This window comes from Chryseobacterium sp. HNCC26DJ238 (assembly GCF_057180465.1).
The window spans coordinates 1-57671 of record NZ_JBXUGI010000020.1 but is presented as its reverse complement, the minus strand read 5'-3'; the positions used below and the strand labels follow the sequence as shown (position 1 = coordinate 57671).

44 protein-coding genes and 4 tRNA genes (1 of these 48 running past the window's edge) are annotated in these 57671 nt (G+C 36.6%); 33 read left to right on the top strand and 15 right to left on the bottom strand.

Annotated features, from left to right (window positions below):
- The 3 genes from AC2A07_RS17390 to ychF all read left to right on the top strand — a co-directional run.
- A protein-coding gene (locus tag AC2A07_RS17390; RefSeq protein WP_484051428.1) for a glycoside hydrolase family 10-like protein crosses the window boundary here: on the top strand, positions 1 to 696 show its end. It extends 903 nt beyond the left edge of the window; the window shows 696 of its 1599 coding nt (coding positions 904-1599); its start codon lies beyond the left edge, outside the window; its stop codon occupies positions 694 to 696.
- A 363-nt stretch (positions 697 to 1059) separates the two neighbouring features.
- Entirely contained in the window at positions 1060 to 1611 is a 552-nt protein-coding gene (locus tag AC2A07_RS17385) for a ferritin (RefSeq protein WP_484051427.1), read from the top strand.
- A gap of 201 nt (positions 1612 to 1812) precedes the next feature.
- Positions 1813 to 2904, top strand: a complete 1092-nt coding sequence (ychF, locus tag AC2A07_RS17380) for a redox-regulated ATPase YchF (RefSeq protein ID WP_484051426.1) — start codon at positions 1813 to 1815, stop codon at positions 2902 to 2904.
- Between the two features lie 537 nt (positions 2905 to 3441).
- On the opposite strand, the gene AC2A07_RS17375 is transcribed toward ychF, so the two are convergent.
- Positions 3442 to 4590 (bottom strand): methionine aminotransferase, encoded by a 1149-nt coding sequence (locus AC2A07_RS17375; protein WP_484051425.1) that lies wholly within the window; start codon positions 4588 to 4590, stop codon positions 3442 to 3444.
- Positions 4591 to 4776: 186 nt separating this feature from the next.
- Here AC2A07_RS17375 and AC2A07_RS17370 point away from each other — a divergent pair, with 186 nt between their 5' ends.
- Genes AC2A07_RS17370 through AC2A07_RS17355 form a run of 4 tightly spaced genes read left to right on the top strand, consistent with a single transcriptional unit; the run spans position 4777 to position 10422 of the window.
- Positions 4777 to 6657 (top strand): DNA topoisomerase IV subunit B, encoded by a 1881-nt coding sequence (locus AC2A07_RS17370; protein WP_484051424.1) that lies wholly within the window; start codon positions 4777 to 4779, stop codon positions 6655 to 6657.
- Between the two features lie 24 nt (positions 6658 to 6681).
- A complete protein-coding gene (locus tag AC2A07_RS17365; RefSeq protein WP_484051423.1) occupies positions 6682 to 7158 on the top strand; it encodes a hypothetical protein in 477 nt (158 codons plus the stop codon).
- A 7-nt stretch (positions 7159 to 7165) separates the two neighbouring features.
- Positions 7166 to 9748 (top strand): DNA gyrase/topoisomerase IV subunit A, encoded by a 2583-nt coding sequence (locus AC2A07_RS17360; RefSeq protein ID WP_484051422.1) that lies wholly within the window; start codon positions 7166 to 7168, stop codon positions 9746 to 9748.
- Between the two features lie 11 nt (positions 9749 to 9759).
- Entirely contained in the window at positions 9760 to 10422 is a 663-nt protein-coding gene (locus tag AC2A07_RS17355) for a rhomboid family intramembrane serine protease (protein ID WP_484051421.1), read from the top strand.
- A gap of 123 nt (positions 10423 to 10545) precedes the next feature.
- On the opposite strand, the gene AC2A07_RS17350 is transcribed toward AC2A07_RS17355, so the two are convergent.
- Positions 10546 to 13047: a pectate lyase family protein gene (locus AC2A07_RS17350; protein WP_484051420.1), complete on the bottom strand. Its 2502-nt coding sequence runs from the start codon at positions 13045 to 13047 to the stop codon at positions 10546 to 10548.
- 242 nt (positions 13048 to 13289) lie between these two features.
- On the opposite strand from AC2A07_RS17350, the gene AC2A07_RS17345 reads away from it, so the two are divergent.
- On the top strand, positions 13290 to 14087 hold the full coding sequence (locus tag AC2A07_RS17345; RefSeq protein WP_484051419.1) for a T9SS type A sorting domain-containing protein: 798 nt from the start codon (positions 13290 to 13292) through the stop codon (positions 14085 to 14087).
- 56 nt (positions 14088 to 14143) lie between these two features.
- Here the strand turns inward: AC2A07_RS17345 and prmC are convergent, their stop codons facing one another.
- Genes prmC through AC2A07_RS17325 form a run of 4 tightly spaced genes read right to left on the bottom strand, consistent with a single transcriptional unit; the run spans position 14144 to position 17126 of the window.
- Positions 14144 to 14995: a peptide chain release factor N(5)-glutamine methyltransferase gene (gene prmC / locus AC2A07_RS17340; protein WP_484051418.1), complete on the bottom strand. Its 852-nt coding sequence runs from the start codon at positions 14993 to 14995 to the stop codon at positions 14144 to 14146.
- Positions 14995 to 15753 (bottom strand): peroxide stress protein YaaA, encoded by a 759-nt coding sequence (gene yaaA, locus AC2A07_RS17335; protein ID WP_484051417.1) that lies wholly within the window; start codon positions 15751 to 15753, stop codon positions 14995 to 14997. The genes prmC and yaaA overlap by 1 nt, the downstream gene beginning before the upstream one ends.
- A gap of 45 nt (positions 15754 to 15798) precedes the next feature.
- On the bottom strand, positions 15799 to 16500 hold the full coding sequence (locus AC2A07_RS17330; protein WP_484051416.1) for a lysostaphin resistance A-like protein: 702 nt from the start codon (positions 16498 to 16500) through the stop codon (positions 15799 to 15801).
- 14 nt (positions 16501 to 16514) lie between these two features.
- Positions 16515 to 17126, bottom strand: a complete 612-nt coding sequence (locus AC2A07_RS17325; protein ID WP_484051415.1) for an L-threonylcarbamoyladenylate synthase — start codon at positions 17124 to 17126, stop codon at positions 16515 to 16517.
- 100 nt (positions 17127 to 17226) lie between these two features.
- On the opposite strand from AC2A07_RS17325, the gene AC2A07_RS17320 reads away from it, so the two are divergent.
- The 4 genes from AC2A07_RS17320 (at position 17227) to AC2A07_RS17305 (ending at position 17638) form a co-directional block, all read left to right on the top strand.
- A tRNA-Met gene (locus AC2A07_RS17320) sits at positions 17227 to 17299 on the top strand.
- 39 nt (positions 17300 to 17338) lie between these two features.
- Positions 17339 to 17411, top strand: a tRNA-Met gene (locus AC2A07_RS17315).
- A 39-nt stretch (positions 17412 to 17450) separates the two neighbouring features.
- A tRNA-Met gene (locus AC2A07_RS17310) sits at positions 17451 to 17523 on the top strand.
- Positions 17524 to 17562: 39 nt separating this feature from the next.
- Positions 17563 to 17638: transfer RNA gene (locus AC2A07_RS17305), tRNA-Met, on the top strand.
- Between the two features lie 112 nt (positions 17639 to 17750).
- Here AC2A07_RS17305 and AC2A07_RS17300 read toward each other — a convergent pair.
- Complete coding sequence (locus AC2A07_RS17300) at positions 17751 to 18320, bottom strand: hypothetical protein (RefSeq protein ID WP_314491639.1); 570 nt, start codon at positions 18318 to 18320, stop codon at positions 17751 to 17753.
- A 358-nt stretch (positions 18321 to 18678) separates the two neighbouring features.
- Positions 18679 to 19647 (bottom strand): alpha/beta fold hydrolase, encoded by a 969-nt coding sequence (locus AC2A07_RS17295; protein WP_484051414.1) that lies wholly within the window; start codon positions 19645 to 19647, stop codon positions 18679 to 18681.
- An 82-nt stretch (positions 19648 to 19729) separates the two neighbouring features.
- Here AC2A07_RS17295 and AC2A07_RS17290 point away from each other — a divergent pair, with 82 nt between their 5' ends.
- From AC2A07_RS17290 to AC2A07_RS17280, 3 genes are all read left to right on the top strand, one after another.
- On the top strand, positions 19730 to 20605 hold the full coding sequence (locus tag AC2A07_RS17290; protein WP_484051413.1) for a LysR family transcriptional regulator: 876 nt from the start codon (positions 19730 to 19732) through the stop codon (positions 20603 to 20605).
- A gap of 71 nt (positions 20606 to 20676) precedes the next feature.
- On the top strand, positions 20677 to 20922 hold the full coding sequence (locus AC2A07_RS17285) for a hypothetical protein (protein WP_484051412.1): 246 nt from the start codon (positions 20677 to 20679) through the stop codon (positions 20920 to 20922).
- 196 nt (positions 20923 to 21118) lie between these two features.
- Positions 21119 to 22807, top strand: a complete 1689-nt coding sequence (locus AC2A07_RS17280) for an NUMOD4 domain-containing protein (protein WP_484051411.1) — start codon at positions 21119 to 21121, stop codon at positions 22805 to 22807.
- 1432 nt (positions 22808 to 24239) lie between these two features.
- On the opposite strand, the gene AC2A07_RS17275 is transcribed toward AC2A07_RS17280, so the two are convergent.
- Positions 24240 to 25121, bottom strand: coding sequence for an NmrA family NAD(P)-binding protein (locus AC2A07_RS17275; protein ID WP_484051410.1), 882 nt, complete (start codon positions 25119 to 25121; stop codon positions 24240 to 24242).
- Between the two features lie 4 nt (positions 25122 to 25125).
- Positions 25126 to 25566, bottom strand: coding sequence for a nuclear transport factor 2 family protein (locus tag AC2A07_RS17270; protein ID WP_484051409.1), 441 nt, complete (start codon positions 25564 to 25566; stop codon positions 25126 to 25128).
- Between the two features lie 93 nt (positions 25567 to 25659).
- Between AC2A07_RS17270 and AC2A07_RS17265 the strand changes: the two genes are divergently transcribed.
- The 7 genes from AC2A07_RS17265 (at position 25660) to AC2A07_RS17235 (ending at position 33782) form a co-directional block, all read left to right on the top strand.
- The gene (locus AC2A07_RS17265) at positions 25660 to 26085 is read left to right on the top strand and encodes a winged helix-turn-helix transcriptional regulator (RefSeq protein ID WP_484051408.1); all 426 of its coding nucleotides are present in this window, start codon (positions 25660 to 25662) and stop codon (positions 26083 to 26085) included.
- A gap of 448 nt (positions 26086 to 26533) precedes the next feature.
- Entirely contained in the window at positions 26534 to 27370 is an 837-nt protein-coding gene (locus AC2A07_RS17260; RefSeq protein ID WP_484051407.1) for a phosphatase PAP2 family protein, read from the top strand.
- Between the two features lie 28 nt (positions 27371 to 27398).
- On the top strand, positions 27399 to 28400 hold the full coding sequence (locus AC2A07_RS17255) for an acyl-CoA thioester hydrolase/BAAT C-terminal domain-containing protein (RefSeq protein ID WP_484051406.1): 1002 nt from the start codon (positions 27399 to 27401) through the stop codon (positions 28398 to 28400).
- Positions 28401 to 29544: 1144 nt separating this feature from the next.
- Positions 29545 to 29910, top strand: a complete 366-nt coding sequence (locus tag AC2A07_RS17250) for a BlaI/MecI/CopY family transcriptional regulator (RefSeq protein ID WP_314491613.1) — start codon at positions 29545 to 29547, stop codon at positions 29908 to 29910.
- Between the two features lies 1 nt (position 29911).
- Positions 29912 to 31855 (top strand): M56 family metallopeptidase, encoded by a 1944-nt coding sequence (locus tag AC2A07_RS17245; RefSeq protein WP_484051405.1) that lies wholly within the window; start codon positions 29912 to 29914, stop codon positions 31853 to 31855.
- A gap of 200 nt (positions 31856 to 32055) precedes the next feature.
- The gene (locus AC2A07_RS17240) at positions 32056 to 32880 is read left to right on the top strand and encodes a GLPGLI family protein (RefSeq protein ID WP_484051404.1); all 825 of its coding nucleotides are present in this window, start codon (positions 32056 to 32058) and stop codon (positions 32878 to 32880) included.
- 5 nt (positions 32881 to 32885) lie between these two features.
- Positions 32886 to 33782 carry a GLPGLI family protein gene (locus AC2A07_RS17235; RefSeq protein WP_484051403.1) on the top strand — a complete coding sequence of 299 codons (897 nt, stop codon included), beginning with the start codon at positions 32886 to 32888 and terminating at the stop codon, positions 33780 to 33782.
- Between the two features lie 59 nt (positions 33783 to 33841).
- On the opposite strand, the gene AC2A07_RS17230 is transcribed toward AC2A07_RS17235, so the two are convergent.
- The 4 genes from AC2A07_RS17230 to AC2A07_RS17215 all read right to left on the bottom strand — a co-directional run bounded on the left by AC2A07_RS17230 (position 33842) and on the right by AC2A07_RS17215 (position 39636).
- Positions 33842 to 35698, bottom strand: a complete 1857-nt coding sequence (locus tag AC2A07_RS17230; protein WP_484051402.1) for a M61 family metallopeptidase — start codon at positions 35696 to 35698, stop codon at positions 33842 to 33844.
- A 193-nt stretch (positions 35699 to 35891) separates the two neighbouring features.
- Positions 35892 to 37520 (bottom strand): M1 family aminopeptidase, encoded by a 1629-nt coding sequence (locus tag AC2A07_RS17225; protein ID WP_314491599.1) that lies wholly within the window; start codon positions 37518 to 37520, stop codon positions 35892 to 35894.
- Between the two features lie 159 nt (positions 37521 to 37679).
- A complete protein-coding gene (gene tatC / locus AC2A07_RS17220; RefSeq protein WP_484051401.1) occupies positions 37680 to 38507 on the bottom strand; it encodes a twin-arginine translocase subunit TatC in 828 nt (275 codons plus the stop codon).
- Positions 38508 to 38676: 169 nt separating this feature from the next.
- On the bottom strand, positions 38677 to 39636 hold the full coding sequence (locus AC2A07_RS17215; protein WP_484051400.1) for a KpsF/GutQ family sugar-phosphate isomerase: 960 nt from the start codon (positions 39634 to 39636) through the stop codon (positions 38677 to 38679).
- A gap of 158 nt (positions 39637 to 39794) precedes the next feature.
- Between AC2A07_RS17215 and recQ the strand changes: the two genes are divergently transcribed.
- The 7 genes from recQ to AC2A07_RS17180 all read left to right on the top strand — a co-directional run bounded on the left by recQ (position 39795) and on the right by AC2A07_RS17180 (position 47206).
- The gene (gene recQ / locus AC2A07_RS17210; protein ID WP_484051399.1) at positions 39795 to 41999 is read left to right on the top strand and encodes a DNA helicase RecQ; all 2205 of its coding nucleotides are present in this window, start codon (positions 39795 to 39797) and stop codon (positions 41997 to 41999) included.
- A gap of 17 nt (positions 42000 to 42016) precedes the next feature.
- On the top strand, positions 42017 to 42259 hold the full coding sequence (locus tag AC2A07_RS17205; protein ID WP_484051398.1) for a hypothetical protein: 243 nt from the start codon (positions 42017 to 42019) through the stop codon (positions 42257 to 42259).
- A 403-nt stretch (positions 42260 to 42662) separates the two neighbouring features.
- Positions 42663 to 43748, top strand: a complete 1086-nt coding sequence (locus tag AC2A07_RS17200; RefSeq protein ID WP_484051397.1) for a glycosyltransferase — start codon at positions 42663 to 42665, stop codon at positions 43746 to 43748.
- A gap of 89 nt (positions 43749 to 43837) precedes the next feature.
- Positions 43838 to 44188 (top strand): hypothetical protein, encoded by a 351-nt coding sequence (locus tag AC2A07_RS17195; RefSeq protein ID WP_484051396.1) that lies wholly within the window; start codon positions 43838 to 43840, stop codon positions 44186 to 44188.
- A gap of 111 nt (positions 44189 to 44299) precedes the next feature.
- Positions 44300 to 45703, top strand: a complete 1404-nt coding sequence (lpdA, locus tag AC2A07_RS17190; protein WP_314491578.1) for a dihydrolipoyl dehydrogenase — start codon at positions 44300 to 44302, stop codon at positions 45701 to 45703.
- 80 nt (positions 45704 to 45783) lie between these two features.
- Positions 45784 to 46149 carry a hypothetical protein gene (locus tag AC2A07_RS17185; protein WP_484051395.1) on the top strand — a complete coding sequence of 122 codons (366 nt, stop codon included), beginning with the start codon at positions 45784 to 45786 and terminating at the stop codon, positions 46147 to 46149.
- A 232-nt stretch (positions 46150 to 46381) separates the two neighbouring features.
- Positions 46382 to 47206 carry a CvfB family protein gene (locus AC2A07_RS17180; protein ID WP_314491573.1) on the top strand — a complete coding sequence of 275 codons (825 nt, stop codon included), beginning with the start codon at positions 46382 to 46384 and terminating at the stop codon, positions 47204 to 47206.
- 35 nt (positions 47207 to 47241) lie between these two features.
- On the opposite strand, the gene AC2A07_RS17175 is transcribed toward AC2A07_RS17180, so the two are convergent.
- Entirely contained in the window at positions 47242 to 51159 is a 3918-nt protein-coding gene (locus AC2A07_RS17175; protein ID WP_484051394.1) for a DUF7948 domain-containing protein, read from the bottom strand.
- 179 nt (positions 51160 to 51338) lie between these two features.
- On the opposite strand from AC2A07_RS17175, the gene AC2A07_RS17170 reads away from it, so the two are divergent.
- From AC2A07_RS17170 to AC2A07_RS17155, 4 genes are all read left to right on the top strand, one after another.
- A complete protein-coding gene (locus AC2A07_RS17170) occupies positions 51339 to 51932 on the top strand; it encodes a TetR family transcriptional regulator (protein WP_314491567.1) in 594 nt (197 codons plus the stop codon).
- Between the two features lie 96 nt (positions 51933 to 52028).
- Entirely contained in the window at positions 52029 to 53381 is a 1353-nt protein-coding gene (locus AC2A07_RS17165) for a TolC family protein (RefSeq protein WP_484051393.1), read from the top strand.
- 5 nt (positions 53382 to 53386) lie between these two features.
- Positions 53387 to 54448: an efflux RND transporter periplasmic adaptor subunit gene (locus tag AC2A07_RS17160; RefSeq protein ID WP_484051392.1), complete on the top strand. Its 1062-nt coding sequence runs from the start codon at positions 53387 to 53389 to the stop codon at positions 54446 to 54448.
- A gap of 6 nt (positions 54449 to 54454) precedes the next feature.
- Positions 54455 to 57646: an efflux RND transporter permease subunit gene (locus AC2A07_RS17155; protein ID WP_484051391.1), complete on the top strand. Its 3192-nt coding sequence runs from the start codon at positions 54455 to 54457 to the stop codon at positions 57644 to 57646.
- The last annotated feature ends 25 nt before the right edge of the window (positions 57647 to 57671 follow it).

The following is a 57671-nucleotide window of genomic DNA, read 5'->3' as shown; positions in this document are numbered from 1 at the left end:
AGCCCGTTTGGCATCTGGAAACCAGGCTATCCACAGGGAGTTGTGGGCTCTTCCCAGTATGATGAACTGTATGCTGATGCCAAATTATGGCTGAACAAAGGTTGGGTAGATTATTTTTCACCTCAGCTGTACTGGCCGATCGAGTCAAAAGGTCAGCCCTTCGCTTCGCTTCTGAATTGGTGGAAATCGGAAAATACCATGAACCGTCATCTCTGGCCGGGACTGAATACGGTAGAAATCAAAGTTTCTGACCGTCCTTCTGAAATTAAAAATCAGATTGAGGTGTCGAGACAGATCTTAGCAAACGATGCCGGAGAAATTCACTGGAGCATTGCAGGTCTGACCAAAAATTCAAATATGCTCCCGACTCTGAAAAGCGGACCTTATAAAGAGAAAGCACTTATCCCGAAAAGTCCCTGGATCAAGGCAGTTCCCTTAGATAAGCCCACTTTATTTACCAATGATAACGGAAGTCTGATAAGGGCAAGCTGGAGCTCAAAAAAAGTAGGCAGTGTATTTCAATGGGTTCTCTTCATTCAGTACAACGGAGTATGGGAAACTGAAATCTTAACGTTAGAAACCCTGTCAAAAGAAATTCCTAAAAATAAGGACGGAAAAATACTTAATGCCATTGCCATCAAAGCAGTTGACCGTTTAGGCAATGAAAGTGATTACATGGCGAAGAAAGTGAAATAGAGTTTCTGCGTTTTATAATCAGAGGGTTTATTAAGCGTCCTCAGTACTTTTTATATTTATCCGCACACTCAATCCTTCCGACGTTTGAAACGCCGGAAGGATTTTCCAACATAAAGAATAATCATTTCATAAGCGATTAGTGAATGAAATCTGATTATCGGACTGAAAGAGTATTATACCTAGTGAAAATCTTTCCCTACTTTTCAGACAGTCTTTTTTTAGATTTAGACTTACTATAAATTATTTAATTAAATCAATGATTGACAGTGGATTATAAATGAACGGAAATCATTTATGAAGGGCGGCATCCTATCGGAATCATTTTTGTATCCTTTTAGTCACAAAACTTATAAATATACAATTATGAATACCAACAGACTTTCACCAAGACTTGAACAGGCACTCAGTGACCAGATGAATACAGAAGATTTGCAGTCAAGAGTTTATTTCTCTTACGGAATCTGGGCAGCTGACAAAGGATATGGTGGAATTTCAAATTTTCTTTTCCGTCACGCTCAGGAAGAAAGAGATCATGCCGTGAAATTTATGCAGTATGTACTTAACAGAGGAGGAAAACCTAAAATTACTGAACTGCCTTCTCCCGGACAGGAGCCAACAAGCCTTACCGACTGTTTTGATCTAGTTTTCAAACATGAGGTAGACAACACAACAGCCATCTACAATTTGGTAAATATTGCGTTTGAAGAAAAAGACTGGGCTTCTTGGAATTTTCTTCAGTGGTTCGTAAAAGAACAGATCGAGGAAGAAACTTTTGCTATGAATTTAATTGATAAATTAAAAATTGCAGGAGGAGACAGAGCCAGTGATGAATCACTGTTCAGTCTTGATAAAACACTGGAAACACTTCCTGATGATGCCGAGCAGGCTCAGGATGCCACAGGAGCAAATCCATAAGAACACAACGATAAATCATTATTTCTAAAAATCTGTCAATTCATTGGCAGATTTTTTTATTATGAAAATCACCCTAAAATCACTATCTTTGCACACCTTTATTTTTACATGCATTGAAGCTATATGCCAATTGCAGAAAGCTAAGGTGAAATATGAAACCGTAAGGTGGCATAACACTATAAATTAAAATAAAATTTCGTTATGAAATGTGGAATCGTAGGCTTACCCAATGTAGGTAAATCAACTCTTTTTAACTGCCTTAGCAATGCTAAAGCGCAATCAGCCAATTATCCTTTCTGTACGATTGAGCCTAATTTAGGAACAGTTTCAGTACCGGATCAGAGATTATTTGAGCTTGAAAAACTGGTAAATCCCGAAAGAGTTTTACCTGCAGTAGTTGAGATCGTTGATATTGCCGGATTGGTGAAGGGAGCGAGCAAAGGGGAAGGACTGGGGAATCAGTTTCTTGCCAACATCAGGGAGTGTGAAGCGATCATCCATGTGTTAAGATGTTTTGAAAACGGAAATATCATTCACGTTGAAGGTACGGTAGATCCGATGAGAGATAAAGAAATTATCGACATCGAGCTTCAGTTAAAAGATTTGGAAACGGTTGGTAAAGCAGTTGAAAAAGCAAAAAAATTCATCAAATCAGGTAAGAAGGAAGATATCCTTACTTACGAAACGCTTCATAATCTTGAGAAATTCATCGAAGACGGTAAAAATGCAAGAGAATTTCCTATGGATGATTTTGCTGCTTCAGTAATCGCTGATGTACAGCTGTTGACCAATAAACCGGTTCTTTACGTTTGTAATGTAGATGAAAATTCTATTAAAAACGGAAATGAATGGATTGCCAGAATCGAAGAAATGGCTCAGAAAGAAAATGCTGAAGTTGTAGTTCTGGCTGCTCAGATCGAAGCGGATATCAATGAACTGGATACTTTCGAAGAAAGAGAAATTTTTCTTGAAGAACTAGGTTTAACTGAACCGGGGGTAAACCGTCTGATCAGAAAAGCATACGATTTATTAAAACTTCAGACGTATTTTACCGCAGGAGTAAAAGAAGTAAGAGCCTGGACGATCGGACAGGGATGGACTGCTCCACAGGCAGCGGGAGTTATTCATACTGATTTTGAAAAAGGATTCATCCGTGCAGAGGTAATCAAATACAATGATTATGTAAATTACGGAACTGAAGCCAAAGTAAAGGAGGCCGGAAAGCTTTCTGTTGAAGGAAAAGAATACATCGTACAGGACGGTGATATTATGCACTTCAGATTTAATGTTTAAAAGTATTAAAAGTTAGTTATAGTATTTTAAAGAGCGCTTCCATGAATTTGGGAGCGTTTTTGCTTTTTAAAAATTATTTTAGTTTAAACCTGTAAGAATGCATTGGTTTTTTTATTCTTTGGAAATATTTAGAAAATACTTCTTGAGACAGTTTTTTGAATGATATTGATGGAGCAGACGCATTCCTATAGACGGAGTAAATCTCTGGATTAATAAAAAAGTTTTTGATAGAAACGGATTAATCTGCTTGTAAATGGCTGATAAAAAAGTTTGAGTGATAGAGTGGTTGATTAATAAAACAAGGTAACTTATAAAACGGTAACTGAGGCTCTCAAATATTGGCCTGGATTCTCGAATGTTCGCTGACACTCTTTAATAGTGGCTAAGGTCTTAGAGAATTCCTGAAACTCCAAAATTTATCCTGAGGCTCCCGAAGGCTACTGAATGGCGTTTGCTCTCAAAAGCGCGGCCGAGGCTCTCAAAGGGTGGCTGAGGCTCTCGAAAGGGTGGCTGAGGCTCTCGAAGCCCCCCTCTTTTCTATACCCTCCCCAAATTCTCAATCGCTTTTTCCAGCGTTTCCTGTTTCTTCGCAAAACAGAGCCTGATCACATTTTCATTCAGTTTATTTTTATAAAAAGATGAAAACGGAACGCTCGCCACCTTATGTTGAACGGTCAGTTCTTTTGCGAAGTCAAAATCACTTTTATCTGATATTTTATCATATTTCAAAGCCTGGAAGTAGGTGCCTTCACAATCCAGCAGTTCAAAATTGGTCTGTGCGAGACCATTGCGTATAAAGTCTCTTTTTTCCTGAAAAAACTGGTTCAGCTGAAGATAATGTTCATTATTTTTCATGTATTCACCTAAGGCCAGCTGAATAGGTGTATTGACGGAGAAAACATTGAACTGATGTATCTTCCTGAATTCGTCAGTCAGTGCTTTTGGTGCTGCACAATACCCGATTTTCCAGCCGGTAACATGAAATAGTTTTCCGAAGGAAGCGATTAGAAGACTTCTTTCTTTCAGTTCGGGATACTTACAGATGCTCAGGTGTTCTTTTCCGTCAAAAACGATGTTTTCATATACTTCATCACTTAAGATCAGGATGGATGTATCTTTTACGATTTTAATCAGTTCCTGGATATCATTTTCCTTTAAAATCCTTCCTGAAGGATTATTAGGATTATTAAGAATGATCATTTTTGTCTTTTCAGAGACTAAATTTTTTACCTTATTCCAGTTGATTTCATAATCCGGGGCTCTCATCTCAAAACGCTTGACAATACCACCGAAAAGTTCAACAGTAGGCTCATAGCAGTCATAAGCAGGTTCAAAAATAATTACTTCATCATCTTTTTTGATGAAGGTGGCAATGGTTGTGAAAATAGCCTGCGTCCCTCCTGCAGTTACGGTGATCTCTGTATCCGGATGATATACTGCCTGATGGCTGTTCTCTATCTTTCCGGCAATTTCTTCTTTCAGGGGCATCATTCCGGCCATAGGAGCGTATTGATTGAATCCTTTCTGAATAAAATGATCCACAAGATCAAGCAGTCCGGAGTCGGGCATGAAGTCAGGAAATCCCTGTGACAGGTTAATTGCTTCATTTTCATTGGCCAGTTGCGTCATCTGGCTGAATATGGTTGTCCCGACATTGGAAAGTTTAGAAAGAGGGAGATGTATCATGAATGAGATTTTTTACTGACATCGAATTTAGTGTATTTTTTGAAACCGGATCGTATATCTGTTGCTGAAGCATTCAATTTATTATCATCAAATGATGTTTTGATTAAAAATAAGAATAAAAACGGTGGTAAATATTCGGATATTTTTGTTCAATTTCGTATTTTTGTATGTTTGCTTAATTAATCTATGTCACAAGAAATACAACCTATCTATTCCGAAGATAATATCAGAACCCTCGATTGGCAGGAGCATATCCGTTTACGGCCCGGTATGTACATCGGGAAGCTGGGCGATGGCTCATCTGCAGATGATGGTATCTATATTTTACTGAAAGAAATTTTGGACAACTCGATTGATGAGTTCAGAATGAAATCAGGTAAAAGAATTGAAATAAAAGTCGATGACGGAAAGGTTACTATCCGTGATTTTGGTCGTGGAATTCCTTTAGGTAAAGTGGTTGATGCGGTTTCAAAAATGAATACCGGGGGTAAATACGACAGCAAAGCTTTTAAAAAGTCAGTCGGTCTGAACGGAGTTGGAACCAAGGCAGTGAATGCCCTTTCAGATTATTTTCGCGTTCGCTCATTCCGTGAAGGAAAAATGAAGATGGCTGAATTTTCCAGAGGACTGATTACCGAAGACCATACCGAGAAAGATACCTCCGACAGAAACGGAACGGAGATCTCTTTTGTTCCTGACGCAGATATTTTTCTAAACTTTAAATTCAGAAAAGAGTATATCGCAAGAATGCTCCGTAATTATTCTTATCTGAATCCCGGACTGAAAATCCTTTTCAACGGTGAAACATTTTTTTCCGAAAACGGTCTTAAAGACTTATTGGAAGAAGAGCTTGAAAGCGATGTACTGTACCCGATTGTTCATTTAAGAGATAATGATATTGAACTGGCAGTCACCCATACCGATAAATCACAGACAGAAACTTATTTTTCCTTCGTTAACGGTCAGAATACAACCCAGGGAGGGACGCATCTTAACGCTTTCCGTGAAGCGTATGTAAAAACGATCCGTGAATTCTTTAATAAAAACTTTGACGCATCTGATATCCGCAAGTCTATCGTTGCTGCAATTTCCATCAACGTGGAAGAGCCTGTTTTTGAATCTCAGACGAAAACAAAACTGGGATCCAATGATATGGGACCAAACGGACCTACGGTAAGAATTTTTATTATTGATTTTCTTAAAAGCAAGCTGGATAATTTCCTGCACAAGAATCCTGAGATCGCAGAGGCAATTCAGAGAAAAATATTGATCTCTGAAAGAGAAAGAAAAGAGCTTTCCGGAATTCAGAAATTAGCCAGAGAGAGAGCGAAGAAAGTGTCGCTTCACAATAAGAAACTTCGTGACTGCAGACAGCATTACAATGATCAGAAAGCAGAACGAAAAGCAGAAACACAGATTTTTATTACTGAAGGAGACTCCGCATCAGGATCCATTACAAAGTCCAGGGATGTAGAAACCCAGGCTGTATTTTCTTTAAAAGGGAAGCCGTTGAACTGTTACGGTCTTACCAAAAAAGTGGTTTATGAAAATGAAGAATTTAACCTTCTGCAGGCTGCACTGAATATTGAGGAGAGCCTTGAAGATTTAAGATACAATCAGGTTATTATTGCGACCGATGCCGATGTTGACGGAATGCACATCAGGCTGCTGATGATTACTTTTTTCCTGCAGTTTTTCCCTGATGTCATTAAAAACGGTCACCTGTATATCCTTCAGACCCCGCTGTTCAGAGTGAGAAATAAGAAGGAAACGAGATATTGCTATTCTGAAGTGGAAAGAGTAAAGGCGTTGAATGAATTGGGAAAAAACCCGGAGATAACCCGATTTAAAGGTCTGGGAGAAATTTCTCCTGATGAGTTCAAGAATTTCATTGGAAAAGATATCCGTTTAGAGCCTGTCGTGCTCGGAAAAGATCAGACAATTGAGCAGCTGTTAGAATTTTACATGGGTAAAAATACGCCTGATCGCCAGGTTTTTATTCTTGAAAACCTGGTCGTTGAAGATTCCAATATTAATGACAAAGAAATTTTAACTGAAGTAGAATAACCAATAACCGATACACCAATCCAAATGAGAATAAGTAACCGACGTAAAGTTCCTGTCTATCATTTTTTCAGTATTGTACTATTAATAATGATATTGGTTGGAATTGGAGCTTTTTTACTGGAGGAATATAAGTTTAATATTTTAGGACTGGAAAGCTACCTTCTGCTTGTTTTTCCGTTCCTTCTATTGATTTTTTTTATCCTTCACGGAAGGCAGATTTTTGAATATGACAGTGACGGAGAAGCCATCCATTTTAGAAACAGAAGTATTATACCATTTTTTACCAGGCCTCTGAGTGATGAGTTTCCGAAATATAAGCTTATCAGTTATGAAGTTGTTACCTTATTTTTTGTAAAGAGATTATACCTTACCGTTTCAAGCAAAAACAGTGGTTCTACTTTACTGAAATATGAAATCTCTTATTTAACAAGAAAAGAAATCGGAAATTTGAAGTTTTCACTCAATAAAGTGATAGAAACAAATAAAGAAAGAAGACACTAAGAAAATAATGATAGAAGAAAATTCTCACGAAGGCGAAAGCTTAAAAAAAGTATCAGGACTGTACAAAGACTGGTTTCTGGATTATGCATCTTATGTAATTTTAGATAGAGCCATCCCTTCTGTTTATGATGGTTTCAAGCCTGTTCAGCGGAGGATTATGCACTCCATGCGTGAACTTGAAGACGGCAGGTACAACAAGGTTGCCAATATCGTAGGAAATACGATGAAATACCATCCTCATGGTGATGCTTCGATCACTGATGCAATGGTCGGAATAGGGCAGAGAGAACTGTTGATTGATACGCAGGGGAACTGGGGAAATATTTACACGGGAGATTCAGCTGCTGCCGCAAGATATATTGAAGCAAGATTAACACCTTTTGCTCTGGAGGTGGTTTTCAATCCCAAAACAACAGTCTGGGCAAAATCTTATGACGGCAGAAATAATGAACCGGTAGATTTGCCTGTTAAATTCCCGTTGCTCCTTGCACAGGGGGTTGAAGGAATCGGAGTGGGGCTTTCTACAAAAATTCTTCCGCATAATTTCAATGAACTCATTAATGCTTCTGTAGCTCACCTGAAAGGTAAAAAATTTGAAATTTACCCTGATTTTCTGACAGCAGGTTTTCTGGACGTTTCGGAGTATAACGACGGTCACAGAGGCGGAAAAGTAAGAGCAAGGGCAAAAATTTCTCAGGTCGACAAACATACCCTGATGATTTCCGAGCTTCCTTTTTCCAAAAATACCGGTGATCTGATTGATTCAATTATCAAAGCCAACGAGAAGGGAAAAATTAAGATCAAAAAAATTGAAGACAATACCTCGGATAAAGTAGAAATCCTGATCTATCTTCATAACGAAGTTTCACCCGATAAGACGATTGATGCACTTTATGCATTTACCGACTGTCAGGTAACCATCTCACCTAATGCCTGTGTCATTGTGGGTGATAAACCCATGTTCCTGAACGTTTCGGAGATTCTGAGAATGAATACCGATCATACGGTTTCACTCCTGAAAAAAGAACTGGAAATTGAACTCAATGAGCTGCAGGAAAGCTGGCATTTTTCTTCACTGGAAAGAATTTTTATAGAAAACAGGATCTACCACGATATTGAAGAGGTGAAAAGCTGGGAAGATGTTCTGACAACCATTGCCGACGGGCTCAGACCACATACTGCACATCTTTTAAGAGAAGTGACAGAAGAAGACATTCTGAGGCTTACTGAGATCAGGATCAAAAGAATTTCGAGATTCGATTTAGATAAATTTAAAGAAAATATTGCTGCACTCGAAGGAAAGATTGAGCAGGTAAGACATCATTTAGGCAATCTGATTGCTTATGCGATTGATTATTATCTTAATATCCAGAAAAAATACGGTAAGGGAAGAGAACGTAAAACCGAACTGAGAATTTTTGATACCATCGATGCCTCAAAAGTTGCCGTAGCCAATGAAAAATTCTATGCTAATTTCGAAGAAGGTTTTGTAGGAACTTCGCTGAAAAAAGACCAGTTTTTATTTGACTGTTCTGATATTGACGATATCATTACTTTCAGAAAAGACGGAAGCATGAAAGTCGTTAAGGTAGAAGCCAAAACGTTCATCGGAAAAGATATTCTGCATGTTGCCATCTGGAAGAAAAACGATAAACGGACGGTTTACAACATGATCTACCGTGAAGGCATGCAGGGCCCTTATTATATGAAACGCTTCTCGGTAACCGGTGTGACCAGAAATACCGACTACCGCCTGGCATCAGATGCAAAAGGTTCCGAGACTCTTTACTTTTCAGCAAATCCTAATGGTGAAGCTGAAACGGTAACCGTTCTGCTGAAACCTAATCCAAGGATCAGGAAAAATAAAATGGATATTGATTTCTCTGAAATAGGAATCAAAGGCCGTGATTCCAAAGGAAATCTGGTCACCAAATATTCAGTCAAAAAAGTAGATTTAAAAGAGGAAGGTGTTTCTACATTGGCTCCCCGTAAAATCTGGTTTGATGATACGGTCAGAAGGCTGAATGCTGATGTAAGAGGAACCTTGCTCGGCAGTTTTAAAGGAGATGATAAAATTTTAACCGTTAATTCCCAGGGGGAGGCAAAACTGATCAGTTTTGATCTTGGAAACCGCTTTGATGATGAGTATATTATCCTTGAAAAGTGGAGACCGCAACAGCCAATTACCTGTATCTATTATGACGGGGAAAAAGATATTTATTTTATCAAAAGGTTCCTGCTGGAAAATACAACCAATCCGCAGACCTTTATGCCGGCTGAACATCCTAAATCCTTTATTGAGAGAATTTTGGTTTCCAACGGAACGACGGCAGAAATTATTTTCGCAAAAGACAAAGGGAAAGAACGCGATCCTGAAACGGTTAATATCGACGAATTTATTGCTATTAAAGGAATCAGGGCAATTGGAAATCAGTTTACAAAATTTAAAGTAAAAACAATCAATATCACTGTTCCGGAACCTGAAGAGGAAGAACCGGAGGAGTATGAAGAACCGGACTTTACTCCTTCTGCAGATGATGATGGAGGTACCATCGGGGATCTGTTTGAAGAGGGGAGTCCTGAAAACTAAGAAAGAAAAATATGAATATTGTAATACTCATCATTGCCATCACCTGCATCATTAGCTATCTGGCGTTAAATGATATCAGGATTTTTGAAAAATATAAATTCAATGTAGGAGCAGTTCTTCACCGTAAAGAATACATAAGGCTTTTATCAGCCGGTTTTCTGCATGCAGATTTCATGCATCTGATCTTGAATATGTATGTTCTTTATATGTTCAGTCCGGCTGTAATCTACGATTTTGGAGTGGTTGGTTTTCTGATTATCTATTTTGCATCCATCCTGCTGGGGAATTTATTTTCTCTGTTCATTTATAAGGCGCAAAGCTGGTATTCTGCAATTGGTGCCAGCGGTGGCGTTGCAGGAATTATTTTCGCAAGCGTTTCTTTGGATCCTGTCAATATGAAAATCGGAATTATCTTCCTGCCTCCGGAATTGAGTATTCCAGGATATATTTTCGGTCTTCTGTATTTCGGATACTCTGTTTACAGTATGCTGAAACCCAGAAGCAATGATAACATAGGCCATGCAGCGCATTTGGGCGGTGCGTTTTTTGGATTATTATATTCAGTTGCAGTTTTTCCTGAAGTGGCATTGAGCAATGCTTTATTCCTGGGTATCATGTCTCTTCCGCTCCTGTACCTGTCCTATGAAATATTTGTCAGAAAAAGAATAGGGTAAGACTTAACGATTACAAAAAAGACCAATGAATTAATTCATTGGTCTTTTTTTATCAACTTTCAGGTTTACAGAAATGCCGTGTTAATATGAAGTGCCTCCTGATGAACATAAAAGCTTTTCCCGTTAGTTTTTAATGATTTTTTGATGAAAGATTCCTTTGTCGGTTTTGATCTGCAGGTAGTATACTCCGTTGATCAGGCCGCTCATATCAATCTTTGACCTGTTCTCTTTCATTAATCTTACTGCCTGTCCTGCCGCGTTTATCACCAATATTTCGTGTATTACACGATTATCCGGATTTGAAACAGTAAGAACTGAATGCACGGGGTTAGGATATCCACTGAAGATGCCGGCTGATGTATTCTCCTGTGTTCCCAGAGTTGCTGATGCAGCAAATACAGTTTTGATATAGAACAGGTTGGCTACACTTCCTTTGGAAATAGTATGTGCTCCCGCAGCAATATTAGGTATGGTTATGATGCCTGCTGATGCAGTATAATTGGTGTTGTCAAACTTTACAGTTCCGGTAAATGTCGGATCGAGAACCAGCGTTAAAGTAGAAGCCTGTAATGTAGTGTACGCAATCGATGTAGCTGACTCCAATTTTAGACGTTTTGTAAAAGCGATCCCGTCGTAGGTGGCAGATCCGTCGGTAGAGTTGATATTGGCAGAGGTAAATGTGTAGAATGTACTGTTCAGAGCTGATGTTGTAAAATTATGAACTTCATTGCCCTGTGGAACTCCCGGTGCAATTACGCTGATGCTTCCTGTTCCTGATACGGATGTTCCTGTTGGGCCTGCCGTAGTAACTGTAAAGCTTACATCATCCGTAGGATTTCCTGAAACAGTCACAGTTTTGTTGGCTGTGTTTTTTACAAAGCTTACTCCTGAAGCAGGGAGTCCTGTTATGGTAACATCAGTTGCCGTTCCGCCCCAGGTAAATACCATCGGTGTCATGGCTGTTGCAGATATCAGGGTCTGATCATTATTTGATGGAATGGTTAAAGTCTGGGAACTGGCAACAGGAGATGAGATTCCCTGTACCGAAACCAGCTGGGATGTGTAATTTTGCAATAAAGCCATTAATCCGGTATTCACCGATGAGCTTGTGTCATCACCTGCATTACTGAATGTCCAGCTGATATCACCGCCGGAAACCCTTCCTGAATATTGCATTGTTTTATCTCTTGCCTGTACCGGAGTATCGATTACTAAAGAATTAATATAAAAAGCAGGGTTTGTATCAAAATTATTGTAAGCAGCACTTCCCTGAACGGCAGTAATGCTGTTGCTTATAACTTCATTTCTGTTGGCTGCAACGTATGCATCAAACTGGGTCAAGGCAGATGTTCCGTACGGTATAAAAGCTGTCTGACCTGTCATGTAATTATTGTGAGCTTTGATCATCCCTCCGTTTTCATTGGAAAAAGTTCCCGGAGATCCTCCCGCAATATCAGTTCCCTGCTTAGAGATTAACATGGGGTATTTGCAGTTTCTGAAATAATTTCCCTCAACAAAAATTGATGATCCTAAGGTAGATCCTACACCGTATTTAGAGTTTCCGTCATAATAATTGTTATACACATGGGCGGAAAAATAGCGTACCCGAGGGTGTCTTGAATCTGAATGATCAAACCAGTTGTGGTGATAAGTGATATAAAGATCCGTCGTTGTTCCTTCACTCAGACCCAGAAGGCAGCTTTTCCCGTTATCCCAGAAATGATTGTACGAAAAGGTAACATAGGTTGATTTTTTTGAATCCAGTGCACCGTCTCCCTTTGCCTGATCTGCATCCGATCCGGGAGCGCCGTAAAACAGATCATTGTGATGTGCCCATATATAGGTATTGTCCTGCTGAAGACTGAGGTTGTCGCCTTCAGAAGCATCAGTCAGCATGAATCCCAGATTACGGACTTCAATATTGGTGGCAGATTTTATACGTACCCCCCATCCGTTGACCAGGGCGTCAGATCCGACGCCTTCAAAAGTGATCGAACTTGCTGCAATTTTTTTGTTTTCGATAACGATATCTCCATTCAGCAAATAATTAGGATCGGTGATATTGCCAATCAGTCTAACTGCCAGAGGACGGGTGTCAAGACCTTTCTTGAAGCCGTCCAGAATAGTCTGTAAACCTACACAGGGATTGGCATTAGCACCTGTGACATTCATAGATACCGTGTTTTTTGTGTCCTGAGTGATGTACAGCACCACTGCATTTGCCTTAAGAGTACCATCGGGATTGTATGCACCGGGTATTCTTCCGTTGCTGTGGGCAAAACCTGTTCTGTCATGCGCTGTTACGGTAACCGGTGCAGATATGGTTGCAGGTCCTTCAGTATTTCCTGTGACAGGAACTACTTTAATGGTATAGATACCAGGGCTTAATCCTAAAACATCAGCCCTGTAATAAGAACCGTAATTTCTGATCAGCTGGGTATCTATTATCTTGTCTGTGAAATTTCCTCCCGAATAATACACTTTATAGCTGTCGGCACCACTTACCGGTGTCCATTTGATGTATGCAGATTCCATCCATCCTGTTGTCTGAGTGATGGCAATACTTTGTGCCTGAAGGTTTATAAGACCCATAAACACTGCAAAAATGAATATTAGTTTTTTCATAAAATTAACGATTATTAAAATTTGATAGTAGATTTTTGTTATGTAATCGATTGCACATAAATATAGTAATATTTTTAAATTTGCAAAATTTGTTGTAAAATAATGATCATTCGATGGTGTAATTTAGGTAATTCTTATTTTTTTAAAATTTCTCTTGCGTATATTGAAATTAGATATATCTTTATGCAATCGATTGCGTTCACATTTTATTTATAAACTATTAACATTAAAAATTTTTAATCATGAAAAAAACATTCATCTTATCCATGATTTCCGGACTTTTCTTTATGAGTCTTTTCAGAGCACAGAGTAAAACCTGGGATTTTGGTAACAGCGCGACCTGGGCTGTTTCTGCAGGGTATGCTGTAGATACTTTGCTTGATAATTTAGCAATGATCCCGGGATCAAATGTCTCAAATCTTGCTGCTGTAGAAGCCAACAGTGCTACATTTCCAGACGGATACACAGCAACAAAACGTTTTAAACTCAATGGAGGAAGCTGGGATACCGGAGCAACCTCTTTTGTGATGCCAGTTAAAAGATATGTCTATTTTGCAGTAACCGGAGCCTGCACGGTAAAAGTATGGTTTAAGACAGGTGGTTCAGGCATCAGAACTTTATATGTAACCAACGGTACAAGTGTTATAGGTTCGCTGGGAAGTGCAAGTTCTTCGGATGCCCTGATCCTGACTGCCAATTATACCGGTGGAGCAGGTAATATCTATATTGGAGCGGATCAGGCAACAAATATTTATAAGATTGAAGTTTCAAATTCCATTGGCACAACTACACTTGTTACTTTATCTGCACAAAATACATTGAAAAAGGCTGAAGCGAAAGTTTATACAAAAGGAAATACAATTTTTGTATCCGGCCTGAATAACCAGAGTACTGAAATAAAAGTATATACGGCAGCCGGCAACCTTGTGAAAACATTGAGATCTTCGGCAGAAGTGGATTTTAATTTAAAAAGCGGCTTCTATATTGTTCACCTGAAGTCTTCAGCAGGTGAAAAATCAGTTAAGGTTACGCTTCAGTAAAAAAAATATAAAAAGCTGCATGAAATTTCATGCAGCTCTTTTTTACTTTTGTATGTTTATTTTATTCCAAATATGAAGCGGTCATTTCCGGACAGGTCTTTCAGCAGTTCAACTTCCGAAAAATCATTTTTGTACAGCTGTAAAGTCTCTGAACCCAATTTCTGGTTGATCTCCAAAAACAGAAGTCCGTTCTTATTCAGATGTTTTTTTGAATCTCCGGCAATTTTTTTATAAAAAATCAATGCGTCTGAAGTGGGTGAAAAAAGTGCCATTTCCGGCTCAAATCCTTTTACGGAATCTGAAATTTCTATTTTTTCATCAATTCCGATATAGGGAGGATTTGAGATGATGACATCATAGTCTTCTTCCAGCTCAAGATTAAGATAATCAGCGTGAATCAGACGTATATCAAGCTTATTGAATTCTGCGTTTTTTTTGGCAACCTCAAGAGCTTTTTCTGAAAAATCAACAGAGCTGACAGTGGCATCCGGAAAATATTTCTTTAAAATAAGGGGAATTATACCGCTTCCTGTTCCAATATCCAAAATCTTTAAACCATCAATACCTGATCCGGAGGATTGAATCTTTTCAATGGCCAATTCCAGTAATTCCTCTGTTTCGGGACGGGGAATCAATACATTTTCATTCACGAAAAACGGCATTCCGTAAAATTCAGTTTCTCCCAAAATATGCTGATATGGTTTTCCTGTTTTCAGCTCTGAAATGATATGCAGCAGCTGATTTTCCTGATCTGCTGTCAATTCATTTTGAGATGACAGCCTCTGCTGCACCTGACTGAACCCTGAAATTTTCTCTAAAAAGACCGGGAAGATAAAGTCGGTTTCAGAATCGGTATATATTGACGAGAGTTCAATTCTGAAGTGATTTTTAAAGGCTTTGATAGTCATTATCTTGTGAAAACCAGTTTAGTATCCGTCGATTTTTCTTCATCTATCCTGTAGCCTTCATAGTTGAAAGCTTTGACATCATTAAGTGTTTTTGCATTCTTTTCTGCACAGAATCGCACAACAAGCCCTCTTGCATGTTTTGTATAAACGACGATAGTTTTCAGCTTTCCTTCTCTTAATTCATAGAATTCAAAATCAATGATCTTATGGTTAAGTTTTTTTCTGTCAATTACTTTTCCATATTCATTGCTGGCGAGATGGAGAAGGATTTCATTCTTTTTCATTTCGGCATTCAGCTGTTCGGTTACTTTCTCAGTCCAGTAAGAATACAGGTTTTTGTACCCGTCAAATTCAAATGGCCTTCCCATTTCCAACCGGTAGAGCATCACCTTATCAGAAGGACGAAGCAATCCGTACAGTCCTGAAAGGATTCTGTGATTTTTCTGTAAATAATCAACAGCATTTTTATCTAAGGTCTTTACATCAAGGCCTCTGTATACTTCTCCTGTAAAAGCAAAAAGGGCAGGAGCAGATTCTTTAACCGTAGGTTTTGATTTCCATTTCTGATTTCTTTCCCAGTTTTCATCCGCCAGTTTGGGAGAAATTTCCATCAGTTCTGAAAGATATTTGGGGGATTTATGTTTTAAAAAAGAATGTATATGTTCTGCATCATCAATGAATTTCGGACTGGTTCTTCGCAAAAGATCGGTCGTATTTTCGATGTTCATTAATTTAGCAGGGGATGTTATAAGTTTCATATGTAAATTTATGTTTTTAGAGATCCGGATAAGAAAAATATTTATTTAAAAAGCTGACAACTGTTTCAGATCCAGCAGATTCATCAGCATCAGAGAGACAAAATCAAAAAGGAAATGACAGATGATCAGGATCTTAATATTAGAATACAGCTTGTAAAATAAGGCAAATACAATTCCTATAAAAAAAGGAACCACTACCTGGCCAACGGTGCCATAGGTACTGTGAAGAATCCCGAATAATAATGCAGAGATCACAATCCCTGAAAAAGGACTGTTGTATATTTTTTCAATCCTTGGCTGGATGTAGGCGCGCATCAGCAATTCTTCTGTTACTCCGGCGGTGAGGCAGGTGAAAATAATCAGAAAATAATTGTTTTTAAACAGAGTGCTGAGCTGTACCAGTTTGTCACTTATTTTTTCCTGGGTTACCATCATAATAACGGCATTCAGAAAAGCTCCGCCTACGGCACAGATCAGATAAAGAATGATGATGGCACCAATGTAAAAGCCTGCTGAATATTTTTTATCTTCCCATGCAAAAAAAGACCGGTTTTCTATAAAAAAGTTGTAAGCTAAAATTAATGCTAAAACTGCCCAGAGGGACAGTCTGTTATAGAAAAAAAGCTCTGATGTTAAGACTTTAAAATTGAAAAAGTAATTGATTACAGGAATCGAATAAAGCATAGACAGAGCAAGCAGCACAAAAGTAAGCAGGATGCCCACACTGTATTTTCCGTTGAGACTCATAGGATAAACTGCTTCTAAATTTCTCCTTTTCCCTGTCTGATCAGTTCCGGCTCACCAGAGGTAAGATCAACAATAGTTGAGGCAATATTATCACCATATCCTGAATCAATCACTATATCGACAAGATGGTCATATTTTTCTGCAATGAGTTCCGGATCTGTGGAGTATTCTATAATCTCATCATCATCTTTAATCGACGTTGATGCGATAGGGTGTCCCAGTTTTTCAACAATCAGCTGCGGAATCGGATGATCCGGGACACGGATACCGATGGTTTTATGATTTTTATAAGCCAGAGGCAGGCTTTTATTGGCTTCCAGAATAAACGTAAAAGGTCCGGGAAGATGGCTCTTTAAAAATCTGAAAACCGAAGTGTCAACCGGTCTTGTAAAATCTGAAAGGTGGCTGAGATCATTACAGATAATTGAGAATTTGGCTTTTTCCAGTTTCTGTTTTTTGATCTGGGCAAGTTTTTCCATGGCTCTGATATCGAAAATATTGCAGCCTAAAGCGTACACCGTATCGGAAGGGTAGATGATCAATCCACCATTATTAAGGGTTTTAATGACCTCATTAATAAGGTTTTCCTGAGGATTATCTGGGTAAATTCTTAATATCTTTGCCATAGAACAAAGATACAAATATTTAAATTATTTCATGAAAGTGGTGTATTTAAAAGAAAAAGTAGCATTATTGAAATATATTCGTATATTTGCAGTCCAATAACGCGGGATGGAGCAGTAGGTAGCTCGTCGGGCTCATAACCCGAAGGTCATCGGTTCGAGTCCGGTTCCCGCTACTAAGTTAAGTGCTTTCGGTAAGCACTCTAAAGATACACCGCGGGATGGAGCAGTAGGTAGCTCGTCGGGCTCATAACCCGAAGGTCATCGGTTCGAGTCCGGTTCCCGCTACTAAGTTAAGTGCCTTCGGCAGGCACTCTAAAAATACACCGCGGGATGGAGCAGTAGGTAGCTCGTCGGGCTCATAACCCGAAGGTCATCGGTTCGAGTCCGGTTCCCGCTACTAAGTTAAGTGCTTTCGGTAAGCACTCTAAAGATACGCCGCGGGATGGAGCAGTAGGTAGCTCGTCGGGCTCATAACCCGAAGGTCATCGGTTCGAGTCCGGTTCCCGCTACCAACAGGAGAATTACTTTCGTAGTTCTCCTTTTTTTGTAAAATTTTTCAAAAAAACATAAAAATATCCGCTTAAAAAGCGAATATTTTTATAGTTCAGAAGAAATTAAATTGAATTATTTAACCAGGTTGTCAAAATTCTGAAGCTTAAAGTCGTCAGAATTCAACTGCTCAAAATAAGTTGATTTGTTGTTACCTTTCATTTTTTTTACAGCTCCCACAGCACCTGCGAAATCTTTATCAATTTTTGTCGCTATTTCAGTAGGTTTAAAATCTATTTTGATGCTTTCATCCGCAACGCCAAGATAACCGTTTTTTCTGGTAACATACGTGATGTAATTCTCATAAATTCCCAAAGTATTTCTGAAATACTGGGTATGATAATTCATGCATTTTGTAGCTTTCTTGGATTTGCCTAAAATACAGCTTGCCATATTTCCTTTGTAAAGATCAAATTCCTGAGATACTTTATCGTACTCATTTTTCAAAGCTGCCTTGCCATTGTCTAAAACAGTGGTGTTTCCTTGTGCTTCACTTATCTTTTTAAGGTGTTCTACAACAATAGGAACGGTAGCCTCAATTTTTGATTTTGCTTCGGTCACTGAACCGAAAACCGATGACATCTGAGCCGATGTAACGTTAAAAATAAACAGTAATAAAACAGGTAGTAGATTATATCTTTTCATGAGAAATTTTTAAAGCACTAAAATAAATATATTTTCTCAGTTTAAACAAGCAGATTTTAATTTTATTTAATAAATTTTAACAAATCTACAATGTAAATTGTTCATTTTTGTTTAAATGATGATTTTAAACAATTTTACATCTAATTTTTGCAATTATCCAAACCGAATTCGCTTTCAGTGTATGAAGGCTTTGAGTATCAAAACTTATTATTTGCATCTGCATTTTAACATTGGATTCTAAAGATACAGATTGCCTGTTTTTAATCAATATAAAAAATATAATATAGGTATCTTATCGCTGAGAAATTTTTATAAGTTCCCTTTATGTGCTGTAAACTATAAAAACATTGCGCAAAATCTACTTGGGGAGTGAATCTAAAAACGTTAAGATTTCTTCTCCTATTTCTTGAACATGTGTTTCCAAAGCAAAATGGCCGGTATCATAAAATTTTACAGTAGCTTCAGGAATATCTTTTTTATAAGCTTCGGCTCCTGCGGGTAAAAAGAATGGATCATTTTTGCCCCATACAGCTAAAAATTTAGGTTTGTATGTTCTGAAATATTCCTGAAACTTTGGATATAAAGCAACATTAGATTTATAGTCTTTCAACAAATCCAGTTGATTTTCTTTTGAATCCGGGCGATCAAGAAAAAACTGATCAAAAGTGTAAGATTCAGGGGCAATTAAAGTCGGATCAGGTACACCTTCCAAATATTGAAATTTCGTTCCTTCAAAGGTTACAAAAGTGGACCTTAAAGCATCTCTGTTTTCTTTAGTATCCTGTTCCCAATATTTCTGAATAGGATTCCAGCCTGAGCTCAGACCTTCTGCATAGGCATTCCCGTTTTGCGAAATAATTCCTGTTATTTTCTCGGGGTTGGCGAGTGCCAATCTGTAACCCGTAGGTGCTCCATAATCAAAAACATAAACCGCAAAGCGATTTAAACCTAAAGCATCAATAAAATCCTGCATGGTCTTTGCCATATTATCAAAGGTATAGTCGAACTTATTTCTATCCGGCGCATCACTGTATCCAAAACCTGGAAGATCTGGTGCGATAACATGATATTTACCACTCAGAATAGGAATCAGATTTCTAAACATATGGGATGAAGTGGGATATCCGTGTAAAAGTAAAATGGTTGGTGCATCTTTAGAACCTGCTTCACGGTAAAAGATATTCTGGTCGTTAGCTATTATTTTACGGTAGTGAATGAGAGAAGCAGTTTGTTCTGTCTCAATTGTAAGATTTGATTTCGGTTGTGATTTCATAGAATTTGTTAACGTTAAGACCATTATAGCGGTCAGTAATTTAAAAGTGTTCATTTCTTTTTTTGTCAAAATTAAACCTTACATTTGTTCTGTAAAAACGATTTAAAATGATATTATAAATCATAATTAATGATTAATGAATTTAAATGACTTTAAGATATTCGAATCTGTAGCTAATCACGGAAGTTTCACTAAGGCAGCAGAAGCAATGTTTACCGTGCAGTCAAACGTAACAGCCCGTATTAAAAATCTTGAAGAAGAATTTGAAACTGCATTGTTTTCAAGATCTTCCCGAAAGGTAGAATTAACACAGGCAGGAGAAAAATTAATGATTTACAGTAAGAAATTAAATCATCTGGTAGAGGAAGCAAAACAGGCAATCGGTAAAAATGATGTGGTAAAAGGGCAGATCAGGGTTGGTGCTTTAGAAACAATGATGGCTGTAAAGGGTCCTGAGCTGGTCAATGCACTTGCAGATGAATTTCCGTATGTTGACATGGAATTCCGATCCGACACTCGAGAGAATCTTATAAACGAAGTTTTGAATTACAGACTTGATATCGCTTTTATTCCGGCACCAATTGATATCCCGGAACTCGAACAGTTTAAGATTAAAACAGAAGAAATTGTCGCTGTCGTTCCTTCAAACTGCAAAAGTCTGGATAATTTACTGTTACATAATCCGGTTAAAGCGATTGTTTTTGATCAGGGCTGTGTCTACAGAGCAAGGTTAGACTCTTGGTTAGTAAGTAAAGGCATATATAACTATCATAAAACCGAAATGAATTCAATTGAGGGAGTTGTCAATTTTATTGAATCGGGGATCGGGTTCAGTTTTCTGCCAAAAGAGATTATCTCAACTTTTTACAGCAGCCGAAAAATCAAAACATTCGCACTCCCTAAAGAATTGGGGGTGATGACCACCGTTCTGGTTTACAAAAAAGGCATTCCTTTATCACCAGCATTAAAGGCTTTTCTGACTTTGTGTAATCCTAATACTGAACCAATTTAAATCCTTAAAAAAAAGGATTTATTTTGCAGAATCATTTACTTCAGTTAATTTTAATCAAAGTTTATATTTTTATGACGACAAAATTTTTTTCTTTCGCATTTATGTTGTTCGCAGTTACGGTCGTTTTTTCACAGAGCACTTCAAATCCTGAAGTTGCTGATAATGTTACAAAAACCGTTACACAAACGGGAATTAGTCTTGGATCTGTTATTGCAGTAGTTACTTCCTGGGACAGAAATAAATCTCTTTTATGGGCAATCATTCATGGTATTCTGGGTTGGTTATATGTGATCTATTATGCCATTACCAAGCGCTGAAAATCTGTCAGGCGAGCAATAAAATAAATCAGCCAGTCTCAAAACATAAGATAATTAAAAAATTATAAAAAGAGGTATTGTGTTTTCAAAGATGCTTTTTAGACTGGAAGTTTCAGTAGTCGAAGATAAAATTGAAAAATATCTTTTTAAAAAAATATAATTTTGCGGATATTCAAAAACAGACAAAAAAAATTTCATGAATCTACCTTTTGAATTAGAAGATAAATATGTAAAGAAAGTCATTTATAACAGATCATTGAAAAATCTTCCGCAGGAAGAGTGGAAGTCAATTGAAGGGTTTGAGGACTACATGGTATCTAATTACGGACGGGTAAAAAGTCTTGAGCGTAAGCGTTACACAGTATCGGGTAAAGAATATATATTACCTGAAAGAGTTTTGACGCTGATTGCTATAAAACATTTTAACAGTTATCTTCAGGACAATGTTTATAATATACAGTGTAGATTATCGGTGGAGGGAAAGGCGTACAATAAATCGGTAGCACGTTTAGTCTATTATCATTTTATTGAAAAAATCAATTGGGAAGACCGTACTGTTGTCATGGGCTTTAAAGATAATAACAGATTTCATTTACATATAAGCAATTTAGAGAAAATTTCTGCCCATGAAAAGAATCTCAGAGTATATCGGTTTGACAGAAGCAAAAATTTACATATTGAATACTTAAAACCGATCAGTCAGTATACTGCTGAAGGTGATTTTGTAGCTGATTTCGAAAATTTTTATGCTGCAGACAAAGCACTTGGAGTTGGTCTGGAGAATATTCTGAAGGTCATTAATAAGGAAAATTTAACTGCCGGATCATTCCGGTGGTTTTTACAAAGTGATCCTCCTGAAGAAAAAGATTTTCTCATCCATGAAAAATATAATACTTCAGGAAGACTGCTTAATGATATTCTTTGGAAAAGGTTAGGAAAGCCTGCCATTAATCAAAAAAAGCCACCTCCCGTGATGAACCTGTCAATCAAAAGCCTTTTTAAAGAACGGTGGAAACCAATAGATATTCCGGAACTCAAAAGTAAGTTTGCTATTTCAGACAGAGGCAGAATAAAACGGTTGGCAGGCTGGAATTCTGACAGCAGAAGAAGGTTTTTAAAAGAGATGATTTTTCCCCTGTCTGTAGAATTTAACAGTCATACAAACTATTTTCTCTGTTGCGAACTTCACGATAATGAAAAAAAAGTATCCGTATCAGTTTTCCGACTGCTTTATTATTACTTTGTAAAAGAGTTTGATCTAAACGATGAAACCCTTATTGTAACCAATGTAAATGAACCGAAATGGAATATTGATCTTTCAAAGCTGTCGTTGCAAAGAACAAACAGTGAATCTTTAAAAGAAACCAATGACCGCAATTTATTGGTTTTAAATAAAATGCTGGTACTCCTAAATTCGGGAGAAAAATTTAATGAAGCGCTTTGGAAAAGACTGGGGAGCCCCAGGTTAAATAAAAGAAATCCGCCAGCTGTCATGAATCTTTCAATGAAAAACCTTCCGAATGAGATTTGGGTGCCGATACCTGATTTTGAAGATAAATATGCAATTTCAAATGCCGGAAGAGTAAAACGTCTGAGTGGATGGAGTTTTGGTGCTCAATTATTTGGAGAAGAACAGATTATGCCTCTAAGTGTAAATAAGGAAAACGAAGCTCACCATCTCTATTTCAGATTGCATCGGAAGGTATGCACAAATCAAATGATCCTTATTCGTTTCCTTTATTATTGCTTTGTAGAAAATTTTGATTTGAAAGACAGAAGCTTGCAGGTCGTTAATCAAAATGAGTCGCTGTGGGATATCAATTTATCAAAGCTTTTCTTATCCTCTATTAAAGAGATACGTTCTAAAAAGGCCGGTAAAAAATAACTAGTTTCAAAAAAAAACGCAGAATCAAAATTATGATATGGAGATTATAACTGAAGCGAAGGAAATCTATGATCAATTATATCGACGTTAATATTGTATACGATATGGAGAAACTGATATAGACCAGCATCTGCCTGACAAAAAAGCGATCATCGACGGAGAATCAGTATTATTTGAGGCCTGATGAATAAACTGCAAATCAGATTAAAAGATTTCAAAACGAAATGCGAACCATCGATAACGGCAACACTTTCATCCCGAACTGATCTGGATTACTTTCCTGTCTGTCAGTACAGCATACGTTAGTTTTACTCTGACAAAATTGATCCCGAACAGTATTCAAAGATCATCAGCAGAATCAAAAGAAAATTTCAATAAGCTAGTGCAGTAATGATACAGGGTTTTGATGTAAATGGAAATTTACAGCTCATGAGAGGAAAATATATAGAAGGCTTTAGATTCAAGGTACACACTGAAAACAGTACATTTCACGGTAATACGGTTTATGCAATTTCTAAAAGATTCCCAATCGTATGATGAAATAATTAAAAAAACAGAAATCATTATTTCGGTTCTTTTGAGACTGCAGAATTAGCTTTTATATCATAATTGGTATCAAAGTAAAGAGACACTTCAGGTTCTTAAAACGGTAAAATTGCATTCAACGGATTGATGATAATAACTTTTGTATAAAAAACAAATAATCTGGAAGAGAGAGATTGTTATAATTTAAAATAGCTATCATAAGCAATCTCAAGAAATAATAATTTGTTTCTGCAGATATTTGCAATACTACCAGTTTCACTGTAAATACTAATTTCTTTTTTTAGATTTCCGGTTAATTATCCAGGCGACTGAACATATTACCGTCCCCGGAATGACTGCGTAAATCGGAAGCCAGACAAAAAGTAAACCACTGGTAGAAGATTTTGAAGCAAGATTATTAATATCAAAATGCCACATAATCTGTGCTGTTAGCGGAAATACCAGCAAGATTAATATGGAGAGAATATAGCATGTAAAAAGTGCTGTTTGTGAGGGCTTACTTTTATTAAAAACTTTCAGTTGAAAAAGGTAAAAAACAACCGTAGGAACTAATTGATATAAAGCAAAATAATTAAAACCCAAGATCAAAAAAGCCACAACGGCGCATAACAGACATATAAAAAATGCAGTTGTATTGTTCATCATCAAATATAAATAAATATTTTGATAAGCTGATCTTAAAACTTCCTGATAAAAAAAGCATCTACAGTTTAACGTTTAGGAACTGCATATTTCGCTATGTCCTGATTTTTCAGGAACTATTTAACTGAAAAATTAATACAAAACCGACGTCAAATAAAAATGTACCAAAAACCGAAGCAAAATAGTGTTGTTTCGGCGTAATTAATTATATTTTAGCAATAATTGATACAGGATTCTACAACTCTTACATTAAAGGTAAAAGTTTTTGTCTTGAAAACTGTTCGAAATCTATCGTAGTTGAAACTTCCGGCGTACGGGGTGTTGCATATGCACCATCCGGATCTCCCAAAGCTTTATACAGATCCACTAATTCCTGTTGTATTTTGCCTGTAATTCCCAACGTGCTGAGTTGACTTTTTAATTCATCAAAAGATTGCTGTACATACTCAATGGGTTTATTTGTCAAAGCTGTCAGCCGTGATGCCACTTCCTCCAAAGTAATATTTTCAGGACCCATCAGATTGAGCTTCCAATGTCCGGCCCAGGTTTCATCCAACAGGTAGCGGGCTGCGGCATCACCAATGTCATCCGTACTGATAAACGGAATATCGTGTCTACGGTCGAAAGGAAAGCTGAATTTCCCATTTTGGCTGATTTCCTGTGCCTGTTGTAAAAAATTTTCCATAAAGTAACCTGGCCGTAATGCCAATACGTTAGTATTAAGATTATCAAAAGCAATTTCCATGGAAGCACAATAGCTGACAGTTCCAAGGTTTGCGGCCGTTGAAGCTCCAAGGGATGAGATAAGAACAACTCTTTTGATTTTATTTTCATTCACGGCTGCAATAGAGGCATTTGTAACCTTCTGATACCATTCTTTTAAACTGGGAGCGCCGGGAACAGGTGGGACTAGCAGGAATAGTGCATCTGCATCTTTAGTTGCTTTAATCATCTGCTCATTATTGCTGATATCTGCAACTGTCGGCACTGCATTGATAATATTTAATTTGGTTAATCTTTCATGGTTTTGACCTAGCAAGACTGTTTCGGCTCCTTTCAGTGCAATTTGCTGCGCTACTCTCTGACCAATATTTCCTGTTGCGGCGGCAACTGCTATTTTCTTCATAAGACTACTTTAAGGGGTTGTCAATGATATAGTGAGCCTTTTCTTTTTCCATAAGTGACTGTAAAACGGGTAAGACATTCCAATATTCCTTATAGAAACTGAATTTTCCATTTTCTAATTTAAAATTCACGACGTAATTCTGCTTATACAGTGCGCCTGTTTCCGGGACTGTTGTCTCGCCTTGAAACTCACCCCAATACCAATCGGGTTCTGCTGACGCGCTTACTTTAATGCAGGTGAAAAGGATATCAGGCATACGTCCTAAAATAGTATTCAGGTGTTTACTGTAATCATTTCTTGTCATCTCATACGGAAGACCCAGAACCTTTGCATAGGGATACTCAACTGTTGATTCCGGAGTAAATAATTGTAACACGGTCTCTGTATCTTTATTAAATGCATTCAGCAAATTCTTCAAAATTTTATAACCTTCTGTTTTTTCCATTGTAATTATCTTTTATGAGTACCAAATTTATATTGATTTCTATATATTTGCAAGTAGGCACCCTAAAGTGCTGTAAGCACTTAAAAGTTAGAAATGGACTCAATGATTGATAAGCACATAGAACAGGGTAATAATTATTTTAAACTGCGGCAGGCATTGCTGTTAAAATCCAATCTGGATGAAAGTTGTATTCTTCATCAGTCTTTAACATTAATTGCCAATAAATGGACTTTACTTGTTTTAATGGCATTAATGCAGGGAACCAAACGTAATAGTGAACTGCAAAAGCAGATTAACGGAATATCACCCAAAATGCTTACCCAGACTCTTAAAACATTAGTTGGCTATGGAATGGTAACACGAAAAGCATTTCCGGAGGTGCCGCCAAGAGTTGAATATAAACTGACTGAATTTGGTAAAAGTACAGCAAATCCAATAATGGCCTTGCTTGAGTGGTCGGTATCCTGGGAGATTCAATTGACAAAGTTATATAAAGAAGCAACCCTTCCAAAAAAGTAGGTGCTTTGAAACTATAGTTTATAACTGCAGATGAATGGTTGATGCAATTTTCAATTTTTAACCCTTTTGTCTAAAAGTCAGTATATCCCAATTTGAAATCACCTTCTATATCAGACAGCAGCACTCCGCTGACAAATTTTATATTGCAATCTCAGCAGAAGACAAAGTCAGAAATATGAAAAGCGAAAGTTTTAAACTTAAAAAGTATGTAAATAATCTTGAATTTTAATCTGAAACTGAGATAGCATATAACTGAAATATATAAAAAAAAGTAAAAGGATACCACATCATCGTACTTTACTTCTAACCGATCAAAAATTTATTTTGAATGGTTTGTAATTTGATACCTTATTACAATTTTGAATTGTTGAATTATAAACGTGAGATATGCTGATAAACAGAAATTTTATACTGATTTATGATGCTGAATTATTAAGTATTTAAGTAAATGACTGAAAAGAAATTGAAAATCCGGCAGCAGGCCTTCGCATTAACGCTCTGTACTTTTGTATTCATAGCTGTATACAATTTTTCAACCTGGTATGCTTCTTCTCTGCACAGTGTACCGTCATTCACCTTTGACTTCGAAAAAAATATTCCATTTATGCCTTTGTCGATCATTCCTTATATGGCAAGCGGAGTATTTTTTTGTCTGGTGTTTTTTGTATGCAGAAATAGATACCAACTAAAAATATTGACATGGAGAATGCTTTTTGTAATTATTACAGCAGGAATATTTTTCATTACAGTTCCTTTGCAATATTCATTTACAAAACCGGAAGTTTCCAGCAGTATACTAAATTTGCCGTTTTATTTTTTGAAAGCAGTAGATTCTCCGTTCAACCAATCCCCCTCACTGCATATCACTTTTGCATTTATATTCTGGTCAGTATTCAGAGATCTTTCGAGATGGCGCATATTCTCAATGATCTGGCTGATTCTTATAGGGTGTTCAACATTAACTACGTATCAGCATCATTCTATAGATATTTTAAGCGGAGCCATTCTTGCACATATCAGTTTTATCATCATTCCTTATCGTAAAAATGATCCGGAATATCAGAATTTAAGGTTCGCAAATTACTGTTTTCTGGCAGGTTGGATTTTAATTTCATCTGCGCTACTGATTAATCAATACATCGGTATTGAGGGATTGTTACTTTTCTTACCTGCATTGGTAACTTTTGGTATCGGTTATCAGTATCAAAAAAATGGAAGTATATTCTCTCTGTGTGTTGTAACAGCAAAACAGAATATTCGCCAATCCACCAAAATTGATAACTAAACCTCAAAAATTAATATTAAATAAAACCATGAAGCACATCTCCTATATTATTTTCTTTTTTTTTGGCAATATTGTTTTGGGACAAACAGGACATTTTAATCACTATACCATACATGATCATAAACTGAAAACCATTCAGATTCATCTCGTAAGTTCTGACAGTACAGCTAAAAAGCCACTGTTAGTTTATCTGGATGGCTCCGGGAATTTCCCTATTTATTATAAAAAGAAGTCTGGAGCTTACTCTACTTCAATCCCGCTGGATATAAAGAAATATGCGGAATCTTTTCATATTCTGCTTATCAGCAAGCCGGGAATACCTTTTAAAGATTCCTTGCAGACCTCACCATCCGGAAGGCGTTTTTATCCCGAAAAGGAAGCTTATACAAATTTATACAGTTTGGATTGGAGAGTTGGCGCAACGGCAAAAGCAATCAACTTTATCACCAAAAGGATTTCTGTTGACAAAAGGAAAATTGTTGTAATGGGTTATTCGGAAGGCTCTCAGGTAGCACCACGTGTAGCGGTTATCAATAGGAAAGTAACCCATGTCGTTTCAATAGTAGGGAATGCGATGCCACAGTTCTATGATTTTTTAACCAACGTGAGGATGGATATCGAAAGAAATAAATTATCTTCTGCAGAAGGGCAGAAGGTTATTGACTCACTTTACACAGAGTTTGATAAGATACTTGCTGATCCTCTGTCCGTAAAGAAGAAATGGTATGGTGAAACATATCTAAAATGGAGCAGTTTTAATAAAACATCTCCTCTTGAAAATATGCTTAAATTAAATATTCCCATCCTTTATATTGCAGCAGGAAAAGACAGTAATCAACCTATATTTGGAATGGATTATGCCAAACTTGAATTTATACGGAGAAGAAAAAATAATCTTACCTATAAAGTTTATCCGGACAGTAATCACTATTTTCAGGATCAGCCTGCTGATGTTAAAAGTCCCAAAACTGACCGGATTGATGAAATTCATCAGTTTGCAATAGATTGGGTCAATGCAAATCCAAAGTAATTGATGCATGAGCTTACAATGTAGAAGAGGATTAAAGCAATTGAAAGTAATTGGATATCATCAAATCTATTAAATTTAATTTTTTATTCGCCGGCATTCTGCTTCTTTCGATTATGCGAGATCTGTACGATCTGCAGTAAAGGATTTTAGGAAATAGTGCCATAGTAGAGCAGAAGGATCATTTGCAATGGATGCCAAAATAATGACTGATGTCCTGTACAGAAAAATCAGATATCTAAATTTTACACATCAGCTCTTACATTTAAAATATGTAATTCATTAGTTTATTTAATAGCAGGACTGTAGAAGACAAAAAACAATATCTAAATAAGATTCAAAAACGGGAACCTTAAAAACGAAATAAGGATGCTGATTTGAGCAATGCATTTAAAACTTTACAGCATGATATGATCAGCAACTAAAAGATTTGTTGAAGGCCAAATGAAAAATAGCTCAGATAGGATAATGCTGATATTGGCATGGATACTTTGGTTATCGGAAAACTTCGCATAAACCTGTTCAGCAGATTAACTTGGTATGCAGGTTCAGTGATAAAGACTTCCCTAATTCGAACGTTCTGTAAAGTATTGCAGATGTAATGATCGTGAGAGATACATTAAGAGTTGTTACCGGGAACCAAACCGGTTTTAGAAACATATGATCAATACTTGGGATGAAGCCTAGTCAAATTAAGATAAAAGACAATATATATTATTTTTCGAATTGCATCCAGTTATTGAAAAAACAGCAGGTTTTGTAAAAGTTGGTTCGAAATTCTAAATGAATTATCGATGACTTAAAAATCTTTTAAATATAGGAAAGTAGAATTTTTCTCTCAAATACTTTTTCAATAAACCAGTAAATTTAAATGTTCTCAAAAAACAGTAGGTGACTGATAAAACAGCAAAATTTGTTGTTAGAGTACTGTTAGATAAATACAATAAAATTAAGTTGAATAATTACATACCTAAAATGATTAAAATATATTTTATATAAAATTAATGCATTGTAAGTCAATGAATTAAGTATTAATGTCTAATTATCACTAAAAAAATAGTTGTCAGATTCAATTTAATTTCTACATTTGTATAACTAATTTATTAGTGATATGGTAATTCTTTACCAACGAACATAACAGAACAATATGAAGATTCAAAACTTAACAAAGGCAGAGGAACAGGTAATGCAGTATGTATGGAAAATTGAAAAAGGTTTTCTGAAGGATGTCCTTGACCTTTTTCCTGAACCGAAACCACACACCAATACGGTGTCTACCATTTTAAAAGTTCTGAAAGATAAAGAGTTTGTTGACTATCATGTATATGGAAGACAGCACGAATATTTTCCGTTGGTTTCCAAAGAACAGTATTCGGGGAAGACAATGAAAAGTCTGGTAAAAAATTATTTCAAAGGATCCTATAAAAGTGCCGTTTCATTTTTAGTTGAAAAAAATGAAATGAGCGTTGAAGATCTGGAAATGTTATTGAACGAACTCAAAAAGAAAGACTGATATGGAAGCGCTGATTTTATATTTCGGAAAAGTCATCATCTGCTCAGGTGTAATGTTTTTGTACTATCAGTTGTCTTTAAAAGACAGGACATTCCATCACTACAACAGGTTTTATCTTTTGATGGCAATGGTGATCTCGTTATTGCTTCCTCTTTTAAAAATAGAAGATTTTACCATTGAGGTCAGCAATAATGTTTATGTACTACTCAGTAAATTACAGAATTTAAATTCAGATAAAACAGCAGAATATGATAACTTTTATTTTAGAATTATTTTTTCAGCTCTGGGATTGGTGTCTTTCTATTTTTTAGGAAAACTGACCTACGGAATCTTTAAAATCAGACAGTTCAAAAATCAGTTTCAAAAAGAGACTTATGAAGGTGTGAATTTTTATCAGACTAACCTTTCAGAAGCTCCTTTTTCCTATTTCAAAAATCTTTTCTGGAAGAATACGATTATTATCAATTCTGATATCGGTAAACAGATTTTAAAGCATGAAATGGTTCATATCGAACAGAAGCACTCTTATGATAAAATTTTTATCGAAATAATCACCGCTGTTTTCTGGTTCAATCCATTCTTTCATATCATTAAAAAAGAAATAAGCTTAATTCACGAATACCTGGCTGATAAAAAAGCCGTAAAACAATCGGACACCAAAGCATTTGCGCAGATGCTGTTAGCCAGTCACTTTTCCGGAAATGAGTTACCGGCGACCAGTCCGTTTCTAAGTTCAAACCTGAAAAAAAGACTCAAAATGTTACAAAAACCACAAACCAAATTCGGATATGCGCGCAGGATTTTCGCATTACCTGTCTTATTTACTGTTGCGTTCGCTTACATGGTCAATGCAAAAAACAGAGAAATTACTGAAACCAATATTGAAATAGAAAAAGCTGTTTATGATATTAAAAAAGATACCGTAACCCCTCAAAATAATATTGATCAGATCATAGAAAGACAGCAGTCCAAAATTTCAAAAGCAAATGAAGAGCTCAAAATCCAGTCTGAAAAGCTGAAGACACTCAGCGAAAAATCAAAAGAAAAAGCTGAAGAACTTAAGAAAATTGCTAAAGAACAGGGAGATAAAAGCTATGAATTTGAACTCAAAGCGCAAGAATTGAAGCAGCTGTCCGGTGAAATGGATAAAGTGATCAATAAGGATCTTGTCTACAATTTAGATATGGAAAGTGTTGAAAAAATTCAAAACAGAATTTCAATGCACCACCCAAAATTAAAACTGGAAAATATTCAACTTAAAAGAGTTTTTGCTGATGGTGATAATTACAGAATTAAGATGAACGGAAAAGAGCTTAGTCTTAACGAAGTATTTGATACCAGGGAATTCAAAGAGAATTCGGGAATGACAGACGTGAAGATCAAAGCATTGAAAGAAAAACTCAAAACAGGTGAAGGTATAGTAACTACTTTTAACACTAAAGATGTATCTGTAAACAGCGATTTTCCAAAATTGAAATTAAATTCTTATTTGAATGACACTTCTAAACTTTCGAAAAAAGAAATTCGGAGACTTGAGAAATTGTCCAGAGAAAAAGCTGAGCTCACAAAAAAACAGGCTGAAATAGCCAGGAAAAAAGCAGAGATCACCAAAGAACAGATAAAAATGCAGGGAAATCCGTGGATTATTTCTGTAAATGCGCATGCCAGGCCCGACGTTACCTATACAGGCGTATCAACCTTTATTGACTCTGATAAACTTAATGATAAAGCAGTTATTATTGCGAGGTCAGGTAAGGCAGATCGTTTAAAAAATCTTGAAAAGTACACCTCTGAAGATAATATACGAATTTTTATCAATGGAAAATCAGCTACCAAAAATGAGATGGATCAACTTAAATCCAGTAATATCTCATCCATCAATGTCAATAAGTCAAATACGGACGGAAAGAACTCCGGTGAAATTTATATAAAAACGAAAGAATAAGTAATAAGCACTTAGGTCTGTTCTTTAAAGATCATGCTTAACGGAAACTTTACGCAGCTGCCTGATTATTGAGCATACGGTAAGATGTTCAGTCTTTAAAAAGATTGCTGACGAAAATCAATAGCAGAAGAAAAGATGTCATAAGAAGAATATCCGCAAGTTTTTTATACTGCAGAATAAAAACAATAACAATATATTTTATGAAATTATTTACCACCTTAGGTTTGTTGATGCTTGGGATATTAGCCAGTGCACAGAACCAGCGTTTTACGTATGACTATCAATTCATCCCTGATTCCACTAATGTTTCAGAGGTTAAAAATGAAATAATGAATCTTGATGTGTCAAAATCAGGATCTAAATTTTACAGTTATACGGTTTATCATTCAGACTCTCTGATGAAGGTTGATCTTAACAGGCAATTGGCCTCAACAGGATCAATTAATGTCAAATCTGATAACTATAAAGGTCTGGTAAGATACACTGTTTCAAAAAAGTATCCTAAATATGAAGTTTCTTTCCATAACAGGATTCTGCGGGATCAGTATAATGTTTCTGAAGAGAGACCCATTGTGTGGAAAATAACTTCTGAGAAACTGAAAATCGGGGATTGGTCGACTCAAAAAGCAGAGACTGATTTTGCCGGAAGACATTGGTATGCCTGGTTCACAACTGATATTCCAATTCAGGACGGACCTTACAAATTCCACGGTCTTCCCGGGCTTATCGTAAAGCTTGAAGATAAGACCCAATCTCACCGCTTTACTTTACAGGCTGTCAAAAATATAAGTTCGATTCCCGAAGATGTTTTTGGGGCTAATGAAATAGCAGTGAATTCAAAACAGTACAGTAAACTTTTAAAGGACTATGAAAATGATCCTACAAAAGGGCTTAAGCAAATGCAGATGGGAGGAGCCATCATGATTATGAAAGATGGACAAAGCTCCAATATGAAAAACCAGGAAGAACAGATGAAAGCAAAGATGAAAAAAGACAATAATAAAATCGAACTCAATAAAATGTAAATAAGATGGGAAAAATATTTGCTTCATTGCTGCTTCTGACAGGCCTCAGTGTTTTTGCACAAAACCGTTTTTTCTACGAATATAAATTTATTCCGGATTCTACAGATAAAACTAAGATAATTACTGAAATGATGCTTCTGGATATTGATAAGAATGGATCAAGCTATTATAGCCATGATAAATTTGTCGCAGATTCCACAGCGAAGGCTGATCTTGAAAAACAACTGAAATTAAGCCCAAACAATATAAATATCTCCAGAACTGATAAGCCGGGGCAGGTTCAGTATAAAGTGACCAAGTACTATCCTGATTTTAGAACCTATCTTTACACCAAAGTTTCTTCAGACAGTTATAAAATTGAGGAAGATCAAAAACCAGAGTGGAAAATACTGCCGGATAAACAGAATGTGGGTGAATATAATGCTCAGAGAGCAACAGCAAATTTTGGAGGGCGACAATGGATTGCGTGGTTTACGACAGAACTTCCTTTTCAGGACGGACCTTATAAATTTTATGGACTTCCAGGCCTGATAGTGAAAATTGAAGACCAGACAGGTTCACATTCAATGACGCTGGTAGGAAACAAAACCATCCAGATGTCTACTGATAAAGGTCCGGAACTTCCGCCTGAAATTCAGATCTATGGTATGGGCGGAAAAGATATTGAGGTAACTGAAAACCAATTTAAAAAAGTCTGGAAATCACATCTCAATGATCCTACGAAAAATATGCGGGAAATGATGATGAAAAATACGGAGAGCAACAAAGTGGTTTTTAAAACAAAATCTTCAGATGGAAAGGAAATCTCGGATCCGAACCAGGTATTCAGAGAAATGGAGAAAAGAGCAAAAGAAGGTTTTAAAAAGAATAACAATCCTATCGAACCTGATCTTTATCAATAATGTTCAGGGATACTGATGTAAAATAAAAATGCGGAGAAAATTTCTCCGCATTTTTATTTTTATTTTTTTCCGGTCAGCCACTGGTTTTGAAGTTTCAGTTCAGCCGGCGTCGGGTTAGCTTTGAACTGCAGTGTTTCAAGAGTCATGGTGTCCAGAACTGCTTTTCCTTTTAAATCAATTTTATCCGTTTTATCACCATTTTTTCTGAGGATTGTTACCGTTACATCCTGTCCGTTTTTGATGGTTTTGGAATAGTTGATAAATTCCTGTACATTCTGAATGTTGATTGTCTTTCCATCCAGAGCAACAATTTCGTCGGTGATTTTAAATCCTATACTTTTTGCAAACGGAGACAAAGCAGAACTTTCATCAAACACAAAAGTATTGTTTTTATCGTTATAACCGGTTTGGTTCGGATCTTTTACAAACCAGAAAATTGGAGGAGTTTCCTGTTTGCTGATCTCTACACCAACCATTTGAAGGTATTCGGCATAAGGCGTCGGAGCATTTCCTGCAATATATTTGTTATAAAAATCCTTAACCTGCGGATAACCTGTCACAGTTACCAGTTCGTCAATAAGCTTGTCATCTTTGAAAGGTTTGTTTTCGCCGAATCTCTGAGACAGTTTACTGATCATATCACGGTAACCCATCTCACCATTCGAAAGTTTTCTCAGTTCAATATCCAGGCACATGGTTAAAAGTGTCCCTTTTTCATAGACATTTCTGTACTGGTCTTTATATTGATCCTGTAAAATATTCTTACTCATGACCGTAAACGGCATCGTGTCATCGTAGCTTTTTGAGTTTTTAATTTTGTCACTCATTCGCTGAAGGAATTCATCTTTAGTGATCAGACCTTCCTGAATCTGAAACAGATTGGCAAAATATTCAGTTCCACCCTCATACATCCAAAGGTGCTGGGACATTTTCGGATCAGCATAATTGAAATAATGAATTTCTTCCGAATGCGTCTTAAGCGGATTTACGGTATGGAAAAATTCGTGTGAAACTACATCTACAATAGATTTGTCTATGGCTTCTTTAGGCATCATTTCGTGAAGCACAACACTGGTTGATTCGTGATGTTCAAGCGCGCCGAACCCTTTGATCTGAGGGCCTTCCGTTCCTGCCAGATACAGCATGATTGCGTATTTTTTATTGGTATTCATGTCACCCAGGAATTTCTTTTGGGCAACAACCATTTTCTCCAGATTATCTTTAAAATCAGCGGCCTTATATTTTCCTGTGGGAGAATAGACTCCTAAAACCAGATCCATTCCACCTGCATTGAATGTAATATAATCAGGTTTTGAATACATTAATGGGGAATCTGTAAGTTTAGCATAATTGGCAAGAGTGAAAGTGTCCGTTGATTCAGATTTATCCTGATCTACCAATGCTGTGGTTCCGTAAAATTCATCAGGTTTCTGAATAACCAACTGATAGGGTACATCCTGCATGTTATCGATGTATCCTACAAATCCATGGGTATTGATAAGATATACTTTTCCCTGCTCAATATCAGTTCCTGACGGAGAAAATACGGCTTTGTGTTTTTCGGTATTATTTTCTTCATCAAAACTGTCATTCACCAGATAGGTGATTTTATTTAAAGCCTGGGCATTTTTCAGAGAATACGTATTGTCATTGACTTTCGTGTATTTAAGTTCGTTACCTTTTTTGTCCAAAAATTTTATACCTTCTATGAATCTTCCGTAATCATCTACAGAATACGTTCCGGGTACTGTTTTTGGGAAATGAAATTTTACATCTCCTGATTTCATTTTTGGAAATCCCATTGTTACCGCAACTTTATCGTCTTTTACGTTCACAAGATCAATGTTGGTTTTGATCGATTGTGCGTTGGTCAATGCTGCGGCAAGAATTCCTAAGCTTACTGCTAATTTTTTCATAGGTTTACTGTATTGATAAGTAGTTGATGTAAATTCGATTTTGTTACAGAGATTCCAGATGATTATCAATAAAGTTTTGTTAAAAATTGATGCATTTTTTTACTATAATAATCTATCTGAAAAGCAGTTTGATAAAGTTTGCAATATTCTTTTCTCTCTTAAATCATCTCTTAATCGGTATCTATAACTTTTATTATACTTTCCTGTATCTGATGTAATAGTTTTTATTAAACTCTACAGGGTTTGAATTATTAAGCGTAGCTTTCTGCCATGCTGCAGTAGGAGCTATGATCCGGTCTCCAAATCTTAAAGGAAGATTGAAGTTTTCAACAACATCGGTAAATCGGTATTTCAATTCAGTTCCATTTTGTGAATATTCCAGAACGGGCACTTTCGTGGTTCTCAGATATTGATTGAAAATAGTAGAGAAATCAATACCTGCTTTTTCTGAAATATACTTTTCAACCTGTTCAGTCGTTACCGTCTGATGATAAAACTCTTTGTTTAAACCTCTTAAAATCTGCCTGAATTTTTCATCATTATTGATTACCTGTCTCATAGTGTGAAGCATGCTTGCACCTTTTGGATACATATCACCGCTGCCTTCGTTTCTTACCCCATATTTTCCGATAATGGGAATGTCGTTGGCAATATTATTCTGAATTCCCTGTGCATAGATTTCAGCAGATTTTTTATCCATATAATTTTCGGTAAAAAGTACTTCAGAATACATAGTGAAACTTTCGTGAATCCACATGTCAGCCTGATCTTTTGCCGTTATATTGTTGGCAAACCACTCATGACCACTCTCGTGAATGATGATATAATCCCAGTTTAGGCCTATTCCAGTTCCTGAAAGATCAGTTCCCAGATATCCGTTTTTATATTGATTTCCATAGGCAATATTGCTCTGATGCTCCATTCCCAAATAAGGAGAATCTACTATTTTATACGAATCTTCATAAAAAGGATAAGGACCAAACCAATATTCAAAAGCTTTTAACATAGGTTTTACCTGTTGGAACTGTTTTTTTGCTTTGGTTAAATTATAATCAATTACCCAGTAATCAAGGTCCAGTCTTCCTTTTTCACCATCGTAAGAATCCTTGAAATTTACATATTTTCCAATATTCGGAATAATTGAGTAGGCATTGATCGGATTTTTAATTTCCCAGGTAAAAATATTTTTACCGTTTTCTGTTTTTTTATCTATAAGTCTGCCATTGCCTACCCCTACCAGATCCGGGGGAGTAATAATCTTCATGGTGATTCCGTTCTCAGGCTCGTCACTCCATATATCTTTTAAAGGAAGCCATACAGAGGCGCCAATCCCTTCGTCTGCAACACTCATCCAGGGATTTCCCTTATCATCTTTTGTAAATACCCAGCCGCCATCCCATGGTGCTTTCTTTGCAATAACAGGATTTCCGGAAAAGGTAATATCAATGGTATATTTTTCTCCTTTCTTAAATTTCTTGTCAGACGAAATAAATATAAAATTACCGTCTCTTTTAAAATTATTTTTTATTGGGAAACTGCAGTCAATTTTATCAGCCTGCATCGGCTTTTGAAGGTCGATCTGGAACACAGGATCTGTTACATCTTTCAGTATTTCAAAGCTGATTTTATTGTTTCCCTGAATGCTTTTCTTTTCAAAATTGGGCTCTATAGACAAATCATACTTTCTGACATCCCAGAAATTCCGGAATTCTGTATTTGAACCACTGAGGGTATCCTGTTTAGTGAATTTTTTATTGTGTTCAAAAAACTGTCCGAAAGCCAATCCGGAAGCAAATAAAATCGAGTACGAAAGTTTATTCATGAAATTTGAAATTTGATGTCCCCAAAAATAGAAAATTTAAAATCAATCAAATAAAAAACTGTACAAAAATATAATATTAGAAATTAAAAGGCGGGGGAATCAAAGATGCCCCCGCCTTTTATGGTATATAATTTTATTTCAATTAATCTCGGATAAAACTTATTGTTTTACCATTGGCAATCTGGACTCTCTCTTCTGTACTTTTCTGTAGGTGAAAGCACACATAAGAATGCTGAATTCATACAGGAATAAGAGCGGCAGGGCAGCCATCATCATACTTAACACATCTGCCGGAGTGATTATTGCTGCTACCACCATAATTAAAACAATGGCATGTCTGCGGTATTTTTTCATGAAAGAAGGATTCAGTATACCGATTGTCGTTAAAAAATAAATTAAAACGGGGAAAAGAAATACAACTCCCATTCCCATAACAACCTGTAAAAATAATGTGGTGTAGTCACTTAAATCATAAAGTGGTATGATAATGTCGGAGATTTTAAAGATAACTCCAAAATTCACAGCGAAAGGTAATATCAGAAAGTAACCGCATAAAACCCCCATCATGAAAAGGATCCATACAGAATTGATAATGAATATAGAGTTTTTTCTTTCATTGGGATGTAAAGCCGGACCGATAAACCTCCACAGTTCCCAGACAATATAAGGAAAACCGATTACCAGACCTCCAAAAATGGATACTGCCATCATGACATTGAACTGCTGATACAATCTCTGTACACGTACAGGAAATTCTGCAGGTAATGTAATGCTGTCTTCCCCTAAAACCATTCTCGAAAAATGGTTGACCACTTTAAAAGTAGGGAAATCATTTCTGGTGGGACCGAAAAAGATATGGTCCATAATCCAGTTGATATTAAATCCGACAACGAAAGCAGCAATAATAACAGCAATAATTGAGCGGATTAAATGGCCTCTTAATTCTCCTATATGCCCGAAAAAGGACATGTCTTTACCTTCACTCACAGAATTTTTTTTAATGTTTTCAAATGTAAGAAAAAAAGCGGGGAGTTGGAAGTGCGAAACCGAAGTTTAGAATCAAATTTAAAGTTTAAAAAAATCATAGTTTATCTATTACGACAGCGGAATTTTATAATTTATAATTGACTTTTGTTTCCAGCTTCTGATTTTTCTGTTAATTAATACCTTCGTCCAATAATTTATGAATATCAATAATACCAAAATATTCTCCATTATCTGTGACGATCAGCTGGCCGATATTATTGTCTTTCAAAATTTTCATTGCTTCTTTTGCCAGAGCTCCTTTTTCGACTGTTTTGGGGTTTCCTGACATAATATCTTTTGCTGCAACTACAGAAATATCATCAGCATTGAGCAGCATTCTTCTCAGATCACCGTCAGTAATCACTCCGATAATCTGTTCTTTATTTGTCACAACAGTAATTCCATGACTGGATCCGCTGATAGAAATGATCACATCTCTGATGGATGCATTTTCTGATACCTGAGGCTTTTTGGATGAAACAAACTGCTCAACCCGTGCAGTCAGATTTTTACCTAAACTTCCACCGGGATGAAATTTAGCGAAATCATTTTCCTTAAAATCATTCAGTTCCATCAAACAGATTGCCAGTGCATCACCCAATGCCATCTGCAGGGTGGTGGAACTCGTTGGAGCCAGTTTATTCGGACAGGCTTCCAAATCAACATGAGTGTCTAAAATTATATCAGAGTATTCTGCAAGCTTGCTTTTTCTGTTACCGGTCATGCCGATCAGAGCAGAAGAGTAATCTTTAAGATACGTAACAAGATTGATGATTTCAGGAGAATTTCCGGAGTTGGAGATGCATAATACTACGTCCTGTTTCTGAATAACACCAAGGTCACCGTGAATAGCTTCGGAAGCATGCAGAAACTGAGAAGGTGTACCGGTCGAATTCAGAGTGGCAACGATTTTATTTCCTACATGGGCAGATTTTCCGATTCCCACCACTATTAATTTCCCTTTTGCTGAATGGATAATTTCTATTGCCCTGACAAACTCGTGATCTATTCTGGCTTTTAATTTTTCCAATTCAGTAATTTCAATAGCTAACGTGCTTCTGGCGATTGAAATAATGTTTGATGTGTCCATTTTTCCGGTATGATTTCTTTCAAAAATATTCCAAAGGGAAACCGCATTATTTAAGAATCTTTAACGCAGGTTTTATTTTTTATAAATCTGTTTACTTTTATTTTCAGTAAAAAAGTTATAACTTTGGATTAGATGCAAATTTAGCAATACAAAATTAGATGAGCGCAAAAAAAGCCAATTTATCAGGCGAGCTAAAGAAATACTTCGGATTTTCTACTTTCAAAGGTCAGCAGGAACTTATTATAGAAGAACTGTTACAGGGAAAAGATATTTTTGTCCTGATGCCTACCGGAGGTGGTAAATCACTGTGTTACCAGCTTCCTGCCCTTATTTCAGAAGGAACTGCTATTGTGGTTTCCCCATTGATTGCTTTAATGAAAAATCAGGTGGATGCCGTCAACGGTCTTTCATCTGAAAATGGAGTAGCCCATGTTCTTAATTCATCCCTCAACAAAACTCAGACCAAACAGGTTTTTGATGATATAAAAAGCGGAAAAACAAAACTTTTATATGTTGCACCCGAATCACTGATCAAAGAAGATTATCTTGAATTCTTCAAAGAGGTGAAAATCTCATTCGTTGCCATTGATGAAGCTCACTGTATTTCAGAGTGGGGACATGATTTCAGACCTGAATACAGAAATCTCAAATTCATCATCGACAAAATAGCGGATGTTCCGGTAATCGCTCTTACGGCAACGGCAACCCCAAAGGTGCAGGATGATATTCAGAAAACCCTGGGTATGACCAATGCTTTGGTCTTTAAAGAAAGTTTTAACCGTCCCAACCTGTATTATGAGGTACGCCCTAAAGTGAATGTTGATAAAGAAATTGTAAAATTTATTAACAAACACAAAGGGAAATCCGGCATCGTATACTGCCTGAGCCGTAGAAAGGTTGAAGAATTTTCTCAGCTTCTGCAGGTGAACGGTGTAAATGCGCTTCCTTACCACGCAGGTCTTGATCAGAAAGTGAGGGTTACCAATCAGGATAAGTTTCTGATGGAGGAAGCTGATGTCATTGTTGCGACAATTGCATTTGGTATGGGAATCGATAAACCCGATGTCCGTTTTGTAATTCATTATGATTTCCCGAAATCCTTAGAGAGCTACTATCAGGAAACCGGGCGGGCAGGACGAGATGGAGGAGAAGGGCATTGCCTGGCATTTTATGACCCCAAAGACATTGAGAAATTAGAGAAGTTTTTAGCTCAGAAACCGGTATCGGAAAGAGAAATAGGTTTGCAGCTTCTTAACGAAGTGGTTGGTTATGCCGAAACCTCAATGAGCCGGAGACAATACATCCTTTATTATTTTGGTGAAACTTTTGATCCTGTAACCGGTAACGGAGCTGCGATGTGTGATAATGCATCCAATCCTCCAAAACTGAAAGATGCCACAAAAGACCTGGAAAAAGTGTTGGAATTAATTAATACCACTAAAGAAAAATTCAAATCCAAAGACCTCATTTCGGTAATTGCCGGAAAAGAAAATGCAGTTACCAAATCTTATAAAATGGAACAGACTTCATTTTTCGGTTTTGGAAAGCATGAGACAGACAATTACTGGAAAACTATTTTGAGACAGGCTACAGTACAGAATTTTTTACAGAAAGATATTGAAACATACGGTGTTCTGAAAATTTCTTCCAAAGGGCATCAGGTGATCGATGGAAATTTTAAAGAATCGTTCCTTATTGCTGAAGACCGTGAATTTGATCTTTCACAAACCAAAGCAGACAGTGATCAGGTACAGATGCAGGCAAGCGGAAGCCTTGACCAGAATCTTTTTGTACAGCTGAAAGAACTCAGAAAGAAAACAGCCAAAAAATATGGGATTCCGCCCTATACTGTTTTCATGGATCCAAGTCTGGAAGATATGACCGTTCAATATCCGATCACCGTTGAAGAAATCGCAAAAATTTACGGAGTAGGAGAAGGAAAGGCGAAAAAATACGGTAAAGAATTTGCTGATTTTATCTCAAAATACGTTGATGATCATCAGATAGAACGTACCCAGGATATGGTGCTGAAAAACGTGGCAAACAAATCCAGCCACAAAGTATTTATCATCCAGAATACTGATAAAAAAATTGACCTTGAAGATATTGCCAGAGCCAAAAATCTGTCAATGAACGATCTGCTGAAAGAGATGGAACGGATTGTTTATCAGGGTACCAAACTGAATATCAATTATTACATTGAAGAAAACTTTGATGAAGATATTGTAGATGATTTCATGGAATTTATGAATGAGTCTGAAAGTGACAGCATGAAGGTTCTTCTGGACGAATTCGGAGATGAGCTTTCTGATGAAGAAGTGAGAATGCTGAGAATTAAATTTATCAGCGATGTTGCCAATTAATTTTAAAGAAAACTGAAATGGAAAATCCAATTGCAGAAGCTAAAAGAGAACTGATCGAATGGATTCAGGGTATTAATAACTTTGAAGAAATTCAGGAATTACTTGATTTTAAAAACAGTCAAAATGTAGTGGTTGCTGAAAGTTATCCGGAATATGCAGTGAAAAATGATTTTGATGAAAGATTTTCCAAAGGATTAACTTTAGCAGAATCAAGAAGAAGAACAAGGGAGTTCATTGAAAATTTGCCTTGGGAAAAATGATTATTTACTCACAGAAATTTCATCAATCCATAGAAGAATTGGTTGAGATTTTATTTGTTAAACAATATTTTAGTTTTATAGATGACTGTCAAGTCTATGTAAGTAAAATCTATGATTTCATAGATGATAATATATCTAAACCTATTAATAGAGATACACCTATTCCTCTAAGAATGTTTGGTGAAAAATACATCAGATATAAAGCAAATAATCAAACTTCCTGGTATATATTTTTTGATCAAAAGGGAGATCATATTATAATCAATCATATTACAAATAACCATTCACCTGATTTCACTGAACTTATGTAGATCATTAATGTAAACAAAAATAATGTTGATGCTGAAATGCAGGGAAGGAAAAGTCCCGTGATGAAAAAAATTGTTTTAAGTGTAATTTTAGAATGAAAAAGAAAATTTCTGTCATATTTATTCTGCCGGATCTTGAAACCGGAGGTGCAGAAAGAATTGTTACCACCATTGCAAACCATCTGTCACGTGATCGGTTTGAACCAAAAATATTGCTTTTGCGTAAACAGGGTGGTTATCTTGATTTTCTTAAAAAAGATGTTGAGATAATCGATATAGATACAGAAAGAATCAGACATTCATTGAAACCTATTCTAAAAGAAATTTACCGCAGAAAACCTGATATTGTATTTTCAGGATTTGGTGAAGTAAATGCGTATCTTTCTCTGTTCATTAAACTTTTTCCTAAGGTTAAATTTATTGCAAGAGAAACCAACGTAGTCTCTCAGCATGTAACGAAAAAAGAAATCAGATTTTTCTATAATTTTTATAATAACTACCAGCAGATTATTGCTCAAAGCGATGATATGATGAATGATCTTGTCACCAATTTTAAAATAAACCGGTCAAAAATCATCAAAATCAACAATCCTGTGGATTTTGATTTTATCGAAGAAAAGCTGACGTCTTCAAAAAAGCCTGAAAGCTTTAAGTACAATTATAAAAATGTTGTTGCAATCGGTAATCTGTCTGCAAGGAAAGGCTTTGATAATCTGCTGAAGGTATTTTCAAGATTAAAAAATGAAAAAATAATCTTGCATATTTTGGGAGACGGTAAAGATCGGGATCTTCTTCATCAGATGAAAGATTTTTTGGGTTTAAAGAACGTTGTTTTTCATGGAAGACAGGAAAATCCTTATGGGTTTTTAAAGTATGCCGATTTATTTGTTTTATCATCCAGGTATGAAGGCTTTCCCAATGTTTTACTGGAAGCAGGAGCATGTGGTACTTATTCTTTAGCGAATAACTGCCCCGGGGGTATCAATGAAATCATTCAGAATGAAATTAACGGAGAAATAGGAAATATTGACGATCATGAAGATTTTTCACAAAAAATTATAGATATACTGCAACAGAATTTTGATAAGGACTGGATCAGGAATTCAATCAAAGCAAGATTTTCAAAAGAAATTATCTTAGGCAGGTACGAAAAGGTTTTGATTGATCTGATGAAACCGTAATCATCATTTACTTTTTTAAGCTTAGGTCACAAAAGAATATCTAAAATCTTATTTACTTACATTTGATCTCTAAAATCAATATCCCTTTCATGAAAAAAATCCCTAGATTAGGATGTGGCTGCGAAAAGGCAGCTCAAAGTCCGTCAGACTACAGAACTTCAACAATCGGTACAGATTCCACCTATAACAGAAATGCTGATGTGAGTATTGTTCAATGTAAACTGTGTCAGAGAATCTGGATTTTGTATACATTGGAATCTGAAGATTTCCCTCAATCCGGCAGATGGTTCAAAGGAATTGTATCTAAAAAAGATTTATCTACCATTACCCCTGAAAATGCCATAGAATATCTGGAAAATCTTGACTGGTATATTTACGGAGGCTCTTATTTTGAAAATACCGAATCGTTTGGGCAGGGAAAAGCACTTGCTGATTTCTGATATGTTTGATTTTTGGTGGGAAAGACTTGACAAATCTCACTTTGGCACTTGGTAATTATTCAGTAAATTTGTAAGGATCAAAGATTAGTTAATAATAAATTATAATATACAATGAGTCAATTTGATGTTACCGTAATAGGTTCCGGTCCCGGAGGTTATGTAGCTGCAATACGCGCTGCGCAATTAGGTTTCAAAACAGCAATTATTGAAAAATATTCAACTTTAGGCGGAACTTGTCTTAACGTTGGATGTATTCCCTCAAAAGCGCTTTTAGACAGCTCTGAGCATTTCGAAAACGCAAAACATAATTTTGAAAATCACGGAATTATAATTAATGAGCCCACAGCGGATATCGCAAGAATGATTGCGAGAAAAAATGAAGTGGTAGACCAGACTACAAAAGGAATCAACTTTTTGATGGATAAAAACAAGATCACTGTTTTTGAAGGTCTTGGAAGCTTTGAATCTGCAACTCAGATTAAAGTGACAAAAAATGACGGTTCTGCTGAAACGATTGAATCTAAATACGCAATCATTGCAACAGGTTCTAAACCTTCATCACTGCCTTTCATTACTTTAGATAAAGAAAGAGTGATCACTTCTACCGAAGCTTTGAACTTAAAAGAAATTCCTAAGCATCTGGTAGTGATCGGTGGTGGAGTGATCGGTCTTGAATTAGGTTCTGTTTACTTAAGATTAGGAGCTCAGGTTACAGTGGTTGAATTTATGGACAAAATCATTCCTACGATGGATGGTGCTCTGAGCAAGGAATTGACTAAAGTTCTTAAAAAGCAGGGGATGAAATTCATGCTTTCTACAGCGGTTTCAGCAGTTGAAAGAAATGGAGATACTGTAAAAATTACAGCCAAAGATAAAAAAGGGGAAGAAGTAACTGTCGAAGGAGATTACTGTCTTGTTTCTGTAGGAAGAAGACCTTATACTGACGGTCTTGGACTTGAAAAAGCAGGTGTTGAACTGGACGAAAGAGGAAGAGTAAAAACAAATGACCATTTACAGACCAATGTTGCTAATATCTATGCAATCGGTGATGTAATCAAAGGAGCAATGTTAGCTCATAAAGCTGAAGAGGAAGGAGTTTTTGTTGCCGAAACATTAGCAGGGCAAAAACCTCACATTAACTATAACCTGATTCCCGGTGTTGTATATACATGGCCTGAAGTTGCCGGAGTGGGTAAAACTGAAGAGCAGTTAAAAGAAGAGGGGGTTGCTTATAAGATCGGAACGTTCCCAATGAGAGCATTAGGAAGAAGCCGTGCAAGTGGTGATATCGACGGTTTGGTTAAAATTATCGCTGATGAAAAAACTGATGAGGTTCTTGGTTTCCATATGATCGGAGCAAGAGCTGCCGATTTGGTTGCCGAAGGAGTAATCGCAATGGAATTCCGTGCAAGTGCTGAAGATATTGCAAGAAGTTCTCACGCTCACCCTACATATGCTGAAGCTGTGAAAGAAGCTGCTTTAGATGCGACAGGAAAAAGAGCACTGCATATGTAAGATTTTATATCGAAAAATCTATATATAATTAAGAGAGGCTTCTGTCTCTCTTTTTTTTGTATCTTATTTTAAAATTTTCGATGAAAAAATTGATTCCATTTTTTATAATTTTTTTTTCAGGAATAATAATTCCGGGACAGAATATTACGCCAATTAAGAAGACTGTTCAAAACATCAATCAAACTAAAGGTTTTAAAATTAAAACAGTTCCTTATTCGTATTTTATGGATAAATCTGAAGTAACGGATAACGGAATTGAATTAAAAGGATATTACAAAAACGGAGCTCTCAGAAAAATGGAACATTTCATAGGTTTGTCAGCGTGGAACATGATAACAGAATATTTCTTTTCTGAACATGTAAAGCTTGTTTTTGTTCATTCAAAAAATATCAGACCGTTGATGAGAATTGTTCTCTTAAAAAACCTCAACTGCTTTCTGAATTGAGATGTTATTATGAAAACAGCAGGTTGATAAAAACAGTTGGGACATTAAATGATGATGAAAAAAAGATTTTATAAAAGAATCTCAAAATTTCGTGGTTTGCTTTGAAAACTTATCATCATTAAATTTAAAATCAGTTTTAACATAAAAACGCAACAGCTCGAAAATCTCCGACTCCGAAAACCCTTCTATGCTCCAACTTATTTCCGTACCTTTGCAGACTAAATGATCATCAATGCAAATCGGAAAAACCCAGACTTTAAAAATTTCAGAAAAAAATAATTCAGGATGGATGCTGGAAGCCGAATCCGGTGAAACTGCTTTTATGTCTAAAGTTTTCATTCGTGACGAGAAAGAAATTGGTGATGAAATAGAGGTCTTTGTTTATCAGGATGATCACAAGCTCAAAGCAACCACAGAAACTCCCCTTGCAGAAGTCGGTGAGTTTGCGGTAATGAGTTGTGTACAGAGTCTTCCGACCGGTGCGTTTATGGATTGGGGAATTATTAAAGATCTTTTTATCCCATACAAACAACAGAAATCTAAAATCCTTGAAGGGAAAAGATATCTTGTGAATCTTTATATTGACGAAGATCTGGAACTGATTACCGGTACAACAAAGTTCAAAAGAAACCCACAATATGAAGACGTTCCTTTTCAGAGAGGAGATAAGGTGGAGTTGATCATGATGAACGAAAGCGAACTGGGATGGAATGTAGTGATCAATAAAAAATATATCGGATTGATCTACACCTCTGATGTATACAAAAAAGTATATCCTCTTTCTGAGGAAGAAGGTTACATCAAAGCAATTCGTGAAGACGGGAAAATTGATGTTTCACTACAGCCTGAAGGTTTTGAAAATATCGATGAATACAGACAGAAAATTCTTAACAAACTTGAAGAAAACTTTGGATTATTACATCTGTCAGACAAATCTTCACCCGAAGAAATAAAAGATGAACTCCAGATGAGTAAAAAGAATTTCAAAAAAGCCCTTGGTGGTTTATATAAAGACAAAATCGTTGAGATTTTAGAAGATAAAATTAAATTGGTTTAAAAAATAAAAGAGCAGAAATTTCTGCTCTTTTTTATTTAGTTTCGGTTCTTGATCAATAGCCATCCATTATACACCCTGCCGTCTGACACTTTGATCGTGTACCAGTAATTTCCTGTGGCAAGTGGAGCAGAATTGTATTTTCCATCCCATTCAAACGATTTTTTACCTATGATCTTTCTGAATACAATCAGGCCTTTTCTGTCATATACCAAAATCTCAGTTCCTGAATAATTTTCCAATCCGGCAATACGCCATTGATCATTTATTCCGTCTGCATTTGGACTGATCATATTGGGTATATTAAATATAGAAAAGTTTTTCTCTCCTATGATACATCCAGATTTTGTACGGACGTATACTTTGTATTCTCCTAAACTTAGATTTGTGAATACATTAGAGTTCTGCCAGTTTTGATTATCCAGAGAATATTCATAGTTTCCGGGAGATGACATAATCACCGTTGCTGTACCGTTACTGATCATGATGGAAACGATTTCTCCCAAAACTGAATAACTTAACTGAATATCATCTGTATTTTCACATCCGAAGCTGTTGGTTACTTTTACCCAATAATTCCCCGGAGCAGAAACCGTGATGGTTTGGCTGGTAGCTCCTGTATTCCATAGATAGGCTGCAAAACCTGATCCTGCATCAAGTACAACTGTTTTTCCTTTACAGAAATCGAAGTCTTCAGGAAGAGTAATCTCAGGTTTAGGATTTACATTCAATTCTAAAATTATATCTTTAAAACATCCGTCTGCGGTTGAAACTCTGACATTGATGATATTTAATCCGGTAGTTAGAGTGTAGTTTGAAGGATTTGTGATCGGATTTCCTGATGAAGTGGTATAGGTGAAAATATAGTTATTGGGATTTGCAATGATATTTGACTGATAAGACGTTAAGTCTACGATCATTGTATTTCCTGTAGTACTGTTACACAGAGATGTTCTGTAATTACCTGCCGGAACATTGTTTTGCGATAATGTAATTGAAATGCTTAATTTTTCCGATTCGCAATTATTCAAAGTCTGAGTGACAAAGTAAGTCTGTCCGTTGACAAGTGGAGTATTAACCGGAAGAATATTTCCTGCTGCATCATAATAAATCAAAGCTGTTCCGTTGACTGCCAAATTTACTATTTTGGGATTGGAAGAAGCACAGAAATCCTGAACTGAATTTGCAATTGGTTTTGGAGTATTGTTAATAATGACCTGAACAGAAGTTTTTATGCTTTCACAATTATTCACGGTCTGTGAAGCATAATAAGATTGCCCGTTCGTCAGGAGGGTGCCTGATGTCAGGATATTTCCGTTCGCATCATACCACTTGATATTTTGCCCTGTAATCTGAAGATTTGCAATGGTGGGTAGACTTGCAGCGCAGAAAATTTGATTTACATTTCCTGTAGTCGGGGCAGCAGTGGAAGAAATTATTACATTTTGATTCTGAGTTGCTGTATTTCCGTTCCCATCATTAAACGTCCAGTGAATAATATAAGTTCCGGAAAGAGAATAGGTAAGAGGGTCTGTCGTTGTGGCAGTAACTGTACCCGCACAGATATCTGTTGCAGTCGGATAGGAAGAAACGATGGTGTTGCAGTCTCCGGTAATATCCGGAAGATTGGTAACATTCGGAATTGGTGCAGCAGTATCTCCAACCACAACGTTTACAGTAAAACTTCCATCGCAATCTCCGGAACCGGAAATTTGACAAGTATAAGTCCCTGTATTTCCTGAAGTAGCATTTGGAATGCTTGGGTTTTGCTGATTTGATGTGAATCCGTTTGGACCTGTCCAATTATAAATTGAACCTCCGGTTGCATTTAATTGTAATGTTGAGCCGGAACATACCGGAGAGTTGGAAGTTATTGTTCCTGCAGATGAACAATCTTTAAATTTTGCTATAAATACATCATTGGAAGGATGTCCTCCTGTTTGTTGGAAAGTTCCCGGCGTTGCAATACCTGTTGTGTTATTACTGGACATTCCCGTAAAGTAAATATAGTCTTCATTGTCTTTTGTAACATAGCCTAATTGCGTTCCTCCATTCCCACCGTAGAAAGTTCCCCATTCTTTTATATTATTTTGATTATACTTGATCATATAGGTCTTTATTCCGGGTCCTGTACTAGTCATATATGCATTTGGAGTGGCAATTCCTGCTTGATTTATCTGAGCGGAAAGCCCTGCCATAAATACATTTCCTGTTTCATCAATATAAGCTGATAACTGAAGCTCATGCTGAACCGGATAAGCCGCTTTTACAATAGTGTTGTTACTCAGGTTTATTCTCCATATACCTGCAATAGTGTAGGGATTGGCATTTACATCTGGAAATTCACCGGCAAGAATTAACGTATTATTTACAATTCGGGCTTCCCATACACGTTCTTGTATAGAATTCCCGTAGTAACTTGACCTTAAAAGTGCTCCTGATTTTGAAAACCTTAAATATAATCCATCGCTTACTCCTCCAAAGGTCGGTTGAAACGGATTGATCATGGGTATATTTTGTGATCGGGTCGCTCCGATAACTTCTAAATCCCCAGTAGATGAGAATATATTGAAAATTGAAGTTGAATGATCTGAGCCACCAAAAAATGATGACCAGAGAGTATTTCCTGTTGCGGCATCTAATTTAATAATGTATCCATCGGTATAACCATTGGGACTCAGTTTAGTTGGTTGCGCAGCATTTAAAATAGGGAAATTAGGACTCATTGTTTGTCCGCCTAAAAATACTTCGTTATTATTATACGATACTGTATAAACCTCATCAGGTGAGTTTCCTATGAAATGCTTTTGATATATCAGAGCACCGTCCGGATTAAATTTTGCTAAAAAAGCATCAGTATTGCTTGTGATTCTATTAATCTTGCCTCCTGCGTATATATTAAAGTTTTCATCAATATCAAAACTTTCAAAACCATCATCCCTTTGTGTTCCGTAATACGTGCCCCAAAGCTTTTGTCCGTTCTTTGTTATTTTCATTAGAAACGCATCAAATGCACCAATTATGTTGTTTTGAGGAACTCCGGAGGTTGCTATATTTGTACTGCTGTTAGTAGCCCCTGCAAGATAGCCTGTATTTTGACTGTCGGTTTTATATCTTCCGTAATCTTCACCAAAGCCACCCGCGTAGCTTCCCCAAATTCTCGTAGGTACCGGATCAATTACAATTGTTTTATTTGAAACATCAATTTGAGAATGAAACCCAAAGATTTGGTGGCCCAAATCTTTAAACGATACGGTAATATTTTCTCTGACCTGTCCTTCAATCCAACTTTGGGGAATATTTTCCTGCATATTCCCGAAACGAACTTTCATTAACAGTTTGTTGTTTTCAATAGAAGTCAGAGCACCGTTAAATTTCATTTTTATATCCGAAACTTTTCCTCCCGGATGTAGAATAAAATTATATTCTATTGGTTTTAAACTGTCTTTAGGTTTAAAAAATACTAAGTCAATATTATTGTAAATGTTTTTGTAGATAATTTTTTGATAGCGGTGAACGTTTGTAATTCCTTCGGGTTTATCAGTCAGGTTATAGTAGTTTTCGTAATCAACTGATTTTCCATGCGCAATTATTTTGGTGTTTTTATTTGAGTTAATAAGCTCAATATCTACTCTGTGAAAAAGGTTTTCATAGGTGTATTCCTCAATATTAAATTCCTTTCTGTTTACAACATTATGTTCTCTGCCCTTATTAAATTCAGGGTTGATTGTTTTCTTCGTTTCATAAATATCATAAGAAAAACCGGTAGAACGTAACTGAACATTTAACCCTGCAGAATGAAACAGATATTTTACCTCCTTATTTTCTTTTCCGTCCTGATTTAGTATCTGTCCTTTATTTTCGTAAAAATAATATTCATTATCCTTCTGAAACTTCGTCTGTCCAAACGAAAACACATAAAAGAAAAGTGACAGAAGAAATAATTTTTTTTGCATCGGTTATTAATTTCGGCAAATATATTAAAATCATTGTCTTTATCATGTTTATAAATCATTAACTCGTGACAGGTATGAAAAACATGATGCAAATCATAACAATTTTATTAATTATTTTGTTTAACAATTTTGTCAAAACAAATGATTGGTTTAAATTTGCACAAAATTGTTTAACAAAAATGTCAAAACAAGAGAAAAAAGACCAGACACAGGAACTAATAAAGGAAACGGCAAAGAATTTATTTTTTGTACAGGGTAAATTTAATGCAACTACACAGGAAATCGCTGACGAGGCAGGGGTGAACAGGACGCTGATAAACTATTATTTCCGTTCCCGGGATAATCTGATTCAGATCATTTTCGACGAAGCTCACAGAGTGGAAAAAGAAAAATCTGAGATCATTATGAATTCTGATCTTCCTTTTAAACAAAAGATCGCCAAGTTTATCGATGGCAGTTTACAGACAAGTTTACAGTATCCTTATCTGGAAACCTATATCGTTTCTCAGATTAATAAAGGAAGCTGCCACAAAAGAGATGTTGAGGAAGAAGAGCTGAAGAAACTCTACGCCGATATCGAAATAGAAATGCAATTGGGAAATATTGAAAAAATGGCACCCGTGCAGTTTGTACTCAATATGATATCGCTTCTGGTATTTCCAAGTGCTGTCCGTCCCTTATTCTTAGAAAATATGATGATCGACGAAAAGGAATTTGACCTGCTCATTGCCGACAGAAAAGATATTATCCTGAATATGCTTTTTAAAAAATAATTAAAAAGTGTTAAGGTAATTATAAAACTCAATCGTCCTTTAGCAATAAAGTAAAATGAAAAATCAATATTATAAAAATAAACGAAGTACTAAATTATGAAGAGAAAACTTATAACTGCAAAAAAGCTAAAAATTGGGATAGCTGCAGCATTTATGATTTTAGGCTCTACATCTGCTTTTGCCCAACAAGAGGTTTCTCTGCAGGAAGCTATCAAGCAGGCTTTGCAAAATAAAGCAGAAGCCAAAAAAGCAGCTTTGCAGATCAAAAAGGCTGAATATAAAATTGCAGAGGCAAGAGCAGGTGCATTGCCACAGGTGAGCGCAACTGCGGGATTAACGTATAATCCAATTATTCAGGAGTCATTATTGGAATTTGGTGGTGAAAGAATTCGCGCCAAACTCGGACAGCCATGGACATCAAGTGCTGTTGTAACGCTGAATCAGGCGATTTTTGACCAAAGAGTTTTTACAGGTCTTAAAGCGGCAAAATCTACAAGGGAATTTTATGTTTTGAATGCTCAGCTTTCTAATGAGCAGATCATCGAGAATGTGGCCACTGCCTACTATCAGGTTTTTGTACAGGAAGAAAACCTTAAAACATTAAACGTAAGTTACACCAATACTGAAAAAGTAAGAAATGTAATTAAAAGTCTGGTGGAAAATGGATTGGCAAAAGGAATTGATCTCGACCGTACCAATGTGCAGTTAACCAATATCAGTGCCAACAGACAACAATTGGTAAATGCAGTAGAGCTTTCAAAAAACTCTCTGAAATTCTACATGGGAGTTCCTATTGATACACCGATCGAGCTTGAAGAAAAGAGTATCGAACCGAAGCCTGAGCTGATCGCCGGAACTGTAGATCTGGATACCAGAACAGAAGTAAAGGTTCTCCAGAAAAACAGGGAACTTCTGCAATTCAATAAAAAAGCAACCGAAGCGTACCTTTATCCTACAGTTGGTTTGCAGGCAAACTATGGCTGGGCTGGTCAGGGAGGTAAATTTCCTTTAACGAACGGTCTTAACAACGGCGTTCTTTGGAGTGACTATTCAGCAATCGGTTTAAATATCAACATTCCGATTTTTACCGGTGGAGCTACAAGGTCTAAAATTCAACAGGCAGAAATTGATATCTTAGATTTAGACCAGGATATCCAGAACACTCAGCTAACCTTAAGTTTAGATTATAAAAATGCAGTCACCAATATTGAAAATTCCCTGATCAACATTGAAAGCATGAAAAATAATGTAACGCTTGCTGAAAAAGTTCAGAGAGATACTCAGGCTAATTATCAGTATGGTTTGGCAACATTGACGGAAGTTTTGGACTCTGAAAATGCCCTGACAGACGCAAAACAGAATTATACCACTGCTTTATTAGACTACAAACAGGCTGAAATTAAATTAATTAAAGCTAAAGGCGAACTTAATACTTTACAAAACCCATAATTAAAATGAAAAAAACTTTAATATATATCATCGTAGCTGCAGTACTGATCGGTTTAGCTGCATGGAAAATTTCAGATAACAAAAAGAAGCAGGAAACTGAAGTAAAAGAAGTAGCAAAACAGGTTGACAAAATCAATGTTAACGTTATCACAGCTTCGAGAGAAAATATCAATACAGATTATTCTGCAAACGGAACTTTTATCCCAAAGCAGGAAATGAATCAGTCAGCTGATATTTCCGGCCGTGTAGTCAGTGTTTTTGTTAAAGAAGGTTCAAGAGTAGGAGCAGGCCAGGTTCTGGCAACCATTAAAAGGGATGCTATCGAAGTAGATGTTACGCAGGCTCAGAATAATTTGCAGAATGCCATTGCAGACAACCAGCGTTACGAAAATGCTTTTAAAACAGGAGGTGTTACAAAACAACAGCTGGATAACTCACGATTACAACTGAAAAATATGCAGGCTGCTGTAAGAGCACAGGGGGTTAGAGTAAATGATACAAGCATCAGAGCAGGAATCAGCGGTACAATAAATAAAAAAATGGTTGAGCCGGGAATGGTTGTTGCACCGGGAACAGCATTATTTGAAATCGTAAACATCAATTCGCTGAAACTGTCAGTTTTAGTTGACGAAAGCCAGATTGGAAAAATTCAGTTAGGCCAGGAAGTTTCGATTAATGTCAATGTTTTGCCTGAAGATTCTTTCAGCGGGAGAATTACATTTATTGCTCCAAAAAGTGATGCTTCTTTAAATTTCCCGGTAGAAATTGAAGTTCAGAACAGAGGAAACTTAAAAGCGGGTATGTATGCAACAGCTTTGTTTAAAACCAACAACGGTGCCGAAACTCAGAATATGCTGACAGTTCCTGCTCAGGCATTCGCAAACGGAGTAAGCTCAGGTCATCTTTTCATTGTGAGCAATGGTACAGCAAAAATGATTACTGTAAAAACCGGGAAAGTATACGGAGACAAAGTGCAGATTATCAGCGGACTGAATGGTGGAGAACAGGTCATTACCAGCGGACAGATCAATCTTGACAACGGCTCTAAAATCAATATTATTAAGTAGCAGAAGATGAAGTTAGCAGAAATATCCATTAAAAGACCGTCACTGGTTATCGTACTGTTTACGATATTGACCTTGGGAGGTTTGTTAAGTTACTCCATGATGGGGTACGAGTTGATTCCGAAGTTTGAAACCAATATGGTAACGATTTCTACGGTGTATCCGGGAGCTTCGCCGGCAGAGGTGGAAACCTCGGTGACCCGGAAGATTGAGGATGCCGTTGGTTCTTTGGAAAATGTAAAAAAAGTAGAATCATCTTCTTACGAGAGTTTGTCTGTCATCATGGTTCAGCTGAACACCGGTGCCGATGTCAACTACGCATTGAATGATGCACAGAGAAAGGTAAATGCTATTTTGGCAGACCTTCCGGAAGATGCAGATCCGCCATCACTTCAGAAATTCTCTTTGGATGATTTACCGATCATGACGTTGAGTATTACGAGTAATAAGATGAACAATAAAGATCTTTATGATCTTTTAGATAAAAAAATTGAGCCCGTTTTTTCCCGTGTTAACGGTGTGGCTCAGGTGGACCTTGTGGGTGGACAAGAAAGAGAAATTCAGGTTAATTTAGATGAAAAGAAACTGCAGGGTTATGGTCTCTCTATAGGAGATGTACAGCAGGCGATTCTTTCTTCCAACCTAGATTTCCCAACCGGAGCTTTGAAAACGAGAACTTCAAGATCTACCATCAGACTTTCCGGAAAATACAGGGATGTCGCTGAAATGAACAGTCTGGTAGTTTCAAACAAAAATGGAGTGCAGGTACGTCTTTCTGACGTGGCAATGGTTTTTGATACTCAAAAGGACGTTGAAAAAGTGGCTAGATTTAACCAAAATCCTACTATTTTACTTCAGGTAAAAAAACAGTCTGATGCCAATGCAGTATCGGTATCCGAAGCGGTTCAGAAAACTATTGAGCAGGTTAAGGAAAACTATAAAGTTCAGGGTGTAAATGTAACAATCGTTGATGACAATACAGATTTTACCCTTGAGGCAGCCGATCATGTAATTTTCGATTTATTTTTAGCGATTATTTTGGTGGCAGTCGTGATGTTGTTATTCCTTCACAACATCAGAAACGCATTTATCGTAATGGTTTCTATTCCGGTATCATTGATTGCTACCGTAATCGGGATGTATTTGATGGGGTATACTTTAAACTTAATGAGTTTATTAGGACTTTCACTCGTGGTAGGTATTCTGGTGGATGATGCGATTGTGGTATTGGAGAACGTTTACCGTCACATGGAGATGGGTAAAAGCAGAATCCGTGCTGCGTATGATGGAGCTTCAGAAATTGGATTTACCGTAACGGCGATTACTATGGTAATTGTGGTGGTATTCTTACCAATTGCAATGAGTTCAGGTTTGGTTTCAGACATATTAGCACAGTTTTGTGTCACTGTAGTTATTGCGACACTGTTCTCATTATTGGCTTCATTTACCATTATTCCCTGGTTATCTTCAAGATTTGGAAAATTAGTTCATTTGACGGGTAAAAATCCTTTCGAGAAATTTATTCTTTGGTTTGAAAAGCAATTGGATAAATTCACACACTGGATTACCGGAATTCTAGAATGGGTTTTAAAATCTGGTTTAAGAAGAATTATGACTGTTGTTCTTACATTTGTACTTCTGATTGTAGTGACAATGGGATTAATGGGTGGCGGATTTATCGGTGGAGAATTCTTCCCTAAAATGGACAGAGGTCAGTTCCTTGTTCAGATGGAATTACCTAAAGATGCCTCTGTAGAAAAGACCAACCAATTAACTTTAGCGGTTGAAAAATACCTTAGAGATGATAAAGATGTTGTCGATATGATTACAACTGTTGGTCAGCAGTCATCAGGTTTCGGTGGTGCGCAGGCAACTTTGTATCAATCAGAAATTCAGGTAATTCTAGTTGATAAAGCTGAACGTAACGAAAGTACAGACATCAAATCTGCTAAAATTAAAAGAGCTTTGGAAGAAAAGTTCACCGGAGTTGAGTTTAAAACCGCACCAATCGGATTAATGGGAGCAGATGCTGCACCAATCGAAATGGTTGTTACCGCTCAGGATAATGCAACAGCAAATAAAGAAGCGAACAGAATTCTTGCTTTGCTTAAAAAAGTTCCTGGAGCTGTAGATGCTGAATTGTCATCAGACTCAGGAAACCCTGAAGTTCAGGTAAATATCGACAGAGATAAAATGTCTTCTCTAGGTTTAAATCTTTCAAGTGTAGGACAAACAATGCAGACTGCATTCAGTGGAAATACAGACGGGAAATTCAGAGCCGGAGAGTATGAATATGATATTAACATCCGTTTTGGTGATGCCAACAGACAGTCAATTGATGACGTAAGAAACTTAATGTTTACCAATACCGATGGAGAACAGATCAGACTGAGTCAGTTTGCTGATGTGAAAATGGGTTCAGGGCCTAGCTTGTTGGAGCGAAGAGATAAAACAGCTTCCGTAAAAGTAAAATCTAAAGTGGTTGGTCGTGCAATGGCAGACGTAGCCAACGAGTGGGCGGATCAGTTTATGAATAACGAAAAAACAAAACCAGCCGGTGTCACTTACATCTGGAGTGGAGATATGGAGAACCAGACAGAAGGTATGGGTACGTTAGGAATTGCTTTAATGGCGGCTATCGTATTGGTTTATCTGGTAATGGTTTCGCTATATGACTCATTTGTATATCCGTTTGTGGTATTGTTCTCAATTCCTTTGGCATTGATTGGGGTAATGGTTATCCTTGCAATTACAGGAAATACCATCAATATCTTTACCATGTTGGGGATGATCATGTTAATTGGTTTGGTAGCGAAAAACGCAATTATGATTGTCGATTTTGCCAACATGAGAAAAGCTGCTGGAGCAAGTACCCATGACGCTTTGATTCAGGCAAATCACGCACGTCTTCGTCCGATTCTGATGACAACCATTGCGATGATTTTCGGTATGATCCCGATTGCGATTGCAAAGGGAGCAGGAGCCGAGATGAATAACGGTTTGGCTTGGGTAATCATCGGTGGTTTGACTTCATCGTTATTCCTTACCTTAATTATTGTACCAACGGTTTATTCACTATTCGATTCAATGTTGAGAAGAATGGGTAAGCATGAAACAGTGGATTATGATGCTGAAATGAAAGCTGATTATGAAGAAAAAGAACTAAGTGAAGACGGTTACACCCCGAAACACGTAGATTAAATATAACAACCTTAATTAACCTGAA

Bases quoted from the DNA above. Each gene is read 5' to 3' on its own strand.
- AC2A07_RS17230 (WP_484051402.1), bottom strand. From the start codon at position 35,698: ATGAAAAAATTAGCAGTAAGCTTAGGAATTCTTGCCGCAGCATTGACC.
- AC2A07_RS17295 (WP_484051414.1), bottom strand. From the start codon at position 19,647: ATGAACACTTTTAAATTACTGACCGCTATAATGGTCTTAACGTTAACA.
- AC2A07_RS17255 (WP_484051406.1), top strand. From the start codon at position 27,399: ATGAAGCACATCTCCTATATTATTTTCTTTTTTTTTGGCAATATTGTT.
- AC2A07_RS17275 (WP_484051410.1), bottom strand. From the start codon at position 25,121: ATGAAGAAAATAGCAGTTGCCGCCGCAACAGGAAATATTGGTCAGAGA.
- AC2A07_RS17290 (WP_484051413.1), top strand. From the start codon at position 19,730: ATGAATTTAAATGACTTTAAGATATTCGAATCTGTAGCTAATCACGGA.
- yaaA (WP_484051417.1), bottom strand. From the start codon at position 15,753: ATGAAACTTATAACATCCCCTGCTAAATTAATGAACATCGAAAATACG.
- recQ (WP_484051399.1), top strand. From the start codon at position 39,795: ATGAGCGCAAAAAAAGCCAATTTATCAGGCGAGCTAAAGAAATACTTC.
- AC2A07_RS17240 (WP_484051404.1), top strand. From the start codon at position 32,056: ATGAAATTATTTACCACCTTAGGTTTGTTGATGCTTGGGATATTAGCC.
- AC2A07_RS17175 (WP_484051394.1), bottom strand. From the start codon at position 51,159: ATGCAAAAAAAATTATTTCTTCTGTCACTTTTCTTTTATGTGTTTTCG.
- lpdA (WP_314491578.1), top strand. From the start codon at position 44,300: ATGAGTCAATTTGATGTTACCGTAATAGGTTCCGGTCCCGGAGGTTAT.
- AC2A07_RS17160 (WP_484051392.1), top strand. From the start codon at position 53,387: ATGAAAAAAACTTTAATATATATCATCGTAGCTGCAGTACTGATCGGT.
- AC2A07_RS17360 (WP_484051422.1), top strand. From the start codon at position 7,166: ATGATAGAAGAAAATTCTCACGAAGGCGAAAGCTTAAAAAAAGTATCA.
- AC2A07_RS17265 (WP_484051408.1), top strand. From the start codon at position 25,660: ATGGACTCAATGATTGATAAGCACATAGAACAGGGTAATAATTATTTT.
- AC2A07_RS17180 (WP_314491573.1), top strand. From the start codon at position 46,382: ATGCAAATCGGAAAAACCCAGACTTTAAAAATTTCAGAAAAAAATAAT.
- AC2A07_RS17235 (WP_484051403.1), top strand. From the start codon at position 32,886: ATGGGAAAAATATTTGCTTCATTGCTGCTTCTGACAGGCCTCAGTGTT.
- ychF (WP_484051426.1), top strand. From the start codon at position 1,813: ATGAAATGTGGAATCGTAGGCTTACCCAATGTAGGTAAATCAACTCTT.
- AC2A07_RS17215 (WP_484051400.1), bottom strand. From the start codon at position 39,636: ATGGACACATCAAACATTATTTCAATCGCCAGAAGCACGTTAGCTATT.
- AC2A07_RS17355 (WP_484051421.1), top strand. From the start codon at position 9,760: ATGAATATTGTAATACTCATCATTGCCATCACCTGCATCATTAGCTAT.
- AC2A07_RS17200 (WP_484051397.1), top strand. From the start codon at position 42,663: ATGAAAAAGAAAATTTCTGTCATATTTATTCTGCCGGATCTTGAAACC.
- AC2A07_RS17155 (WP_484051391.1), top strand. From the start codon at position 54,455: ATGAAGTTAGCAGAAATATCCATTAAAAGACCGTCACTGGTTATCGTA.
- AC2A07_RS17300 (WP_314491639.1), bottom strand. From the start codon at position 18,320: ATGAAAAGATATAATCTACTACCTGTTTTATTACTGTTTATTTTTAAC.
- AC2A07_RS17285 (WP_484051412.1), top strand. From the start codon at position 20,677: ATGACGACAAAATTTTTTTCTTTCGCATTTATGTTGTTCGCAGTTACG.
- AC2A07_RS17205 (WP_484051398.1), top strand. From the start codon at position 42,017: ATGGAAAATCCAATTGCAGAAGCTAAAAGAGAACTGATCGAATGGATT.
- AC2A07_RS17375 (WP_484051425.1), bottom strand. From the start codon at position 4,590: ATGATACATCTCCCTCTTTCTAAACTTTCCAATGTCGGGACAACCATA.
- AC2A07_RS17260 (WP_484051407.1), top strand. From the start codon at position 26,534: ATGACTGAAAAGAAATTGAAAATCCGGCAGCAGGCCTTCGCATTAACG.
- AC2A07_RS17325 (WP_484051415.1), bottom strand. From the start codon at position 17,126: ATGGCAAAGATATTAAGAATTTACCCAGATAATCCTCAGGAAAACCTT.
- AC2A07_RS17245 (WP_484051405.1), top strand. From the start codon at position 29,912: ATGGAAGCGCTGATTTTATATTTCGGAAAAGTCATCATCTGCTCAGGT.
- AC2A07_RS17165 (WP_484051393.1), top strand. From the start codon at position 52,029: ATGAAGAGAAAACTTATAACTGCAAAAAAGCTAAAAATTGGGATAGCT.
- AC2A07_RS17270 (WP_484051409.1), bottom strand. From the start codon at position 25,566: ATGGAAAAAACAGAAGGTTATAAAATTTTGAAGAATTTGCTGAATGCA.
- prmC (WP_484051418.1), bottom strand. From the start codon at position 14,995: ATGACTATCAAAGCCTTTAAAAATCACTTCAGAATTGAACTCTCGTCA.
- AC2A07_RS17385 (WP_484051427.1), top strand. From the start codon at position 1,060: ATGAATACCAACAGACTTTCACCAAGACTTGAACAGGCACTCAGTGAC.
- AC2A07_RS17250 (WP_314491613.1), top strand. From the start codon at position 29,545: ATGAAGATTCAAAACTTAACAAAGGCAGAGGAACAGGTAATGCAGTAT.
- AC2A07_RS17185 (WP_484051395.1), top strand. From the start codon at position 45,784: ATGAAAAAATTGATTCCATTTTTTATAATTTTTTTTTCAGGAATAATA.
- AC2A07_RS17280 (WP_484051411.1), top strand. From the start codon at position 21,119: ATGAATCTACCTTTTGAATTAGAAGATAAATATGTAAAGAAAGTCATT.
- AC2A07_RS17365 (WP_484051423.1), top strand. From the start codon at position 6,682: ATGAGAATAAGTAACCGACGTAAAGTTCCTGTCTATCATTTTTTCAGT.
- AC2A07_RS17330 (WP_484051416.1), bottom strand. From the start codon at position 16,500: ATGAGTCTCAACGGAAAATACAGTGTGGGCATCCTGCTTACTTTTGTG.
- AC2A07_RS17225 (WP_314491599.1), bottom strand. From the start codon at position 37,520: ATGAATAAACTTTCGTACTCGATTTTATTTGCTTCCGGATTGGCTTTC.
- AC2A07_RS17170 (WP_314491567.1), top strand. From the start codon at position 51,339: ATGTCAAAACAAGAGAAAAAAGACCAGACACAGGAACTAATAAAGGAA.
- AC2A07_RS17350 (WP_484051420.1), bottom strand. From the start codon at position 13,047: ATGAAAAAACTAATATTCATTTTTGCAGTGTTTATGGGTCTTATAAAC.
- AC2A07_RS17345 (WP_484051419.1), top strand. From the start codon at position 13,290: ATGAAAAAAACATTCATCTTATCCATGATTTCCGGACTTTTCTTTATG.
- AC2A07_RS17195 (WP_484051396.1), top strand. From the start codon at position 43,838: ATGAAAAAAATCCCTAGATTAGGATGTGGCTGCGAAAAGGCAGCTCAA.
- AC2A07_RS17370 (WP_484051424.1), top strand. From the start codon at position 4,777: ATGTCACAAGAAATACAACCTATCTATTCCGAAGATAATATCAGAACC.